The sequence below is a fragment of the Marinomonas sp. genome (assembly GCF_965225885.1).
In the GTDB taxonomy this organism is placed as follows: Bacteria; Pseudomonadota; Gammaproteobacteria; order Pseudomonadales; family Marinomonadaceae; genus Marinomonas.
Genome location: NZ_OZ245329.1, coordinates 4,317,833 through 4,375,503 on the forward strand (window position 1 = coordinate 4,317,833; position 57,671 = coordinate 4,375,503).

The following is a 57,671-nucleotide window of genomic DNA, read 5'->3' on the forward strand; positions in this document are numbered from 1 at the left end:
CTCGTTGGTAAACCTTGCCTTTAATAGACGCTAGATCATCTAAATTTTCTTGATCTACCCATCGTTCAAAAGAGACTTCATGAATTTTTTGGTCGTTAAATGCAGACTGTTGAGGAGTATGTTCAAAGCTCATTTTAGTTTTCTGATGACAAAGCTTGCACATATCAAAAATCGATTTACGAGACATGTAATTTCAGACCTCTAATGTCATTGTTATCTACAATTCACTTATGGGCACAAGGTCTAAAACTTCTGACAGTCTCCCTTCAACCCTAAATTTAAGCTGAAGGTCTTTGCCGCACTCGTCTAAGAAGTCAGTTACAGCATTTATAATATCTTTTGTAAAAGATTTCGTACCGATTATTACCAAATTAGGATCTTTTGACGGATTGTAAAAGTGCCTTCCGCCATCACAATAAACGAACTGCATTATATCGCTATCTTTTTCATGTAGTTCTGATTTAGAGCCATATGTATGTAGAAAAGTACATCTCGCTGCGTAAAAATCAATTCCACGATATTTATAAACTTGTTCAGGGTCACACTTAACATAGCTATCTACCCACTCAATAAAGTCTAACCGTGTAACCCGACTTTTATTTAGCGGACGTGAAAGACTTGCCATAGCATCTATACATATATAGCTCATTGCAATACTTGGCGTCACCAACCCAAGCTCGTCACATTTCTTAATTTGTGAGGCAAGACTTGCTATCGCCAGCCAATTTTTTTCTCTATCAGACAATTTCCAACCTCATATGATGCTTAATTAGCTAGCAGTTGTAATACTGTAAAAACACATATTGTCATATAAATAATTTATTGGTAGTAAAACGCTTTTTATAACACCAGTAAACACGCGCTCAACATCAAATTACGATAAACCAAGCGGCGTTTCGACGAGGTAGGCGGCAGTTTCGAGAAGAAACGCCGCTTGGTTTGAGTATCCTCCGAACCTGCTCTATCTGAAGTTGTTGGCCTAAAGGCCAACCTACAGAGTGGCGGATCACGCTTCGCTTATGCCGCCCTACGTGTTGTTTTAAATAAGTTTTCAGGCAATAAAAAAGCGAGCCGCGGCTCGCTTTTGTCAGTTCAAAATAAGAAATTAACTCAAGGCTCTGGAATGATGTTCCAAGTGATCGTCGATGAAGCTGGCAATGAAGAAGTAGCTGTGGTCGTAGCCCGGTTGACGGCGTAGCGTGATCGGATGTCCGGCTTTTTCACAGGCCGCTTCTAGGGCTTCTGGTTTGAGTTGTTCTACCAAGAAGTTGTCGGCTTCGCCTTGGTCGATAAACAAAGGTAAGCGTTCATTTGCTTTCTCTATCAGCAAAGTCGCATCCCATTCGTTCCAAGTGGCTTTATCGTCACCCAAGTATCCGGTGAAGGCTTTTTCGCCCCAAGGACAGTTGGTTGGATTAGCAATCGGAGCAAAAGCCGAGACGGATTGATACATACCTGGATTTTTCAGGGCGCAAATCAAGGCGCCGTGGCCCCCCATGGAATGACCAGAGATAGAGCGTTTTTCCGTGACGGGAAAGTTCGCCTCAATCAAGTGCGGCAACTCTTGAACCACGTAATCGTACATGTGGTACGTATTCGAATAAGGCTCAACCGTAGCGTTAACGTAGAACCCCGCAGCGGAGCCGAAGTCGTAGCTTTCGTGCTCGTTCGGGTAATCCGTGCCGCGTGGGCTGGTATCTGGGCAGACAATGGCTAAGCCTAACTCGGCCGCTTTACGAAATGCGCCCGCTTTTTGAGTAAAGTTTTCATCGTTACAGGTCAGACCTGATAGCCAATACAAGACTGGGACTTTTTGCGTTTCTGCTTGTGGTGGTAGATAAATAGCAAAGGTCATTTCGCTTTTCACTGACAAGCTTTCATGCTTATAACGCTTCAACCAACCGCCGAAGCTTTTGGTGCTGGATAACAATTCCATAGCTGTCTCCTTAGCTGTGTTAAAAAAGCCCGCTTAGCGGGCTTATCAAAACGGTGTCATTACGATCATTTATCGAAAGCTTACTTATCGAACAGAATGACGGTACGAATACTCTCGCCTTTGTGCATCAATTCAAACGCTTCGTTGATCTGCTCAAGTGGCATAGTATGCGTTACAAATGGGTCGATTTCGATCTTGCCGTTCATGTAATCTTCGACATAACCTGGCAATTGGCTGCGGCCTTTTACGCCACCAAAAGCTGAACCTTTCCAGACTCGACCAGTTACCAATTGGAATGGACGAGTGGAGATTTCTTGACCCGCACCCGCCACACCGATAACGATAGACTCACCCCAACCTTTGTGACAGCACTCAAGCGCTTGACGCATTACTTGAACGTTACCGATACATTCGAACGAGTAATCCACGCCACCGTCTGTAAGCTCAACAATCACTTGTTGAATTGGCGCATCGAATTTCTTCGGATTGATGCAATCGGTCGCGCCGAATTGTTTCGCCATTTCGAATTTAGATTCGTTGATGTCGATAGCGATAATGCGAGAAGCGCCTGCCATGCGAGCGCCTTGGATAACAGACAAGCCAATGCCGCCCAAACCAAACACAGCAACGGTTGCGCCTTCTTCAACTTTCGCCGTGTTTAGTACCGCGCCGATACCCGTGGTGATACCACAACCTAACAAGCAGACTTTTTCTAGCGGCGCATCAACATGGATTTTCGCCAAAGAAATTTCAGGAACCACGCTGTATTCAGAAAAAGTAGACGTGCCCATATAATGGAAGATTGGCTCGCCATTGATGCTGAAACGGCTGGTGCCATCTGGCATTAGGCCTTTACCTTGAGTTTCGCGAACCGCGCTACATAGGTTGGTTTTACCAGACTTACAGAATTTACACTCGCCACATTCTGCTGTGTATAGCGGAATAACGTGATCGCCGACTTTAAGCGACGTAACGCCTTCGCCTATGGCTTCAACAACACCCGCACCTTCGTGACCTAAGATCGCAGGGAACACACCTTCTGGATCTTCACCCGACAAGGTAAACGCATCCGTATGACAAACACCCGTTGCGACCATGCGAACCAGCACTTCGCCTTTTTGCGGATCTTGAACATCAACTTCTTCAATTTTAAGTGGTTGGCCTGGGCCCCAAGCTACAGCGGCTTTACATTTCATTATCTTCTCCAAAGTCTCGTGTTTTCAATTAACGTTTTAAACGGGATTGGTTTTTGAGATCAAAGCGAACACATTCGTTTTGACCCATTCAGTTCCCACAGTGTAGACGCTAAGAATTCCTACGATAATGCCTATTTTAGAAAATCATTATTGCTATACTGCAACAATAATATTTATATGACGCCATATTGTTATAATATAACAATATGGCACAGAACAATGAGCACAACAAAATGAGACCGAAACTATGAAAAACTGGGAAGCCATGGAAGCCTTTATCGAAGTCGTCAGACAAGGTAGCTTTTCAGCGGCAGCGATTAAACTTGGCGTATCGGCCTCTCACATCAGCCGCTTAATTACTCAATTAGAGGCAGAACTTGGAACGACACTACTATTTCGAACCACAAGACGCATTCGCCTAAGCGATGCAGGCGATTTGTACTATCAACATTGCCGTGGTTTACCGGAAGTATTGAGTAGCGCAGAGGAAATGATTTCCACACTTAACCAAGCACCGATTGGGTCGTTTAAAATGACCTGTGCAACCACCTTCGGCGAGCGCTACATTGCGCCCTTGATGAACGATTTTTTATTAAATCACCCAAAGATCGAACTGGATTTTCATCTCACCAATCGTTCGGTGGACTTAATTGAAGAAGGTTACGACCTTGCCATTCGCATGGGCGCCATGAAGGATTCCAGCCATTTGTCCCGACGTTTATGTGATCGGGTCGAATACCTTTGTGCATCACGAGAATATATTGATCAGCACGGCATGCCGCATACACTAGCGGAATTGAGCAAACACAGCTGCCTGATCGGTTCGAAAAATCATTGGTTATTCCAGCAAGATGGTCAACGCAAAGAAGTGAAAGTAAGCAGTCAATGGCGCAGTAACTCTGGCCCAGCTCTTTTAGATGCAGTTCGTAAAGGCTTAGGCATCGCGCAATTGCCTGATTATTATGTTTCCGACGATCTCGCCAGCGGCAAGCTGATCGCCTTGTTGACACAATATCAATACCCATACAGCGGCGTTTGGTTGGTTTATCCAAAAGTTCGCCAAACATCGCCGAAGCTACAAAGTATTTGTGATTACCTGATTCAGCGCTTTAAACAAGATCCACCATTTGCCAAATAAGCCACGTATGTTTAAATACACGCACCTCAAATATTTCAATACAAACATAACTCATCATTAAACGAAGCCCATGTTCTCACAAGAAGATCTCGTCCAAGTCGCTCGTCAAACCATGCCATTTGGTAAATACCAAGGCCGTGTTTTGATTGATCTGCCAGAAGCATATTTATTATGGTTTGCACATGAAGGCTGGCCGAATGGAAATCTGGGACAATGGTTACAATTGGCGCTGGAAATTAAAATTAATGGCTTGGAAAAACTGGTCGATCCATTGCGTAAACCGACCGAGAAAAAGCCAGACGAGCCGAAAGTCCGCATTCGCTTTGATGATTGACCTTTAGCCTAAACTCACTAAGATTTTTGGGGTGGTTGACGGCTATAAATCAATGTATTGCCGTCTTTGTTTCCGCTTCTCTTGAGAACGAATCCAGAACGCTCAGCCACTTTAATAGAAGCCATATTGTCCGCTTTGACTTCTGCTAGCAGTGGCTCATCAAAATAACGCACCAGTTTAGACAACATTTGATGAGCGAAGCCTTTTCCGCGCGCTTCTGGTGCAATCGTCCAAGATAATTCCCACGCGCCTTCTATTCTATCTGCTCGACAAGTGCCAATCGCGACACCATCTACTTCCGCTATCCATAAAAGTCTTTTTGACGGATTACTTAATGATGCATCAAGCCATGCGAGATGCGATTCGAAAATAACTTCATCACTATTATGAGACGCTTTGCGTGTCTCTGGGTCATTGCGCCACATAATTAGCGTTTCAGCGTCTTTCATTTCGGCAGGTCGTAAATTCACTCGATCTGTCATATCACACCTTATGTCTTTCCATAATCTAAAGCCTACTTTGAAAAACAGTATACACTTTTGTTTAACGACTAAAAGAAGCTAATTAAGGTACAAGATTTGCTTACTTTGGCGTGTTAAATTACCCATTATTTTTGCTCAGGAAAGAATACAAAATGGATATCAGAATCGACGATTTATCTGGCCCAGAAGTCAAACAAATACTCACTGAACACCTCGAAGACATGTTTGCTGCCTCACCACCAGAATGTGTTTTTGCATTAGATTTAGATGGCTTAAAAAAACCAAACATTACCTTCTGGACGGTTTGGGAAGATAGTCAATTACTCGGCTGTGGCGCGCTAAAAGTACTGGGCGACACCCATGGAGAAATTAAATCCATGCGCACCACCAGCGCAGCCCGCAACAAAGGCGTTGCTTCTACTCTACTTCACCATATTCTCGATACAGCCAAGCAAAAAGGACTCAATAAAATCAGCCTAGAAACCGGATTACAAGACTTCTTCGCGCCCGCCAGAAAGCTTTATGCCAAACATGAATTTACTGAATGCGGACCTTTCTCCGACTACAAGCTAGACCCTTACAGCGTATTTATGACCAGAAGCCTTTAACGGTGCCATTGTTCCATTACAGTCCGCTTCATTTATTTTGCCATCTGTACATTACGACTGCTCAATAACAGCGTTAGACTTTATGGATTAAAGATAAAAACTAAAGGACGCAGAATGAAAACGATCGGCATTATTGGCGGAATGAGCTGGGAATCTTCGGCCTTGTATTACAAAAGCATCAACGAGTTGACCAAACAAAAACTCGGTGGCCTGCATTCCGCTAAAATCATCTTATCCAGTGTCGATTTTGCTGAAATTGAGCGTTTACAACATCAAGGCGATTGGGAGCAATTAGGAGAAATTCTCGCGGCAGAAGCACAACGTTTAGAGCAAGCTCAGGCAGATTTTATTCTTATCGCAACCAACACCATGCACAAGGTGGCGGATGTTGTTCAAAGTGCAGTGAAAATTCCTTTACTGCACATTGCCGATGCCACCGCCAAAGAACTAGTTAAACAAAAGCATCAAAAAATTGGCTTTATCGGTACGCGCTATTCGATGGAAGAAGACTTTTATATTAAGCGATTAGAAGAGCAATATGGTTTAGAGGTAATCACGCCATCGAAGCAAGACAGGGACGAGATACATCGAATTATTTACGAGGAATTATGTCTCGGTAAAATTCTTCCTGAATCGAGACAAATTTATATCGACATCGTTAATCGACTTCAAGCAGCCGGAGCGAAAGCCGTCATCGAAGGCTGCACGGAAATCACCCTACTTCTCAAGCAAGAACACGTCACTGTACCTTTATTTGATACCACTTATATTCACGCTAAAGCCGCTGTTGATGAAGCGTTAAAGACTCTATTTTGAATAAAAAAAAGCCAGCGCGTACGCTGGCTCGTTTTCGTTATTTGGTAAGGGAACAACCAAATAACGAAACCTTATTTACCCTTTGCTAGATCCCGCCGTGGGTTAGCTTGGCAGGATCAAGTAAAGCGAGTAATTCTTCTCGGCTGAAATCAGTTTCTTCTTCAGCAACATCCACCACAGGACGACCTTCTTTGTAGGCTTTTTTCGCAATTTCTGCGGCTTTGCCATAACCAATAATCGGATTAAGTGCCGTCACCAAAATAGGATTACGATGCAATGCTTCATTCAATTTGTCTTCATTGACCGTTAGTGTGGCGATGGCGTTATCTGCCAAAAGTTGCCCACTGTTTGCCAATAGTTTGATGCTATTTAATAAGTTCTTAGCAATCATTGGTAACATGACATTCAATTCAAAATTACCCGACTGACCACCTATGGTAATCGCCGCGTCATTGCCTATCACCTGCGCCGCCACCATAGCCGTGGCTTCTGGAATCACGGGATTCACTTTGCCCGGCATAATAGACGATCCAGGCTGCAAGGCTTGTAGAGAAATCTCACCCAAACCAGCCAACGGGCCCGAATTCATCCAACGCAGGTCATTGGCAATTTTCATGTAAGTCACCGCAACCGCCTTTAACTGTCCAGATAAGGCGACAGCCGTATCTTGTGAGCCTATCAAAGCAAAAAAATTAGCGCCCTTACTGAAAGTGACATTGGTTAAATAAGACAACTCTTTGGCAAATAGTTCCGCAAATTCTGGATGAGCATTAATACCGGTTCCAACCGCCGTCCCGCCTTGGGCAAGCTGAGTAGTTTTGCTTTCAAGGTAGGTTAGATTATCAATGTTGTCTTGCAGTTGAGCGGCCCAAGCGTGAAAGGTTTGATCCAATCGAACTGGCATGGCGTCCATCAGATGCGTTCGACCTGTTTTGGTGTAGCCCGCAAGCGCAGTGCCTTTTTTAAGGATCGTGTCTTTTAGATGAACCAATGCTGGCAGAAGATGACCGGTTAATTCTAATGTGGCGCTGACATGGATAGCACTGGGAATAACGTCGTTGCTGCTTTGACCATAATTCACATGGTCATTGGGATTCAATGCTGAACCGTGATGTGCGCTCGCTAACGTCGCAACCACTTCATTGGCGTTCATGTTCGAGCTGGTGCCTGATCCGGTTTGGAAAACATCCACAGGGAAATGCTGCATCAAATCATCGGCATTTAACAGTTCATCACAAGCACTTTGAATCGCTTTAGACATTTCTGGTGTAATGCATTCTAAAGATTCATTAGCTCTAGCCGCAGCGGATTTGATTAAGATAAGAGAACGAATAAAAGCTTCTGGCAGTGGCTCATCGCTAATTGGAAAGTTATTAATAGCTCGTTGTGTTTGGGCGCCGTAGAGTGCTTTTTCTGGGACGTCTAATTCGCCCATGCTGTCTTTTTCAATACGCATTTTCATTGGTAAATGATGTCCTTATTGTTCGAAGGAAGAAATAAAGTAATGGCTCAAAATTCGTAAATTATGCTCCATCTTGAAATAGTTCTTGGCATCTTGATACGTGACAATTAAATGCTTTAGATGTGACAAGGGCAAATACACCTTGTCTAAACATGTCTGACGCCAATGAGGCGCAATACTGGTATCGCAAACCGTATCCAGCAAAACATTGAACACTCTTTGATGCAACAAAGTGGCATCGGTAATGTTTAATCGTTCAGCGTACTCTTCTGTAAGGTTCAAATAATGATAGAGCACATCTGGGGAATCTGCACACTGTCCGCCCTGAATGGTCTGCTCGAGTACTGAAAATGGCACTAAATAATGACTCATTGTTTCGCCCTCTGAAAATATTACAACACACAACATAAATGATAACTATTATCAATAATGTGCATGAAGGTGAGGCCTGTCAAGCAGTTGATAACGATTCTTATTAAATTTTACTATTCACCAAGATCTTTACTACGATTACTTGATTAAAATCAGTCGTTCTTTGATACCCTAAAAACAAGAACCCAAAAAAAACAAAAGCTCAGAAATACAAAAGCCCCTGCTATATCATCCATAACAGGGGCTTTGTAGAAAACAATACTTAAAGTGTTTGGCTCTTAGTGGTGATGACCACCCACACCGTGCGCATGACCATGAGCAATTTCATCGTTCGTTGCCTCACGAGAATCAACGATTTGAATGTTGAAAGTCAGATCTTTGCCAGACAATGGGTGATTCAAATCTACAGTAGCGTGCTTCAGGCCGACTTTAACAACCGTCACCTGACGCATACCTTTGTCGGTTTTCACCATGGCAACCATGCCTGCTTTCCAGCGTTTCGCGCCTTGTAAATGCTTCACTGGCACTTGTTGCTGACGATCTTCATGACGTTCGCCATAAGCATCAGCGCAAGCAACCGTTACTTCAAACTCTTCGCCAACTTCTTTTCCTTCCATTGCTTTTTCAAGCCCTGGAATAACATTGCCGTGGCCATGTAAATACGCCGCTGGATCTTTGCCCGCAGAAGTTTCGATCAACTCTTCGCCATGACGCAAAGTGTAGTGAAATTGAACGACTTGATTGTCTGCAATCGACATGCTGTTTCCTCATTAATAATTCAATAATTAAGCGCTAGCGCTTGTTATGTCTGGCTCTATTGTATTGGGGCATTATAGAAGTTGTATGAATACTTAACTAGCGAATTACGAACTCTAAGCTCTTTTCTTTTATCACAACATCTTTCAATCTGAATGCGCTCACCCCTTCAATGAAAGAATGGTTTAGCACATAGATTGGATGCTCATCTAAGTAAGAACGCAAAAGACTCTTAGCATTAAGTTCATGAGGCCAACGAGCAATCCTTGGCACCGATTCAATATAACTGCCTGACAGCTTAAGCTTTGATATTTCAGGATCAACAAGCAACACTTCATTTTCATAAAATCTTACCCCAGCTTTAAACGATATACTGACACCAATCTGCTCAATATTAGAGTACCTAGAGACTAGACGACCTTTAAGCTTAGCTAAAGCAAAACCACCCTTCCGATCTGATAACTCTATATTTAGACTATCAACGTATAAACCCACTGATGTATAAAGATTGCCAGTAATATGATTATGTGCAGGCTCTTTTAACGTTTCTACAAGGCTATCATTGATCTCTTTATCAGTGACGACATAATTATCACAGCCACTTACTATTAAGCAGGATACAAGCAAACCGACTGTTGATATAACTCTTAAAAATGACATAAATTCCCTTTTAATAATGAGCAAAAAAACCACTAACATTCAGTATCAAAAAATTGAATGCTACTTACTTATTTCCTAGATATGCATTACGTTTTTCATACCAAAATGTCATAAAATCTTCAGTGACTTTTTGCTCTATCTCCACGGCTTCTTCGGTTGGACAAAAGAGCGACACCGTAAAAACATTAAAACCTTCAGGTGTGGTGGTGATTCTAACTCTTGGCTCAGGGCCTGAAATCTTAATGTCTAAACGCTTTTCTATAAGGCTGTTATAACGAATAGCAACATCGTGAAAATGCTCGCTGTACTCACGAATTTTTTCTAAAATTTGCTCTTTTATCGTAAACAAATTCACATCATCAGTACTACGAGAGATAGAGAAAGTATGGGTCACATAGCGGCGCATGTAGTTCAGATTTTGAACCGTGTGCAGCAATAAGACACTATTGGGAACCACCGTCGTACGACCTGTATAGGTGTAACTGCCACCTTTCAGATCAACTTCAAATAGTGTCGTCGATAACCAATCACTATCGGTCACTTCGCCTTCATAATTGGCGATTCGAATCCAATCGCCAACCTGATATGGTCGCGTACTAGCACGATAAAATGCACCAACGATGCAAGCGATAAATTCCTTTGTTGCGATAACCAAGGCCACCATAAAAGCAGCGATTGAAATCGCGATATTTTGTAACTCAGATGACCAAATAAGCACTAAGCCAACTACTAAGAATAAATTAAATATGTTGTCTACTGCGTTGATTCTCTGACGTTTTTTATCATGCTCAATTTTTTGATTAATACGAATGACACGTTTTGTATAACGTCTAATAATATACGACAAAAAGATCCAAGTGATCGTTAGAACGATCTCAACGTGATCCATCAAAATGGAAAAGTCTAACTGGGAAAAATCAACAGGCATAAAAAGTGCTTCCTTTATCAAGACCGCCACTTTAACAATCATTGCCAGGATCAACAAATAAAAGCGCTAGACAAACGACGAAAAATAACTGTATATTTATACAGTATTTTTATTTCATGAGGTGGATTATGCCTGTAATTATCAAATATGTTGTAGAACGCGATGGAATCGAAAAAATGACGTTTACTTCTAAAACTGAAGCCGATGCATACGACAAACTATTAGACACCGCTGAGGCGTTGTACGAGATTTTAGATGAAAGCAAATTAGCAGGCGATCATTCTCAAAAAGAAGCACTGTCTATGTATTTGGCTGAAAACAAAGATTCTCTGTTAGATATTTTAGGCAACAAGAAGAAAAGTCCTCAAAAACCTAAAAAAGCGAATAAAGCATCCAGTGCACAGCTTGATCTAGCAGAAGCGGCACCTAAAAAAGCACTGGAAGACCTAGTGATAGAACCAGATGAAGATGTGATGTATGACGAAGATGAAAGCACCCTTGTATTTGATGACGAACTGACCGATTTTCGTGAAAGTGATGCCGCATAATGCGGCATCACTTGTTGCTGATATCTAGAATCCAATAAACCAAAATGCTATTCCCGCCATTTTGAAACGCGAATTGTTAGCAATAACGTCATGAAATTGTCATCTTAAAAAGGCAATCTCCTTTACTAAGAATATCACTGCATTTCTTAAGAATAGAAGCGCTTTAATAGCAATTAGTTAGGGAGTCGTTATGTCTGTAATTGAACAGAATAACAGCGATAGAAGTTTTAATATTTTCTTTGCTGCTATTTTCTTAGTGTCCATTGCCTATTTCATCTTTTGGGGATTGAATTACACCAATTCCAATCATGTCATTTTATTTATTCTTGCCACACTATTTGGTGTCTTCATGGCATTTAATATTGGTGGTAATGATGTTGCAAACTCATTCGGCACCAGCGTCGGCGCAGGCACATTAACAATCAAACAAGCCCTGTTAGTCGCAGCCATTTTTGAAGTAAGCGGCGCTGTCATTGCAGGTGGTGAAGTAACTAAAACAATTCGTAAAGGCATTGTTGATCTATCACAAATACAAGTCGATCCGATGCAATTTGTCTACATTATGATGTCGGCACTGCTTGCGGCAGCTATTTGGCTATTGATCGCTACGAAAAGGGGCTGGCCAGTATCAACAACGCATTCAATCATTGGCGGTATTGTTGGCAGCTCGATTACATTAGGATTTTTAATTGGTGGCGCAGAAACAGGCTTTGCTTTGGTTAAATGGGATCAAATCGGCACGATTGCGATTTCTTGGGTTTTGTCTCCAGTGCTTGGTGGAGTCGCGGCTTACCTTTTGTATTCACAAATCAAAAAATACATTCTTAATTTTAATGATCAAGCCTCTGAAGAGTTGGTAAAAATTAAAGAAGAGAAAAAAGCCTACAAAGCAGAACACAAAAAAGCCTTTGAGCGCATGGCGGAAATTCAACAAATTTCCTACACCACGCAAATGGCTCGTGATGCTCTCACTGTTAAGGAAGGCGATTTTGATAAAGATGAACTGGAGTCTGATTATTATAAAGAACTTCATGAAATTGAATCAAAACGTAATGAGCTAAATGCTACCAAAGCACTAGAAGTATATGTTCCGATCTTTGCAGCTCTTGGCGCAACGTTAATTTCGGCCATGTTGATTTTTAAAGGTTTGAAGCACATGAACCTAGGATTAACACAGCTGGATAATTATCTGATTATCGGCATGATCGGCGCCATTGTTTGGTTAATCATGGCTATCTTCACTAAAACGTTGAAAGGCAAATCATTAGACAAATCGACCTTTCTGCTTTTTAGTTGGATGCAGGTTTTTACTGCGGCAGGTTTTGCCTTTAGCCATGGCGCGAACGATATAGCCAATGCGATTGGCCCTTTCGCAGCTATCATGGACATTCTACGAACCGGTGAAATTGGCTCAAAAGCCGCGGTTCCAACCATTGCCATGCTAACCTTTGGTGTCGCACTTATCGTTGGTTTATGGTTCATCGGTAAAGAAGTCATCCAAACGGTAGGTCACAATCTTACTAAAATGCATCCGGCTTCTGGCTTTTCAGCGGAATTAGCTGCCGCTGCTGTCGTTATGATCGCTTCCATTCTAGGTTTACCGGTTTCCAGTACGCATATTTTAATCGGTGCCGTATTAGGTGTGGGCATGGTGAATGGTGCGGCAAACTGGCAACTAATGAAACCTATCGGCATGGCTTGGATCATTACCTTACCAGCTGCCGGTATTCTTTCTGCTGTTAGCTTCTTGATCCTCAATAGCTTGAGCTTGGCCTAACTCAATTCAGCCATAGAGAACAGAACACGCAAAAAAGACGACTCATCACTGGGTCGTCTTTTTTTATTCGATAAGGTAAAACCATTCAGCGTCCTTTATTTGCACGGATTTTATACTGCGTTTTACAGTAGCCTCGAGAAATATCAGGATTGCGTAGCGCCAGATGTTTACTCGCACGCCCAGACACTCTAGCCCGCCAATTTTTAAAGGTTTTAGCTTTAAGGTTGCTACGCATTAACAAAATAACATCAGGCTCTGAAAGCCCGTAAAGCGTTTGAATGGCTTCAAATGGCGTGCGGTCTTCCCAAGCCATTTCGATAATTCGTGACTTGTCTGGAGTCAAAATATAGTCTGGAGTCAAAATATGCCCTTAAGTAATAACCGTTATGTGAGTTATACGAAAGACTTCAATCAACAGATCACCTATTTTTTGGCGAGATGAGCCTGTCTTACCAGCCAATCAAAAAACACCATAGCAGCACCATGTAATTCAGCACCAGATCGTCGTACTAAATAAAATGATTCACTGGCTTCAATGCCTTGTCCAAACGGTGCGACTAGTTTGCCTTCATTTAACATGTCTTCCACCATAGAAGAACGCGCCAAGGCCACACCTTGCCCAAGCTCAGCCATGCGCAATGTCGACACAAGCGTATCGAATTGCATACCGACAGACGAATCGACGCTATCAACGCCCATGATGTTCAACCAATAACCCCACCCCTCTTCGTAGCCGATAACATGAAGAAGTGAATGATTCGCCAAATCCGCAGGCTCTAACAAAGGCGATCGTGCCATCAATTCAGGGGAACACACTGGCACCAAGGCGTCCCAAGTTAATCGTTGCGAGATCAATCCGGGCCACTCACCATGTCCCCAGCGAATTTCCATATCGTCTTCATCGTCTAATGCTTGCACCCAGATATTACTCACGTAACGAATATCATACTGGGGATAAGCCGCACTAAAATCAGCAAGTTTGGGCGCTAACCAGTGAGAAAAAAACGACAAACTGCCACACACTTTGATCGTTTGTTTATCGTGCTGGGTAAAGATCTCGTTCGTGCCAACGGTCAAACGAGAAATCGCATCTTTTACCACAGGAAAGTAAGAACGCCCTTCTTCCGTTAGACTCAAACCACGTGGCAAACGTTTGAATAACGACACACCCAAATGACTTTCTAACAAACGAATCTGCTGACTCACTGCCCCCTGGGTTAAGCACAACTCTTCAGCAGCATGAGTAAAATTAAGACATCGAGCCGACACTTCAAAGGTATGCAGCCAATTTAATGGAGGAAGGGATTTCTTATTCATGATGAATAGCCAAAAAAAGGAGAGAATCTTGACCAACAATTGTGGCCAAGATTTGTCATCAATACTAGAGGACTTGCCCAAGGAAACGTTGTAGACGCGGATTGTCAGAACTAAAAAAGCGCTCTGGGCTTTCTTCGAAGACTAACTCACCGTCTTCCATGAACACCACGCGATCAGCCACTTCGCGAGCAAAGCCCATCTCATGGGTCACCACGACCATGGTCATACCGTCACCGGCGAGGCTTTTCATAACGTCCAATACTTCCCCGACCATTTCTGGATCAAGCGCACTAGTAGGTTCATCAAACAGCATAATCTTAGGGTGCATGGCTAACGCTCTCGCGATTGCCACACGCTGCTGCTGACCACCAGACAAATGCGATGGATAGTTATTCATGCGATCCGCCAGACCCACTTTTTTCAGCAATTCACGGCCTTCTTGTTCCGCGACAGCACGAGGCTTTTTCTTCACCTTAATCGGAGATAAAGCCACGTTACCAAGCGCCGTTTTGTGTGGAAAAAGATTAAAGGACTGGAACACCATGCCCACTTCTTCGCGTACTTTATTGATGTTGGTTTTCCTATCGGTCAAACTCACTTCATCAATGTGAATCGTGCCATCAGAAATGGTCTCTAGCTGATTTAAGGTGCGTAAAAATGTCGACTTACCTGAGCCACTTGGCCCAATAATCACTACGACTTCACCACGATTAATATCGAGGGAAACATTTTTTAAAGCATGACAGCCATTCGGGTAAATCTTTTCGATATTGCGAGCTTGAATGATGCTCTTCTCGGTCATATTAGTCACTGGCAGATAACCTCTTTTCAAGACGCTGAATGGCCCAAGATAAAGCCCCAGTTAATATTAAATACATCAGCGCAACGGCGAACCAGACTTCAAATGGCGCGAAAGTAGAACTCACCACTTCGCGTCCAGCCTTGGTTAAATCTGTGATGGAGATAACCGACACCAAAGACGAGTCTTTAATCAAGTTAATAAACTGTCCGGCCATTGGCGGTAGAGTACGTTTAAACGCCTGCGGTAAAATCACATTAACCATGGCTTGAACATAATTCATGCCTAAGCTGCGTGCTGCTTCCATTTGACCTGGACTAATAGACTGAATACCAGAACGCACGATTTCTGCGATATAAGCGCCAGTAAACACAGACAAGGCCGCCACACCGGCAGTAAAACGATCCAAATCCAACACGGTACCAATAAAAAAGTAGAAGATAAAAATCTGTACTAATAATGGCGTGCCACGAATCAATTCAATGTAGGTAACGGACAAATAACGCAACGCAGGATTCGTCGATATACGAGCCAAACCAGCAAACAGCCCGATAACCACAGCAAAAACCAAGGACACCACAGACAACTGTAATGTCATCACCAGCCCCCACGTGAGCGGGCCAATATTCCAGTTTTCTACTTCGGCAAGTGGATCGCCCTCAAACACCAAATCGCCATTACTAACCAGTAAGTTATCAAACTTTTTGATCACTAACGGATCGTCACCGTAATCGGAACTAACAATCAACTTCCCCTTTTCAATCGTTGCAGAACCATCAAAAGGCGATCGAACCGTTGTCGCTTCGGTATTAATTATGTACTGCGGAATACGTTCCCAGCGCCAAGTGTAGTCAATATTTTTGCTGCCAGCATAAATGCCAAAGCCCAGTCCTATGATGATTAGAACAAAGACCGCTTTCCACAAAAGCAGATGAGATTGTTTTTCCATCGATGAGAAGCCCCGTCGTTTTTTTTAACTCACAGAAAATAAATCAAAGAAACAAAAAGTGGCGCTAAACTGCGCCACTTTTTATTGATATTAAGCTTACTGAACGTTACTTAACCAAGAATTACTAGCAAACCATTTTTGATAGATTTTATCGTAAGTACCATCACCTTTAATTTGCGCGAGGTAGTTGTTTAAGAAATTCATGAAATCTGGATCACCCTTACGAATTGCAAAACCTAGAGGCTCATAAGTGAAGGACTCGTCTAAATGCACAACCTTACCTTCACTTTGTGACGCGTAAATTGCGTTATATGGCAAGTCATAAACGAAAGCATCAGCATTACCATTTACCACTTCTAGCGCTGCTTCTGACTCTGTTTCAAACAGGTTCAACTTGGCTTTGCTCATGTATCTTTTTACAGCGTAATCAGATGTCGCACCCAATTTAGTCGCTACAGTGTATTTAGCATCGTTTAAATCACGATAATTTGTGACTTTACCTTTTAGCTCAGGGCTCAAAAGAATCGTTTGACCAACCACAATGTAGGGATCAGTAAAGTTCACTTTCAAGTTGCGCTCAGGCGTAATTGTCATGCCAGAAATAATGATATCGCACTTGTCAGTTAACAATGCAGGGATAATGCCATCCCATGCTGTGTTACGAATATCCAGTTTTACACCCATCGCCTTAGCCATGGTTTTCGCAATATCAACGTCAAAACCAACGATGTTGCCTTTTTTGTCGCGCATATCAAACGGCATATAACCCGCTTCTGCACAAACACGTAACTCTCCGCGGTTAAGCACTTGATTTAAAGTGGAATTTTCCCACAAATCATTATCTGAAGCTGATGCCAGTGTTGCGCTACATAGAGCCAATGCTGCTATAAATATTTTTTTCATTCTTATATGTCCCCAGTTTATGTAAAAAAACAAACCCTAATTTGTTTTAAATGCATGACCCTAACGCCATTTTCTAGCGGCGCATAATACAGGAGTTGACACTAACAGTCCCTATTGAAACATTAATGTATTCCATCGTTTTTTTCATTTTGCTCAAAGTTAAGCCAAGTCAGTTTCTGAGCGAGAAAGCGCCCTGACTCGTTCAAACGCCTGCTGTAAATCAGCGATTAAATCTTCAGTGTCTTCGATCCCCACAGATATCCGCACTAAACCTTCAGAAATGCCCAGCGCTAAACGCTCTTCTAAAGTATTTTCAACATGGCTTGTGGTTCTGGCTGGCCCGTAAATGGTTTCTACCGCGCCCAAGTTACCAGCACAATGAGCGTATTGTAATTGCGGCAATAAGATCTTCACTGTATCCATACCACCGATCAGTACAAAACTGACAATGGCGCCAAAGCCTTTCATTTGTTCACAAGCAATAGCATGATTCGGGTGACTTGGCAGACCTGGATAATTCACCGCTTCCACCAAGGGTTCAGTCAATAAATATTCCGCAATCGCCTGCGCGCTGTTTTGTTGCTGACGAATACGTAGAGCCAAGGTTTTCATGCCACGAATAATCAAATAGGCCGAAAAGGGATCCAACGACGCACCATTAATTTCTCGATAATGACGAACCTTTGCCATCAGTTCTTCGGTGCCACAAACCAAACCACCCATGGCATCGGCGTGACCGCTCAAAAACTTGGTCGCACTGTGCACAACAATGTCGACGCCCAGCTCCAAAGGACTTTGATTCAGTGGTGTCGCAAACGTGTTGTCGGCGATAACCAAGGCGCCAACTTTTTTAGCCGCTGCCACAAGACGTTTTACATCGACAATTTTCAACGTCGGGTTAGTCGGTGTTTCCAGATACAAAACATCACAGCCAATGGCGATTTCCGCTTCGATTTGCTCATGACTGTGCGTTTCGCAAAGCGTCACGCTCACGCCCATACGCGGTAAAAATTCTTCAAAGACTTTATTGGTACCGCCGTAACTGTCTTTCGTTGACACTACTCGGCAACCATTCGACAAAAAGGTATAAAGCACACTGCTGATCGCCGCCATGCCAGTGCTAAAAGCAACCGCCGACTCGGCATTTTCTAAACCACAAATCTTGGCTTCTAAAGTTCCTACGGTAGGATTACTCATGCGGCTATAAATAAAACCGGGGGCAGTACCCAAAGCAACGTCGTACCATTCATCAATATCTTGGTAGCCATAAGCAGCACTGGCGACAATAGGAGTTTGCGTCGCACGATAAGGGTGATCCACTTGCTCGCCGCTCCACACCGAACGCGTTCCACTTCCCGCTTGCTTAAGAGCCGACTTAGCCAATTTATTACTCATTACAGATTTCTCACAATTAATGGCCGAACAGCCAATACAAATTCAATTGGCTTTCACTATAGCCAAACCATGAAAACGCGAGAAATCATCTTATCAAGCACTAAGGGGCGGTTTTTTTAATGGATAAAAAACCAAGAAACAGCGGTATAAAACACTTTCACCCTTACTTAAAATTACATAAAATTACGCTGTTTTTACACAATCATAAGGGATAGGGAATTATATGAAATTTACTAAAATTGCATTGGCTGCATCATTGATAGCGGGCGCATCATTTGCGAATGCAGGTGACATCAAATATGGGCTGCAATTAGGATCTTCAAAAGGTGGGGACAACCTTGTAGCAGAAAATAATTCTGAAACTCTGGCCATTGGAGCTGGCGACGGCACTTTAATAGGATTATACCTTGCAGGCTCTTTAAATGATGATGGATTCGGATACAAAGTAGCAATAAATAATCTAGAAGACAGTCTAGACGGCTCACAAGGGAAAATTAAATTTTCTCGGCTTCCAATAGACCTACTCCTTTCCCAGAAAGTAGGCAAACTACTATTAAACGGCGGAATAACTTATCATATAAACACTAAATTTAAAATTACTGCCGATGATGGAGTTTTTTCAGTAGAGGCAAAAAACGCTCTTGGCATTGTTTTAGAAGCCAATTACCAAGTATACAGTAATGACTCCTTGGCCATGGACCTAGGCTTACGCTATACAAATATTGAATATGAATTCAAAAATGAAGATTCAACAAAGGCTGATGGCTCAAGTATTGCTTTTGTTGCTGGTCTAAGTTTCTAATCATACCCAGAGCTCTTGTTACAAGAGCTCTTCTCTGAATCTAAATCCTAGCTCTTTCTAAAACAACTCTCCCAACAAACTTATCTGACGTATACTTTATGTCATAGTTCCGCTCTCTCAATTTGTTCAGGATCGTTAATGAAACCCTCTGCTACGCCAAATAATACTGTCGATAAAAACATGCTTGGCGTGTTTCGTTATAGCCGCCGCGCCATAGATTTGGTGTGGAAAACCTCGCCTGCGTTAACCATTGGCTTAGCACTGGCAACACTGATTGCTGGTGTGCTGCCTGCGGCGATGGCGTATGTCGGACAATTAATCGTCGATGCGGTTGTTGCCGCCATGGAAAGCTATAAACAAGACCAAGTTTTGCACTATCAAACCGCACTCAACTATGTGGTATTAGAAGGAATCTTGGTGTTGGTGATTGCCGCCGCGCAACGCGCATTAAGCGCTCAGCAGGCCATTTTACAAGGTTTATTAGGTCAAAAAGTCAACTTGCTAATATTAGAAAAAGCCCAAAGCTTAACCCTCTCGCATTTCGAAGATTCTGAATTTTACGACAAGCTGGTTCGCGCTCGCCGCGAAGCATCTAGTCGTCCTCTTGCTCTAGTAAATAAAACCTTTGCCTTGCTGCAAAATGCCATCACGTTATCCAGCTTTGCGGTCTTGCTGTGGCACTTTTCTCCGTGGGCGTTGGCGTTGTTGATTTGTGGTGCTTTGCCTTCTTTTATCGCTGAAGCCAAGTTTTCTGGCGATGCTTTTTTAATGTTCCGTTGGCGCTCGCCAGAAGTCCGTCAGCAAAACTATCTAGAAACCTTATTGGCTCGGGAAGACAACATCAAAGAAGTTCGCTTGTACCAACTGGGCGATCGTTTTTTACAGCGCTACACCGAAATATTCATCAAGCTATTCAAAGAAAGCAAAAAACTGATCTTACGTCGCGAAAGCTGGGGCTTCGCCCTCGGCGTGATAAGTACCTTAGTGTTTTATGGTGCCTATGGTTGGATCGTCAGCGATACCATTATTGGTGCGATTACCTTGGGCCAAATGACCATGTATTTGCTGTTATTCAAGCAAGGTCAAAGCTCGGTTTCGGCCTCGCTGACAGCCATTAGTGGCATGTACGAAGACAATTTGTATTTATCCAACCTCTACGAGTATCTAGAACAAGAAACGCCGCTTTCAACATCCGGTTTGTTAATAGGACCAACTCCAAACGATGGCATTCGTTTTGAAAATGTCACCTTCCAATATCCGGGCAGCGAAAGGCCTGCTCTTGCCAACATCAACCTACACATTCGCCCCGGCCACAGCCTCGCGATTGTCGGTGAAAATGGCTCAGGCAAAACCACGCTAATCAAACTGTTAACTCGTCTATATAATCCAACTCGAGGGCGCATTTTGTTAGATGGTTTGGACTTGCTGGAATGGGAAGAAAGCGCCCTGCTAAAGCGTGTTGGCGTTATATTCCAAGACTTTGTGCGTTATCAATTTATTGTTGGCGAGAACATTGGCGCTGGCGACAACGACAGATTTAACGATCAAACCGGTTGGAAAAAAGCCGCCGAACTTGGCAAGGCCACCGACTTTATTACTGAACTTGAAAACGGCTATCAAACTCAGCTTGGTCGTTGGTTCCGAGGCGGACAAGAATTGTCTGGTGGGCAATGGCAAAAAATCGCCTTGGCGCGAGCTTTCATGCGCGAAGACGCCGATATTTTGGTATTAGATGAACCAACTGCGGCCATGGATGCTCAAGCTGAAGCCAATATTTTCCAGCATTTCCAAGAACACACCAAAGACAAAATGGCAATTCTGATTTCCCATCGATTTTCCACGGTGCGTCTCGCACACGAGATCATCGTCATGGAACATGGACAAATCAAAGAACGCGGCACCCACGATTCCCTTCTGGCTCAACAAGGCCAATACGCGCATTTGTTTACCTTGCAGGCGCAGGGTTATCGCTAGAAAGCTGATTAAAGCCAATTTATTGAGGCGCATTTTTTGTTATGCTCTGCACCATTAGATTCGCTCTTTGGCCAATTTCACCAGAATAATTGCACAGGAAAAACTGCTTTGAACCGACGTAATTTTATAAAATCCAGCCTATTTGTGGCCATGACAAGTACGCTACCTAGAGTCGTTCTTGCCGCTACACCGTCTGCGGGTTTCGACTATGAATTAATCGTCGAACCTGCTGATGTCAATATTGTGTCTGGTGGCAGTACGCCTGCACTTTGCTTTAATGGCGGTTACCCTGCACCAGTGATTCGTGCCAAACAACATCAGCCTGTGCGCATTCGAGTCATAAACAAGCTAAACGAGCCCACCACGATTCATTGGCACGGCATGAGAATCCCGATTGCCATGGACGGCGTGCCTTTTTTAAGCCAACCACCAATTATGCCCGGCGAAACTTTCGACTATGAGTTCACGCCACCCGATGCGGGTTCTTTTTGGTATCATCCCCACATGAACAGTGTCGAACAACTTGGCAAAGGCTTGGTTGGCGCATTAATTGTGGATGAAGCGGAAAAGCCAGACTTTGATGAAGATCTGGTGCTTTGTATGAAGAACTGGCACATCAAAGACGATGGCTCTTTTACCGCTTTGACGACACCACAAAATGCTTTTCGTATGGGCACACCCGGCCGCGTCATGACCATCAATGGTGAAATTCACCCAACCTATGAAGTTCCCGCTGGCGGAGCAATTCGAGTGCGTTTCTTGAACGTTGATAACACAGTGATGTACCAGATAAACTCAACCGATCCAGCCGCTAAGATTCTTGCTATTGATGGCAACCCAATTGCAGAACCCGTTGCGTTAACCAATCACATGGCCGCACCGGGAATGCGTCTTGACCTTGGTGTAATCGCCCCAAGCAAGGTAGGAGAAACCGTCACCTTTAAACATAAGAGCAAACCAATGGTGACCATCAAAACAGTGGCGAGTCAGCTTAAAGACCGCAGCTTACCTAAGCTGCCACTTAACCCAATTCCAGCACCAGATTTAGATAATGCAGAAACAATCAAGTTTGCTTTTGAATGGAACGCCAACATCACACCGATAGAGAAAAATGGCAAGGTGAGCTACAACTTCTGGACAATGAATCGCCGCTCCTGGGAAGGCATGTCGAAAGGCCACATTCCTGATCCTCTTGCCACATTAGAACGCGGTAAAACGTATATTTTCGAACTGTCGAATTTAACCCAGTACCACCATCCGATCCACATCCATGGTCATACCTTTACCGTGTTAAGTTCAAACAAGAAAGCCATTACACCATTCCATTCAGATACGGTTTTGCTTGGTCAGAATGAAACCGTGCTCGCTGCTCTAGTAGCCGATAATCCGGGCCGCTGGATGTACCACTGTCATATTATCGAACACCTAAAAACTGGCTTTATGAGTTTTGTTGAAGTGACGTAAAGCTTGAAAAAACCAAAACCACCAACAAAAAAACCAGATCACTTAAACAACAGTTGATCTGGTTTTTTTATTTATCAGAGTTTATGACTAAATAAAATCATCGCTACCAAAATCGTCCAAGCGCCCACGTCGTCAAAGCCTCCCTGATCAAAGCTGCTTTGGTCTGCACTTGATGAATAAACACCGCTATCAGCAAAACATAGACGATAGACGATAGACGATAGACGATAGACGATAGACGATAGACGATAGACGATAGACGATAGACGATAGACGATAGACGATTTTGAAGCTATCTAGAGAAAGACCAAGAATAAAACGGAAGATTTTTAGATAAATATAATTATGAAAAGAATGGTGGGTCGTACTGGATTCGAACCAGTGACCAATTGATTAAAAGTCAACTGCTCTACCAACTGAGCTAACGACCCGCTCATAATTTTTTAAACTTGAATAACTAATGGTCGGAGTAGAGAGATTCGAACTCCCGACATCCTGCTCCCAAAGCAGGCGCGCTACCAGACTGCGCTATACTCCGATGGCTCCTCGAACTGGACTCGAACCAGTGACCCAATGATTAACAGTCATTTGCTCTACCAACTGAGCTATCGAGGAATTAATCAGACTTGAATTCTATATAGGGATAGTTGGTGGGTCGTACTGGATTCGAACCAGTGACCAATTGATTAAAAGTCAACTGCTCTACCAACTGAGCTAACGACCCAACTATCAAGTAATGGGGTGGACGATGGGGCTTGAACCCACGACCGCCGGAATCACAATCCGGAGCTCTACCAACTGAGCTACGCCCACCATTACTAATGGTGATGATAAAATAAATGGTCGGAGTAGAGGGATTCGAACCCCCGACATCCTGCTCCCAAAGCAGGCGCGCTACCAGACTGCGCTATACTCCGAATGGCTCCTCGAACTGGACTCGAACCAGTGACCCAATGATTAACAGTCATTTGCTCTACCAACTGAGCTATCGAGGAACTAATATTTTATCTTGCTTACAACAACCATCTTCAGAAGATGGCGGAGGAGGAGAGATTCGAACTCTCGGTAGGCTATTAACCTACGCCAGTTTTCAAGACTGGTGCATTAAACCGCTCTGCCACCCCTCCGTTGCGAGCGAGGTGTATAATACTGATTTGAAATTTCAGTGCAACCTCTTTTTTAAAAAACTTTAACTTTTTTCACTCACATAGCCCTGATCAGGAGAAGAACGGATCCAAACATTGGAATACCAGTAATAATGCTTGCCTGAATTGTCTGGCATAGTGCAGTTAATACGGCCACGACCAACGCCGAATGGTTTCTCAGCAGTCGCCGTTACTTCTGTATCAGACACCCAATCTAGCTTAGCTTTACCTTGGCCTGCTACATAACAGGTTAAGTCTTTCAAACGATACTTGCCCTCTTTAAAGGTCAAGCTAATCGAAACAGGCTGATCTGTTGCATAATCCCCGCCTGTCTTCTCAGATAACAAAGGCATCGGCTTAGCATTTAGCTTCGTCTTTAACGTAGATAGCTTGGCATAAGCGCCTGAAGCGGGAAAACGTGGTAAGTTCTCGAAATCAGAATCGGCACTCACTACGCCCGATTGCTGGCCAAACGCCATAATACCTTGCTCTTTTATCATGGTTCGAATCTGAGCATTTGATTCGCCATAAGGATAGGCCAACATTTTTGGTGAATGTCCAAGGTTTTTCTCAAGCAGACTCTCAACCGTATTCACTTCATTTGTCATCCGGGACAGCCAAGCCTCATCAGATTCCCCTTTTTCTTTGCGCAACATATAAGGATGGCTAATGGTGTGATTGGCAAACACGCCACCAGACTGCTCCATTTCTTTCATCTGATCCCAGGTTAAGAAGCTGCGACTCTTACGCTCAACGGGTTCGGTATTAATAAACACTGTAAAAGGAAAGTTTCTTTCTTTAAGGATTGGAAAACCTGCTTGATAAATACTGCGGTAAGCATCATCAAACGAAATCGCCACCGCTTTTTCAGGCAATGGCTTATTGGCTTTTAAGTCATCCAATGCAGAACGTAGATCGACCACCTGAAAGCCTGCACTTTTTAAGTAATCCATTTGCTCGGTAAACTGTTCAGGAGTAACAGAAGTCGATTTAGGCGAACTAGCACTTACATGGTGATATTGCAGAACGGGTAAATAATCCTGAGCTTGAGCCGCCACACTGGCACTCAACGCTCCCAGCAAAATGCTGTAATGAACCTTTGACAACATGTCTTTTCCTCTATGCTAAATATTTGCCCACATTCTACGGACGAACACACAACATGACCAGCAGGTTCAAAAACCGAAACTGTTATGCCTATTTTATGTTGTCACTGCATCTACTCATATTGAAGCCACCCTCCTACACTCAAGAGACATAAAGGATTCATAACAAAAGGAATAAAAATCTCCACAAGAGGAAAAATCATGAGCAAATCCGTTTTTTACAAAAAATTGGACAATCAACTTCAAACACTTAAAGAAGAAGGTCTTTATAAAGTAGAGCGCCCGCTTATTACGCCACAAGACAGCCAAATCACCACCGCCGACAAAACACCTTTAATCAATCTTTGTGCGAATAACTACCTTGGGTTAGCAAACGATAGCCAAGTCACAAAAGCGGCTCATCAAGCGCTAGACGAATACGGCTACGGCATGGCTTCCGTACGTTTTATTTGCGGCACACAAAGCATTCATACTCAACTAGAACAAAGCCTAAGCGACTTCCTACAAATGGAAGACACCATTTTGTATTCTTCTTGTTTTGATGCAAATGGCGGCCTATTTGAAACATTATTAAGCGAAGAAGACGCGGTAATCAGTGATGCACTCAATCACGCCAGCATTATTGACGGCATTCGTTTATGCAAAGCAAAGCGCTATCGCTACGCCAATAACGACATGAGTGAACTGGAAGGTAAGCTGCAGCAAGCCGATATAGACGGCGCCAAAACCAAGTTGATTGTAACGGATGGTGTGTTTTCTATGGACGGTATCATTGCCGATCTAAAATCCATTTGTGATCTAGCCGATAAATACGACGCGTTAGTCATGGTTGATGATTCACATGCCGTTGGATTTCTCGGAGAAAATGGCCGCGGTAGCCATGAGTATTGCGATGTACTGGGTCGTATCGACATTATCACTGGTACATTGGGTAAAGCCCTTGGTGGCGCGTCTGGCGGCTACACCAGCGCCTCTAAAAGCATTGTCGATTGGTTACGCCAACGCTCTCGCCCTTATTTGTTTTCTAACTCACTAGCGCCTGTCATTACCGCCACCAGCTTACAAATTATCGAGTCTCTCAAACAAGGCGATTCTGCCCGTAAGCAATTAAAAGCAAACAGCCAATACTTTCGCACTCAAATGAGCGCGTTAGGCTTTAACCTCGTTCCTGGCGACCACCCAATCATTCCTGTTATTTTAGGTGATGCTAAACTCGCACAAGAGATGGCAAATGCGCTATATAAGGAAGGGATATTTGTGACAGGATTTGCTTATCCAGTCGTACCAATGGGCAAGGCCAGAATTCGTACACAGATGTCAGCGTCACTAACAACGGAACAACTTGATCGCGCCATAGACGCCTTTACCAAAGTAGGCCGCGAGATGGGCGTCATTGAAGGAAGGAAATAAATAATGAAAACGCTTGCGAAGCTTCACGCCGAAAAAGGCATTTGGATGACAGAGGTTCCACATCCAGAATGCGGACATAACGATGTCGTCATAAAAATAAGCAAAACTGCGATCTGCGGAACGGACATGCATATTTATCAATGGGACGATTGGGCACAAAACACCATTCCAGTACCAATGACTGTTGGTCATGAGTTTGTCGGTGTGATCACAGAAATCGGCCCAGAAGTCTCTGGCTTCAAGATTGGTGACCGCGTTTCTGGCGAAGGCCACATCACTTGTGGTCATTGCCGTAACTGTCGTGCGGGTCGTCGTCATCTCTGTCGAAAAACCCTCGGGGTCGGTGTAAATCGTAGCGGAGCATTTGCCGAATATTTAGTCATTCCTGCTAGCAACGCATTCAAAATCCCTGACAATATTAGCGATGATATGGCCGCGATATTTGATCCATTTGGTAACGCGACCCACACCGCTCTGTCATTCGATTTAATCGGCGAAGACGTTTTAATCACAGGTGCAGGCCCAATTGGCGCTATGGCTGCAGCCATTGCTAAGCACGTAGGCGCACGTAATGTGGTGATTACTGATGTGAATGACTTCCGCCTAGATCTAGCGAAGAAGATGGGTGCCACTCGCACCGTCAACGTTAGTCATGAGTCGTTAAAAGACGTCATGACAGAAATAGGCATGAATGAAGGATTCGACGTGGGTTTGGAAATGTCTGGCAATGACACGGCCTTCCGCTCCATGTTGGAATGCATGAACCACGGCGGAAAAATTGCCATGCTGGGCATTCCGAGCAAAGGCACACTCATCGATTGGAACCAAGTGATCTTTAAAGGCCTGGTCATCAAAGGCATTTATGGACGAGAAATGTACGAAACTTGGTACAAAATGGTCGCGATGTTGCAGTCTGGCTTAGACATTAGTCCGATCATTACCCATCGCTTTAACGTCGATGAATTTCAGCAAGGCTTTGACACCATGGGATCAGGTCAATCAGGAAAAGTTATTCTGGATTGGAATTAAATTCTCTTAGGTTATTGCGTCTAGAAGATGATCGCGTTAGCGTAATTCTTTTAGACGCAAACCGAGCAATCACATGTTAGAAATAGGCACTCAAACACATCCGCTTCCCCATCAAGATGCGCTCTACATTTTGCTATATCGAAACCAAGTATTAGTAGAGTCAGAAAATCAATTTCTTACGCCTTTTACACATTTCCAACCTAATTCAAAAATGAGTGCTGTCTATTGTGGCCAATGGCATGGCCAAGATATCTTCGTGTGTCGTTTTGAATCTATTCCCAAAGGCTTTACTGAAATTGGTCTAAGAGATCTGCTCTTCTTACAAGATCAACACAATTACATTTTATTAAGCCGTGCTCACCAATTATCTACATGGGATCGCGACCATCAATTTTGTGGCCGCTGTGGCACACCGATGAAAGAAAAACATGCAGCCGAGCACACAAAAATTTGCCCATCTTGTAACCTGCGCCATTATCCGAGAATTTCCCCTTGTGTGATTGTATCAATCCGCAAAGGCAATCAAATACTACTCGCTCGTGGTCCACAAGCGCCCAAAGGCAGATTTAGCAATATCGCTGGTTTTGTCGAAGCTGGCGAAACATTGGAGCAAGCCGTAGCAAGGGAAGTAAGGGAAGAAGTCGGCCTAGAAGTCACTAATATACGCTATGTCAGCAGCCAGCCTTGGTCTTTTCCACATCAATTAATGGCTGGATTCTTTGCAGACTACGCTGATGGTGAAATCACACCCGCACCCGGTGAAATAGAAGAAGCCCATTGGTATCAGATCGACGACTTACCAAATATTCCCAACAATGCGACGATCTCTGGGCAGCTCATCAATTCACACGTAGACCACATCAGAAATCACGCCTCTTAAGTTGTGATTGCAAATGCAAGTAAGTACAAACTTACTGGCATTTGCAATTTATTTGTCATATTCAAACGTTAGTGTAGATGCACAATTTTTCCCCACTTGGAGCAAAAACATGCGTTTACGTCTTCCGATTACGCTTCCTTTGTGCACCACGCTTGCTTTATTAAGCGGCTGTGCCACAAATAATTCTGACACTCAATCTGCAACCTCCTCTATTGAACTGAACTTCTTAGGCCGCTATGAATCTGGCGTTTTTGACGGCAGCGCTGCCGAGATTGTGGCGTATGATGCAAAAACTCATGAGACATTTGTGGTCAATGCAAACTCTGGCAAAGTTGATGTTCTTTCTATGAAGAACCCGACGTCGCCTAATAAAATCAAAACACTGGATGTCAGCAAAGACGTTGTAGACTTAATGGGAATAACCCTTGGCGCCGCAAACAGTGTCAGCGTTCATAACGGCATTATGGCGGTAGCCATTGAAGCCAAACCAAAACAGAACATGGGCTACATCGCTTTCTACAAAATTGATGGTCATGCCTTTATCACAGCAGTAAAAGTCGGAGCACTTCCTGATATGGTGACCTTTACCCACGATGGCAAGCAGGTTGTTGTAGCGAACGAAGGCGAGCCAAACGATGAATACACTATCGACCCAGAAGGCAGTGTCAGCATCATCGCTATCCCAAATGACATCACGAAATTAAGTCAAAAAGATGTCACTGAGGTGTCATTCCGTGACTTCAATAACGGCGGATCACGTGCTACTGAACGTCCAGCTGGATTGCGTATTTTTGGCCCTAATGCCAGCGTAGCTCAAGACCTAGAGCCAGAATACATCACAGTATCTAAAGACAACCATTACGCATTTGTATCGCTACAAGAAAATAACGGCATTGCCAAAATTGATCTTTCAAAGAAATCAGTCGATACCATCTGGGCTTTAGGCGTAAAAGATTACAACAAAACTGGTAATGAGCTTGATGTGAGTGACAAAGATAAAACCATTCAGCTGCAAAACTGGCCTGTTCTAGGCATGTACATGCCAGATACTATTGCTTCTTACATGATCTCAGGCAAAACCTATATCGTCACTGCTAACGAAGGCGACTCTAGAGATTACAAAGGCTTTAGCGAAGAATATCGAGTCAAAGACCTTGCTGAATTCAACAGCCGCCTTGCGCTAACTAGCCCGCTAAAGCACAGCATTGAAGGCAAGTTAGAAGACGATAAAAACCTAGGGCGCATGAAAATCACCAGCACATTAGGTGCCAAAGGCTGTGAACTTGTGAAAGGCGCACCAACCAACTGCACCTTTACTGAGTTGTATGGTTACGGCGCTCGTTCATTTTCTATCTGGAGCGGTGAAACTGGCGAGCAAGTGTTTGACAGCGGCAGCGATTTCGAGCGTATTACGGCAGATCGATTAGGCGAAAATGGCTTTAACGCGTCGAATGATTCAAATAAAATCGATGGTCGTAGCGATGACAAAGGCCCTGAGCCAGAAGCACTCACCCTAGGTCAAATTGATGGTCGCACTTATGCCTTCATTGGTTTAGAGCGTGTGGGCGGCATCATGGTTTACGACATCACCACGCCAGCAAAAAGCCAGTTTGTGCAATATTTAACAAGCCGAAACTTTGATGCAAAAGTAGATACTTCTGCTGCTGGTGATCTTGGTCCAGAAGGCATGAGCTTTGTATCAAAAGAAGACAGCCCAACGGGTCAAGCTCTATTAATTGTTGGCAATGAAGTTAGCGGAACCACCTCGGTTTACGGCATTTCACCACGTCAATAATTGTCCATAACAAATCACTTATAGCCCCCTCTTTTTGGGGGCTTTTTAATGCCTTTTTTCTAACAAAATTACACTGGGGTTTCCCTATCACTTTCTCTATACTAGCCGCCCCCTTTAATACTGTTTAATGAGAGCGATGTGGAAGATTTACTGCATTCAATAGAACAAAAAGTAAAACCATTAATCGGTTTAGGCAAAGTCGCAGACTACATTCCCGCATTGGCCAATGTCGATCCTAATCAGTTTGGTATTGCCATCTACAGCAACGACGGCGAGCTTTATCATGCCGGCCAAGCCTACACAGACTTCTCTATCCAGAGTATTTCTAAAGTCTTTAGCTTAACGCTTGCTATCAAACATTATGGCGAAGAAATGTGGAAACGTGTTGGGCGCGAACCGTCTGGCCATCCGTTTAATTCCTTAGTTCAGCTAGAATACGAAGCTGGTGTACCCCGCAACCCCTTTATCAATGCTGGCGCCTTGGTCATCAGCGACATGAATCAGTCACGTTTTGCCTCGCCCCATTACGCCATGCGAGAGTTTATTCGTCGCTTAGCCGATAATCCACTATTGAACTCAGACAAAATCGTTGCCAGCTCGGAATACGAGTTTAGAGCACGCAATGCATCCATGGCGTATTTGATGAAAGCCTTTGGCAACTTTGAAAACGATGTAGAAGACGTGTTGCATAGCTACTTTGATAACTGCGCCATGCGCATGAACTGTGTAGATTTAGCCAAAGCCTTTAGTTTCCTTGCCAACAAGGGCTACTCACAGCTTAGTGGTGAGCAAGTACTGAGCGCGCGAGAAACCACTCAGGTAAACGGCCTACTCGCCACCAGCGGCTTATACGACGAAGCGGGTAACTTTGCTTATCGTGTTGGACTACCGGGAAAAAGCGGTGTAGGCGGCGGTATTCTTGCCATCGTCCCTAATCGTTTTTCGGTGTGTGTTTGGTCACCCGAACTCAATAAGTCAGGCAACTCACTCGCTGGCATGGCAGCGCTTGAAGCGCTATCGGAAAGCATCGGCTGGTCAGTGTTTGGTTAGTTTTAAAAACCAGAACCAGAACCAGAACCAAAACACTAAAAGCTAGAAACAGAAAAGGGCTTCACAAGCAGCCCTTTTTTAGTATCACTGTTTTTAACAAAGTATTGGCAAGCGCAGTAGCCATCCAGTTAGTCTGTGATGACTTTGTAACACGGCACATACGCACTGCCCGGCAACTTCATACGTTGCTGACGAACGAACGCTTGTAACAAGGCATCCAGCTTCGCCAACAAAGCTTTATCACCATGGATCTCAAATGGCCCAAACTCTTTGATATAAGCCACACCTTGCGCTTTCACGTTGCCGGCAACGATTGACGAAAATGCCCGACGTAAATCTGCTGCAAGCAAGTGTGTTTCTTGATTAAAGTGCAGATTCAACTCACGCACTTTTTCATGTGTTGGTTCAAACGGATACTGAAACTCTTCTGGAATATGCAATTTCCAATTGTAGTAAAACGCATCTTGATGGGCTTTTCGGTATTGGCGAACTTCTTCCATACCTTGCTTCATGGCTCGCGCCACTTCCACTTCATCTTCAATAATAATGCGGTATTTATTCTGTGCTTGCGCCCCTAATACATCACCGATAAAGGCATGTATTTGCTCAAAATAATCCGCACTTTCTTTTGGCCCAGTAAACACCAAAGGAAACGGCACATCAGCATTTTTCGGGTGTAACAAAATGCCCAAAATATATAAGATTTCTTCTGCGGTTCCGGCACCACCTGGGAAGACAACAATGCCGTGACCAGCACGAACAAAGGCTTCAAGACGCTTCTCAATGTCTGGCATGATCACCAGCTGATTCACAATAGGATTCGGAGATTCAGCGGCAATAATGCCCGGCTCGGTTAAGCCTAAATAGATACCATTTTTGATACGTTGTTTAGCGTGAGCAATGGCGGCGCCTTTCATCGGCCCTTTCATTGCACCCGGTCCACAACCGGTACAAATATTTAGCTCACGCAAACCCAATTCATGGCCCACGCGTTTGGTGTAATCGTACTCGTGACGCGCAATAGAATGACCACCCCAACACACAATCATGTCTGGATTTTGAATACGGCGGAAAACATTCGCGTTACGTAATAATTCAAACACCACATTGGTTAATTTGTCTGAACTGGCGTTTTCTAAACCACGAGCAAGAATGTATTCGTGCTGAGTGAAAATAATGTCGCGCAATACGCTAAACAACATTTCGCGCACACTGCTAATCATCTTGCCATCAACAAAGGCGCTACCCGGTGCATTTTTCAATTGCAACTTAACGCCTCGTTCTTGTTGCACGATGTGGATTTCAAAATCTTTAAATTCTTCCATGGCTGCTTGCGGGTCATCAGAATCACTGCCGCAGTTCAAAATAGCCAAAGCACAACGATGAAATAATTCATGAAGTGGGCCGGATTCTTCTGACAGACGATAAATCTCATCTTGAGATAACATTTCTAACGAACCTTTCGGTGCGACTAACGCATCAACGCGATCTTCATACTGCATGATCGCCCTCCTTATTGTCATTTTATGAGTGTCTTTTAAATTTATTGCTTTTAGATTCATTGTCTCTAAATATAGTGGTCGTGCATTCTTGTTTTATCAAGCTTTTACGAAGAACTTAACAAAAATAGTCAGAATGAAATCAACCATTTAAGCCGTCCATTTGGTCAATAAAGCTTGCCCGCAATGCCTATTCGCAACGCTTGATAGTAATGGGATTTCATTTCAATTAAACGACTATGAGTACGGCGGAACTCAAACAACAATGAACCATTCAAATACAGGTTCTCTAATGGCACGTTGGCGTTTAGCAACAGCACCACCTGATGGTCATAACATTCATCCACCAAACTGATAAAACGGCGTACAGCATCGTCGTTCACACCTAGTGACACCGCACGCTCACCCGTTTGACCTGAGCCAATGGCACCGTCTTCTGTGCCGCGCGCCTTAATGTGTTCATAAGGTTCACTGCTTAGTTCTGGAATGCCTGTCAGCATTATCATCGGATACGTTTGCGCCAGCTCAATGTAATCCAGCGACGATCTAGGGCCATCACACAAGGCATAAAAGTCAAACCAAGCAATGTTATCCGCTGACTCAATCACCTTGATAGCACGACGGCAAACTTGCAGCGGCTGCTGATTGATTTCGCCCTTTGCCAACTGTTTAAACAAGATCGACATATCTTGCTCGTGTTTAACAAAATAAATCGGCGAAAAGCCCGTATGGCGTAATCGATGATCCTCTTCGCCACCAAGATGAATGCTCTTCAAATGCGCTTGTAACAAGGCAATAGCTGGCGCGAAGCGTTCTTTTTGCAACTGGTTTTGAAACAAGTTTTCCACCGCAATATTCGACGTTGCCACCAATACCACGCCCTCTTCAAATAGGGCTTCGACCAAACCACCCAGTAACATAGCATCGCCTATGTCAGAGACGAAAAACTCGTCAAAACACAGCACTCGGCATTCTGACGCCAAGCGTTTCGCAATGCCTTTTAAAGGATTTTTCTGGCCGAAGGCAAGATTCAACTCTCGGTGTAAACGCGCCATAAAATGATGAAAATGCAGCCTTAACGCCATTCCATCAGGCAAACAGCCGTAAAACAAATCCATCAAGAAGGTCTTGCCACGCCCCACATCACCCCAAAGATAAACGCCTTTAATTGGCTCTAACACGTCACTATTTGATAGGTTCGACAGTAACGATTGATAAACACGTTCTAACTCATTTAGCGCAGGCTGCTGGCGCTCATCAAACGTCACGTCATTCTGCTCTAGGCGAGATTGATAGACTTGCAAAGGAGTCATGTACTATTTCCTTTTTACTATTGCCTTCTTACTATTGCCTTTTTAAGTATGGGGTTTTCAGATTGCCCCTTCGGAACACTTAAAGTGAATGATCGACAGAATACTGATGAATCGCGATCTTGATCAAATCCAATACAGGCTGCGAAGTGAATTTTCGCGGCATAGTAATGGCATAGAAGTTTTCGAATGCTTGAGGAATGCTTTCATAATCCTGCAGCACTTTCGATTGAATCTCATCTTTTACCACCACAGGCGGCAAAACCGACAAATAACCACTGTCCCTTGCTAATAATCGCAACATCGCCATATCGTCCACTTCCGCTTTGATATCTGGCTGATATTGATGAGTAGCACAAAAAGATTCGAAGGATGAACGAATATCGGTATTGCGCCCCGGCACCACCCATTTTTTATCTTCATAGCCCTGTGGAAAAGGCGTCTCTGGCTTATCGCCATAAGGCCCAACAATCGCCACAGCTTGCCTTGCGACTAGCTGATTTCGCCATGTCGTGTCATGACTTTCGCTTAAAATGGCACGATTGGTCAAAGCCAAATCCAATTCATGATTGACGAGTCCATTGAGCAAATCCGTCATGCCTCTTGATGAAAGCGAAAAATCCACGTTCTCGCTTTTTAACAAAGGCGCAATAAAGCTCTCAATAAAATTCCTCGACAAATTACTCTGCACGCCGATGGTAATATGCTGAACCTGCGTGGCGCTGTCTTTCTGGATAAACTTTTCTAGCTCTTCGCCGGTATTAAAAATATCTTGCGCATAAGCCAACACACGACGACCAACATCGGTCAGCACCAACTTACGTCCTTGGCGAATAAACAACGCCACATCCAAGCTTTGCTCTAGCTGCTTTATCTGCGCTGACAACGCCGACTGAGAGATGTGTAAGGTTTCTGCCGCTTCCGTCAAACTCGGGCTCTTGGCCACCCGCCAAAAATAATACAGATGATGATAATTCAACCGACTCATTGCCTATCAGCCTTTAAATACATAATAAAAAGTGAACGTTACATAACAATATATGTATTTTTATTAACAAAATAAAGTCTTCATAATCGCCCCAACTTATTCAAACCAAAGAATGTAGGTGTGTATGTCCTTAGTCGTGTTAAGTTTCTTACCGATTTTCATTCCCTTTACGCTGTTTTTTGGCGGCTGCTATCTCGGCCGAGACAAAACCCAATGCGTGGCGCAAAAAGCCTCACGATTAAGCTTTGTCTTGCTGATTATCTTTCTCGCCACCTTTCCGGTCAGTTATTTTTTTACTGATGCTTGGCAATCTTCTACTTTGATTCGTCACACAGCACTCAATCAGATCATGCTTGGTTTGGTGACTATCATGGGTTGGGCGCTGATCAGCTTCTCGCGCAACTACATGGCGGGACAAGCCAATCTGAATCGTTATTATCGCTGGTTAATGTTTACCTTAGCGTCCGTAGCCATAACAGTGACCACCAACCATTTGGTGATTTTCTGGCTCGGTTGGTTAGGCATTAGTTTGTCACTGAACAATCTATTAACCTTCTATGCGGATCGTCCACGAGCCATTCTCGCCGCCCACAAGAAGTTCATGCTGGCACGCGTTGCCGAGCTGTCTTTGTTTGCCGCCTTCGCCTTGCTTTACCAGCAATACGACAGTCTATACATCAACACCATTATCGATACCGCTGTTGCCCAATCTAGCGCCGGCTTAGCATTACACTGGCAAGAGCAAGTGGCGGCCTGTTTGATCGCACTGGCAGCGTTAATCAAATGCGCTCAGCTTCCTTTCCATGGCTGGTTAATACAAGTGGTTGAGTCGCCAACACCAGTCAGCGCCTTGTTACATGCAGGTGTTATCAACTTAGGTGGTTATCTACTGCTTTTGTTCACACCTTTGGTTGCGCAAAGTTCCGTGGCAATCTGGTTATTATTAATTGTGGCTGGCTTATCGACCCTCGCCAGCGCCTTGATCATGACGACTCGAATCAGCGTCAAAGTTCGCCTTGCTTGGTCTACCTGTGCGCAAATGGGGCTGATGCTGTTGGAATTTGCCTTAGGTTTATACGAGTTAGTCTTGCTGCATTTACTCGCTCATTCTTTTTACAAAGCCTATTCTTTTCTCAACTCCGGCAACGCGGTGAATGACGCCATTAGATTACGTCTTTCCAGTGCCGCAAAAACCAATCCTCAGTTTTCACCGACGAACAAAGCCGTCGTGCCTAACGCGCAAACTTGGCTACTTGCCCTTGGTTTAAGCACAGCGATTGTGGTGATTGTGCGAACATTATTTGGCTTCGACAGCGCATTTAGTGCTTGGTGGTTATTCGCCCTCGCGCTCACTGTTCTTATCATGCAATGGCGCACCTGCGAGCACTCGCCTTCGGTTGTTTACACCTTCGCAATGGGCGTGTTTTTGTGTGTGATTTATGCCGCGTTAAAGTACACCATGCACTACGCATTACCAACCTATTCAACCCATACGGTTCAAGCTTTTTCCCTAGCCGATATCTGGGCCATGGTTTTATTTAGCCTGCTCTTCATCTTAAGTGCGCTGCTGCATTATCAAGTACGCTGGCGTGCAGTTCGTCGCTTATCTATTACCTTGTTTGCTGGGCTTTATCTGGATGAATGGCTCACACGCCTTGTGCTCAAGTTTTGGCCGGTCACCTTACCCGCCAGAACTAAAGAACAACATCACGCATTAAGCAAAAATAAACCGTCGCTAAAACCTTAGGAGAATCGCATGACCATCAAAACGCCGAACACATTAAACATGCAACAAAAAGACCTATTGCTCGATGCGACCCGCACCATCGCTCCTCATTGGCCGCTGGATAAATTGATCGCAGTAAACCCGCTGTGGTCATTGATAAACAAACCTTTTGATGAGATTTCAGATGAGCTATCGGCCTTGGCGGGCATCAAAACCTACTTGCCAATTTCTTCTTATCGCACTTGGTTTGAGGAAGGACGAATTTCACAAGATAGCCTTATCAGAGCAGCGAACCATTATGAGATCAACATAGCACCGCAAGCATTGCTTGAGTATTTATCTCAGTCGAATAACCTACCGAGGCCATGGTGCAACATTGCTGACCTTGCGGATCAACAAAGACCCGCCAATAAGATGTCGTGGCACGATGAAATCACCCATCAAGTGAGTCAGTTTTGCGCCGCCCATTACCAACAACAAAGCCCCACGTTAAGACAGCAAAACATCGACATCGAACTAGACCTTTACAGTCATTGGCTAAAAGTCACCAACGAAGACAAAGGCCTAAGCATTATCATGGGCGAATCCAAACTCACTGATTTTTTCCATGATTTACCCAGCGACAAAGACGCTTTGTTTGCTCTGGCTATCGAAGAATTGGCCTTGGATGATCAAGCTCTGCATTTCTATGCACAAGCATTATTGCTCGATATTAATGGTTGGAGCAGTTATCTGGCTTACTTGAACTGGTCCAAAGGCGATAACAACGAAAACCTAGCGCAAGAAAACCATGTGGCGTCTTTACTGGCCATCAAAATGGCATGGGAATTGGTTGTTTGGCGTTACCTAAAACACACATCGATAACATTACACGCCGCGATAGAAACAAAATGGTCAGCACAAAAAAACGCCATTCCAGCCCTGATTCAAGCCCATCACGATGCTCTTTTAGCATCCAAAGTCTGGGCCTTGGCGTTGGAATACAGCGAACAAAGCACCTTGCAGCAAACCCTTACGTCTGCTCAACCGTCCTCAGTCGAACCAACAAGACCTGAACTGCAAGCGATATTTTGTATCGATGTTCGCTCAGAAGTATTTAGACGTGCTCTGGAAAAACAATCCGACAAGATCCAAACACTTGGCTTTGCGGGCTTTTTTGGCTTACCTATCGAATACAAAGCGAAAGACAGCCATTATGCACGACCACAGCTTCCCGGCTTGTTACAAGCCTCCATCACAGTCACCGAATGCACGAGCAATAAAAATCATGTTCACCACCAGCAGAAAGAAGCCCGTTGGCAGCGTTGGGGACATGCGGCGCCAGCGTCCTTTTCCATGGTGGAATCCATGGGTTGGTGGTACGCCTTTAAAATGTTCAAGCAAACCCTGTTCTCCAAGCGGCAAGAACATCCAGCCAATCGCCTAGCGCCAAATACCGACTGGCAATTAACTCAGCACGGTGTCGCTTTAACCGATCATGATAAGGCAGATTTAGCGAAAGGCATCTTAGACACCATCAAGCTAACAACCTACGCTCCCATCATCATGTTAGTGGGCCATGGCAGTCATACCAGCAACAACCTTCATGCCGCAGGCTTAGAATGCGGTGCTTGTGGCGGACAAAGTGGTGAGGTCAACGTGAGAGTGTTGGCATCATTATTAAATGACAACAAGGTACGCGCCTTACTCAACGACATGGGCGTCAATATTCCTAGTGACACACAATTCGTCCCTGCGTTGCACAACACCACCACAGATCAACTCACCTGTTTTGATCAATTAAAGGGCTCGAAAGACGTCGACAACAAGATGGCCAACTGGTTTAAAGAAACTGGCTGGTTTAAAAAAACTCAGTATTTGGCACAACAAGAACGCGCAGCAAAATTAGACCCTTCGCTGCTGGAGGCCTCAGACAAACAGCGCTCAAAAGCCTTTACCAAGCGGGCAAACGACTGGTCACAAGTTAACCCAGAATGGGGACTCGCCAACAACCATTCCTTTATCATCGCACCGCGTCAGCTGACTCGGCATCTTGATCTACAAGGACGCAGCTTCCTGCACGATTATGATCAACACAATGACCCAGACTTCAGCATTCTAGAACGCATTCTTACCGCGCCTATGCTGGTGACTCACTGGATCAACATGCAATACAACTTATCGGTGACGGATAACTTCAAATTCGGCTGCGGTAATAAAGTGCTGCACAATGCCGTCGGCGGAAACATTGGCGTATTTGAAGGCAACGGCGGAGATTTGCGAATTGGGCTTTCCATGCAGTCTTTAAGCGATGGTCAGAAATGGATGCACACGCCGGTAAAACTTGCGGTTCACATCGCCGCTCCCAAAACCGCAATCGAAGAGATCGCAGCAAAGCACGACATTGTTAGACAACTGATCGATAACGGCTGGCTGTATTTGTTTCAATGGGAAGGTGACAAGATCCAACGCTTTTACCAGCAGCAATGGCAAGAACAAGGATAAGAGACCTCAAGCCACAGTGGCACGAAGGCGTGCCACTGGTCGCTCGTCGCTTAAAGTTTATAAGCAATGGTTCAAATAAGTTACTGCGCTAAAGGACGATAAAGCCCTGTCACTTTATTTTGAAACATAAGCATTTTGGCTAAAGCGGTGAATTTTTCTGTGGACAATCCCTCTGCCAATTTATCCATTTCATTTAAGTACCGCGCATCGCCATACAGTGTTTGACTTAGTTCAAGGCGATGTTCCAAGGTCGCATCAAAAGCGTTTGCCAAGCGGGCTTGCTCTGCCTCGGCAAAGTCTTTTTGCACACTGTTAACCCAATCTTGAGTCACTATATCTGGCAGTTGAGATAAAACTTCCTCGGTCATTTTTGCAAGGTCATCCAAGCGTTTAGGCGAACTTGAGTACTGAATTCTCAACTCGGCACGATTGCTTTCCTTATTTAGATCCAAACTCACTCTTACACTGTAAACTCCTTGAACGTCACTACGAAGGCGCTGTTTCAGACGTGCTTCTAAGTGTTCACCTAAAAAAGTCAGCTGAATCGCAGCAATAGGCGACCAAGGAAGAGATTGATAAGCATAAAGACGATATTCCGATTTTGGCTCTGTATTCAACGCCATATCAACCGTGGCATCGCCAGCCAGCTGTAAGACAGGCGAAGTATCATAAACGCTAGCAGGCTTTCGTGGAATATTGGCAAGATATAACGTCACTAATCGCATGACATCGGCTTCTGGCAGCCGTGAAGTAATAAAATACTGCACTGGCAAGGCAACTTGTTTCGCTCTAACTTGCTCTAATACTGGCAACGACAAAGGCGCTAAATCCTCGACTGTTGGCGTCATATTGACATGACCAAAGCGCTGATAAGCCAACTGTTTAGAAAATGCCTCTATCGGACGAACCACCGAAATTTTAGCACGTCGGTTCAACCCTGCCATTACTCGGTCGTAAACAGCCACATCAATTCTGGGCGTTATCTGATTAACACGATACACGCCCAACAATTCTCCCAACTCGTCATCGTCGATCACACCTCGATAAGCAAGACTCTGTGCTTTTTGCTTGGACGATAACAACACACTGTGCTTTTTTCGCCACTGTTGAAATTCGTCTTCACTCCAGCCGAAAACACCAGAGGCTTCCGACATTTGCACGGCAATTTGCTCTGCCCAACTAGAACCTTGCTTTACGCTATAACCTGCGTCAGAAACCGCGGTGAAGTAAGTTTTATTGTCTATTTCGGATTGATCAACTTGATAATGCTCAGCTAAAACACTCGGGTCTAGCACAGTCAACTGATCGCCGTTTGACAATGTCCAGTTTGAAATCCCCAGCTCTGTATTTCTTGCAACAAGCGAAGCACTTCCTGCCTCGCCATCTGGTACGGAAGGCAAAGTTTTCTTCTCCACCACGGCGTCTTTTTCCAATGGCGCTAAATCACGAGAAGACATCACCTCAAATATTGCTTCAATCGATTGCTCAGTGCCTAAATTAACGTCTTTTCCACCAACGGCTTGCGTATATAAAATACGATCCGGTGACGACAACCATTGGCGCAAACGCGTATTGATGTCATCTAAAGAGATGGTTTTCACCAATTGTAAAATACGATCATTGCTCTGATTCGGGTCGTGAAGTACTTTTTCAGAGGTTACCGCCTCGACCATTTTCACCGACCAAACGGTTCCACGCGACTTTGCTGCTTCTTTATTTCGCGTTGCAGTGTCAATGACTTTTTGATACACCTCATTGAAATCTTGCTGCATAAAACCATGCTGCTTAATGCGCTCTAACTCTTGTATTAACGCCTGTAAACCGAGTGCATGAAAACCATCATCTACATTTACCGAGAACCCCAAAATTGCGACATTAGGGGACACCGCGCCCTTGGTGCTGGATAACGTCCGGACGTGTTCAGGTAAAACATCTCTTTGACGACGGACCTGCTGACTCAACAAATTTCGTGTCATGTAATCGATCAAACCATCACGGCGATCTTCATCGGTATTCGCGCTTTCATTATTAAATCGGTACAAAAATGCCACACGATTCACTTTACTGCCAGGGTCGTTAAGTTGCCCTATTTTAAGGCCTGCGTCTAAAACAGGGTCTTTCGGATGTCGCTTGGGCAAGATTCGTCTTGGCTCTGCGCCAAAAGTACGCTTGATCTTGGCTTCTAACAGTGTCATATCCACAGGGGCAAAAATCACCAATGCCATGTTATTAGGCGCATACCAATCTTGATAAAAATCACGAAGCTTAGTTGCGGGGGTATTTTTTATGGTGTCTTGCGTACCAATAACAGGGCGCTCTGGATACAAAGAACCTACACGCAGGATGGCCTTCTTCTCGTCATTAACTCGGGAACGATGACTCAATTTACCACGCCATTCCTCTTGGATAATCAAACGTTCTTTGTCCAGTGATGACGCTTTAATCTCGGCATGAAATGCCATCTGTTGATAAATATCCAACACCTTGTTTAATCGATCAGGTGACGTGTTTTTCAAATTCACCATATAACGCGTATTTTCACTGTTGGTCATGGCGTTAAAATCGCGGCCTTGTTTAAAGCCCATCTCAGTAAAAGCATGGCGAACGCCATCGGGCAATCCAGTACTTTCATGAAACACCATGTGCTCGACCATATGAGCAACACCCAACTGGTTTTCTTTCTCGTCAATAGCGCCAGAAAGTACCAACAAGTTCGCTAAGGTTAAGTCTTTAGGTGCGTCTTTTTCTTGCCTTGAGTCGAACAGATAATAACGAAAGCCATTTTCTAATGTACCTTTTACAATACGTTTATCCCAAGGCAGTTCATCACTACCGGCATTCGCTGGCAGGGTAAAGGCAAGTAAAAAAAATAATCCTGCCACACAAAGCAGTTTTTTGAATAGAAGCATAAGCACGCTCACAAAGACGTTATTCAGATAAAACAATAAACAAATGCTCGCCGGAGCATTTGTTTATTGAAAAGAGAGGAAACAAGAAGGGCATCAGCTTAAAAACGCATGCCGACTTCCATCGAAACTTTTCGGCCAGAGGTGAAAGATTGAGCCGCAATCGATGACGTAGCGGTAGAAATTACATCATCAAACAAGTTAGTCACTTTTACTTCTATGTAACCTTCACTGCTAGCGAATAATGGAGGGTTGAAACGTACTTTGGTATCAAGCGTTACCAGTTCATCAAAGTCCAAGTCTTTGTAAATATCATATTCTTTCCCCTCTTCGCTGGTGTAATCGTCGCTGGATAACTTAGCAATAGTGCCGCCACTTTTTAGATTTACAAAGTTACTCCATTGAAGGTGCCAAGCTGGAATAATAGTGTTGGTACTGAATTTAACTGTAAACGGAATATTATAATCCCAAGAAGGAAGGTCATTATAAGCAATCACTTTTCCTTTGTAGTAAACCTCTTCATCTTCCTCTACCGTTTCATCATAGGCATCGTCACTCTGAGTATTGGATTTACTTTCCTTCCAACCTATCAAGAAACTTGCTTTGGTTTGCGTATTAAATAACTCAAACGGTGTACGCTGATGAAAAGCAAGTTCAATACTGTTATTAGAACTTTGCCCTTCGTTGGTGTAGTAATACAACTTATCCTCTTTGTTCTTAACTCGCTTAACGCCATCACGGCTTTCTCTATTAACCAAGGTCAAGGAGGAATCAACCGGTCCCATACGTTGGTCTATTCGAAACATGATTTCATCAGAGTAAGGTGTTTTTAAATCGTACTCAGAAAAATCAGCGTAAGCACTTGAGCTTGCTTTAGGATAACTTTTTTTAACATTGCCCTTTTTGTCATATTGAGTCGTTGTGTACCAAGACTTCATCTCGTTACTAAGAGCATATTTCAAAAAGCTACGGCCGTAATAACGACTAGCGCCAGTGGTTAATGTCGTGCTGCCATCACCAAAAACATTCCACTGAAGATTGGCTCGAGGAGCGATATTGGTGCGATCAAGCAAAGACTCATGGTCTGCACGTACACCTGCAGTCAATGTCCAGTCATTAATGTCTACTTTATCCTGAATATAAAACCCTTGGCTCTGATACTTTTTCGTTAACTTATTCGCCGTCAATTGGCCATAAGTTTTCAGATACTCATCTTGCGAATCGTGCACACCATCTTTATTTTTGTCACTACAACCTTTCCCCGTACTTCCTGATAAACAAGCGTATTGTGAGAACTCACTTCCACCCGCTTCATAAAAAGCATCTTTAAACGACAAATCAGCGCCAAGAGTAAAAGTATGTTTTGTTTGACCTACTGAAATTGCGTCATGAACCCATTTTGTATTAAGACTAATGGTGTCTTGTTGCTGCAAAATATCCCCAAAACCACCCGAGTAAGGAAGGCCATTGTAAAAGTTTGCCGAAGGATGGAATGAATAAATATTTGTCTGGGAATTAAGCTCATCAAAAGATCGATCAATAGCCATATCAATATTTAATACACTGTGTTCAAAGGAATACTCAAAATTAGTACCGACACCATAAGCCGTATGCGATTTTACAAAAGTATCGGAATAGTCTTTTGACGTTAAGCCATCGTGAGCGCGATCCGAATAACGAAAAGAAAAGCCCAAAGACGCCTTGTTGTTTATTCTTGCATCAATGCGCGCCATCAAATTATCGATGGTGTCATTGTAATAAATTGATTTGACCTCATCGGAGCGATTTTCATATTGCTGTCTAAACTCAGAGGTTTTACGAGAAACTGTTAAGGTAGATCCCACCTTATCGGACAAGCTTTTCAGAGCAGTTATAGAGTAATTTTGCTTCTTGTATTCTGGGGTATAGCTTCCGTCAATGCTGTCTGCACCATAGAAATCTTCCGCTTTTTTCTCGTCAAAGTGAAATTGCTCCCAAGCATCTTTTTGCAAACCATATTTGAGTGAAAGAGAATCTTCACCATCATAACGTTTAAGACGAGTATCGATGACACCGCCCATAAAACCACCGTATTCAACAGGAATGTTATTGCTGTATACCTTCACCTGCTCTAAAGCATCTACATCGATGTAATAGCTTTGTGGTGAGCTGCCAGACAAAGTACTTAGATTCGCAGGGATTATTGGATTTGTATAACTGTCTCCAGTACTACTAGAGCCAGGATCAAAATCATTTGACGTATCAATACCATCAATCATAAAAGCATTTTGATAATAATCTTGGCCGTAGATAGACACTTCATCAGGTCGCAAACTACCGCTGTTAGTAGAACTACTACTCGCACGACTAAAATCAACCGCGGTATTCGTTCGCAATAAATCAGTTAAATTGCCACCTTCCGTTGGCATGGCTTCAATATCGTCCGAACCAATCGTTTGCACACCAACTTCCATCTCATTCTGCCTGCCCTGAACCAATAAGGGCGACATGGTTATTCCGTCGCTGTTTTCAGAAATATAATTAGAATCGACTAAAACAATGCTTTTGCCTTCCCCTTTCTCGTAAGAAAGGCCAGTACCAACCAGCAATAAATCCAGCGCTTGCCCGGTTAGATATTCCCCTTCAACACCTAATGTACTTTTACCTTTTAAAAGCTCTCCATTGCCACCAATATACATGCCAGAAACAGCGGCAAATGCGTTCACTGCTTGTGATAACGGCCCAGCGGGGATCTTGTAATATTGCTTTTCTGCAGATGCCAATTCGGCATAAGCAGCAGGCGACATGGTCAACACAAAGCCACCAGCCAAAATCGTATTCATAAACAATAACGACGCCGTGGTTTGCTTTTTAAACTGGTGTAAAGATGAGCATGAAAGGAACATATAAACTCCGTAATAATAATACTTCTTATTACTATTACCGAACATAACTGAAAAAAGGGACATGAAAAAAATGTTTTTCGTAAAATGATTTTTAAAATTAGCTTAAACGAATGCTAAGCCGCAGAAATGCTCACCCACCACGGTAGCGAATGATTAACTCGAAGAGGAAAAGATTTTGCCAACATAGACAGCACAAGATCCATATCGTGATTAGGAAACGTTCCCACCACACGCAAATCGGCTACTCTAGGATCTAGGTTAATATGACCAGAGTAATAGCGCCCGATTTCTGCTACAAAATCCGCCAAAGACATATCATTCACAATTAACAAACCATTGCTCCAAGACTCATACAAAAGAGAAGCTGGCCGAATATCGCCAATGGTATCTACAGTAAATGTCACTTCTTGTCCGGCTTGAAGTTTCTTAGATAAACCAGCTCCCAAAGGCATAAGAGCGACGACACCATCATAAACCGCTAATAAAGATTGTTGATCCGATAACTGCCGTACACAAAAACGTGCCTCGCTCGTGCCGGAAGCAACCACACCATGAGAGCAAGACACTGAAAAAGCCCGCGAGTCCTCAGTGTCATAGTTTTGCACCAAGACCTCACCCGTTAGCAAAGACAAGCTGCGCTGGTGAATATTATAAGATTGATTCATCGCGCTATTGGTATTCAACCAAATCTGCGAGCCGTCCTCCAAATCATAAGCGGCGACTTGCCCAACGGGCGTATGAAAATCGGCCATCCACGACCTAGCCATTCTAGGCAATGCTGTTTCATTCCAACTGATCCAGCCTAATGCCGCAACGCCAGTCATTCCTAACACACCTTTCATCAGCTGACGGCGATTCATTGAATGGCTATTTTCTAAGACATAACCAGCAGATTGCTGCGTATTATTGTCTTGGAAACTAGCAAACATAGCGCCAACCGACTCAACCTGTTGCCAAGCTTTACGATGCGCTTCGTCTTCGTTTAACCACTGTTGCCAAGCTTGCTTATCGGCTTCTGATGCTTGATTATCCGCCAATACCGCAAACCATTCTGCTGCGGCTTCCAGTTGGGCATGATAAGAAGGTTTTGGATAAGTCATAAAGATTACAGAGACTGTTCAGATTTAAATAGAAGGCATTGCAGCATGGCCTGCGCCATGTAACGCTTCACCATGCGTTCTGAAACAGCCAAACGCTCAGCGATGTCTCGGTAAGTCAAACCATGGATTTGAGACAAAATAAGCGTATTTGCGACTTTCTTTGGCAGTTTGGCAATCATCACATCCAGCTCACAAAGCAGTTCAACCATAGACGCAGAATACTCTGCCGAGGGAACAAACTCTTCTTCACGATTAGCTAACGATTCTAACCAAGCCTGCTCTATCTGCTTACGGCGCCAATGATCAATATACAAACCTTTGGCAATAGTACTCAAAAAGGCACGAGCCTCGCCCATGTTAGATATGTGTTTAGGCTTTTTTAATAAACGCACAAAGGTGTCTTGCGCAATATCGGCTGCCAACTCATGACAACCAAGGCGGTTACGAATCCATCCTGTCAGCCATGAGTTATGCTCGACATAAAGCTCACCAACTTGCTGGGATGTTCGACAATCAGGATTCATTGATTCGCACGACCTCATCTAAATAAAATATTTAAGAAGCGGAAAAGTACAACAAATGAGAATGAATATCAATAAATGAAAGATATTTAAACTTCAAGCCAGAGACTATTCAGAGGGAAAATCTCGGGCTTGAAGTAAGACATGTGACAGAAATAGACTACAAGGTCGTAAACGCACCGCCTTTTGCTAACGCTTTTTGATAGGCTGGCAACGCTTCGACTTGTTTAATAAAACGCGCGATATTCGGAAACTCTGATAAATCCATGCGTGTGCTAGATGCTTGTAATGGGAAACTCATCTGAATATCCGCAGCACTTAAATCATCGCCAATGATCCAAGTATGCTCACCCAGAGTTTGCTCAATAAAAGCCAACTGCGGCTCAATACGCGGCATAATAAACTTCTCTTGAACTTTATTGCTCAAGGCTTTCGCAATTGGTTTCACGAAAAAAGGCATCGGACTTTGTGGGATTTTCATCATCACCAGCTTCATTACCAACAAAGGCATAAACGACCCTTCAGCAAAATGCAGCCAATAACGGTAATCCAACAACGCTTTGCCATCCGTTGGTCTCAAACGTTTTTCCGTATCATATTGATCCAACAAATATTCAATAATCGCCCCAGACTCCGCCACGGTTAAATCACCATCGGTAATCACCGGAGATTTACCCAGCGGATGCACTTTTTTCAAAGATTCAGGACCAGAAGCGGTTTCAGGATCACGCTTGTATTCCACAATCTCGTAATCAAGACCAAGCTCCTCCAACAACCATAAAATACGCTGTGAGCGAGAATTTTCTAAATGATGAACCGTAATCATATAATCTCCTTATTGTTTTATCGGGAATGTATGGCGCTAATTCTTACACTACAAACTATACGCAATGACACAGAAAAAAGATGACTACATTGCCAAAACAGACAAAATCGAATACCTACTCGTTCAAATAAAGCTCGGCCATACTATCCAATCGTTGTTTCACTGCTTTCCAATTCGGCATCACTTGCGTTAACAAGCGCCAAAACCGATCACTGTGGTTGTGTTCGGCAATATGACAAAGCTCGTGCAGAATCACGTAATCGATACAGTCTTTTGGCGCTTTGATAAGATGAGGATTAAGTAAAAGCGAGCCACGCGCCGAGCAACTTCCCCACTGTTTTTGCATCGGCAAGACACGGAAAAATGGCACGCCTTTGACCCATTGTGTTTCGGGTAATAACTGCATCAAACGCTCATGAAACACGCGCTCTGCGTTGGCTTGATACCAATGCGTCACCAATGCTTTCACACGGGACGTTTTGTGTTCATCAAACTGACTTAAGGTGACTAACAGCTTGCCTCGCGTCAGCTTGATTTTTGGCCCCGCTGCAAAGTCTTCCTCAACTTTTAAGACATAGCGTTTACCAAGATAAAACTGCATCTCGCCGCTGACATATTCTTTGGGCTGAACAAATTCTTGCTGACTGCGACACGCCATCAAGGCATCCCAAATCCATTTCGCGCGCTTAATCACCGCTTCATGAATCGCCTCGTTGCTGGCATCGTCCGGCGCGATAACTTGCACCTCGCCACTGGGAGAAACACGAATAGTAATTTTGCGTTTTTTAGACGTCGTACTTTCTATAGTGCTTTCTGTGGCACGTTTGCGAATCACGTCGTAAGCAATGGCTTGGTCGCCATAGACAAAGCTGTATTCTTCACTGTTGCGCTCACTTGAATGAATGGCTGTCATGCAAAAATACTCATAAGACGGCCAAAGCTACCGAGACGAATGCTGAAGTCGCGTACTTTGTAGGCGAGTGTTTTGCGTGACTGCGGTAATCAAGGCGTCGGCTTTTGCTAAATCAAACTTATTAAAAAGAATCGGTAACAAGCCAACACGAATTTGCTTATCAATCTCCTGCGGATTAATCGAATATTCGGCCACCGCTTTGCGCACCACTTGATCAATTTGTAGCGCAAACTCAATCCCTTCATCGTCGCTGATCGGTTTGCCCTCTTTGGACAAAATGTCCTTAGAAAGACCATTGCCAAGCTGCTGCAACATCAAACCATAATAAATTTGCACATTACCGCGCACAGAAGCATCTAACTGGCGAATTTTTTCCTGCGGAATCCCCGCCACCTTGCGTTCTTTTAGTTGTTCTTCTAAATCCGCAAACAACATGTATTGCTTAATCGGCGCATCGAACATGGCGCTGGCTTTTTCGATGGCCTCTTTTAACATCTTAGAGAAATATTCCTGCGCGTAAGGATCGTCCGCCAGCTCTTGTTCGATTTGTCGGGTCATGCGCCCAGTGATGGCGTCTTTTTTATTACGCGCCTCGGCGTCTGTCATCGGTACAGGTTGGCTATTACTGCCTAAATCCCCGACCCAATACGCGCCTTTTGATTCACGAATTTCCACCCCACCAATATGCTTATCCAACAAGGCACGAATGTCTTCTTCGTATTGATCGTAATCGATGGTTTCTTCTGCCGCTGCGCGTACTTTCTGACGTAAATCCGTCATGTTTTTCAGGGTTTGCTTATACAAGGCGCGTTTGTCGTCAAAGCGTTCATCGTCAAAATAACCTGCCGATTGCAGCGCCACCTTCATGCAACGAGCAAACGCCGACAAAGCCGCATAAAAATCGTCACGCTTTTTCAAGTTAACATCGGTTAGCTGCCCAGCAATATTTTCGATCTTCACCGCCAACGCCAGACCCAACGCAGTATGGTCACTCTTATTCTGAACCGAATCAAAAAACGACCACAAAGTAGCGTACAAACTCGGTAGTTTTTTGTATTCGGTTTCCATGGCGCTGTACAAGCCTTTGAGATCATCAATATCAAAGCCCGCTTGCGTGCGCTTAGCAAGATCCTGATACTTCTCAATCGTGGTGTCTAATTCTGTTAGCACACCGCGATAATCGATCAAATAGCCAAAATCTTTGTCTTTGTATAAGCGGTTTACCCGCGCAATTGCTTGAATCAAACTGTGTTGTTTCAACGGCTTATCAATGTACAACACGGTATTTTTCGGTTCATCAAAGCCCGTCAGCAGCTTATCTACCACAATCATGATGTCTGGGCCGTCGTCCTCAGAAAACGCTTTAATAATCTGCTTGGTGTAGGTTTTCTCGTCCTGATTAGCGACGTTATTTTTCCACCAATTTTGTACAATGTCCGTGCTTTCTTTATCGACTTCGGAATGGCCTTCTCGCGTGTCAGGTGCCGACATAGCCACCACAGAAGTTACTTTGCCAATCTCATCCAACAAGACTTTATAGCGAATCGCCGACGCTTTGGAATCGCACGCCAGTTGGCCTTTTAGACCACGATGTTTGAAGTTTTGAAAATGGTCCGAAATATCATGAGCGATCAATTCTAAGCGACCGTGGGTTTGATAAATCTGCCCTTGCTGAGCGAACTTACGTTTTAAATCCGAGCGCTGTTTATCGGTGAGCTTATCGGTAATGCGATCAAACCAAGCGTCGATGGCTTTATCATTTGGGCTGAGTTCTGCTTTGCGCTCTTCGTACAGTAGCGGCGTCACGGTTTTGTCTTCCACCGCCTGTTGCATGGTGTAGGAATGAATGATCTTGCCGAACTTATTTTCAGTTTTATCGTCTTGCAATAACGGCGTGCCGGTAAAAGCCACAAACGCCGCTTTGGGCAAGGTTTGGCGCATGCGAATATTGTTTTCGCCATTCTGGCTGCGGTGTCCTTCGTCCACCAGCACAATAATATCGGCACTGTCGTTAAAGCATTCTGGCAACGCCACTGCCGTGCCAAATTTATTAATAATCGAGAAAATAATCCGCTCGTTGCCTCTGCCAATTTGCTGCGCAAGACGAGCGCCATTGGTCGCCATCGCCTTGGACTGATCTTTAGCCGACAAAGCCCCGCCTGACATAAAGGTTTGCGATAACTGATTTTCCAAATCCACTCGGTCAGTCACCACAATCACCCGACACTTCGCCAGCTCAGGCAACCAGATCAACGCCTTAGAAAGAAATACCATGGTGAAGGATTTGCCCGATCCTGTGGTATGCCAGATCACACCGCCGTTACGTGCGCCATCATCAAAAGTGGTGATACGTTCAACCAAAGCTTTGATGCCAAACACTTGCTGATAACGCGCCACAATGCGCCCGTTCTTTTTGTCGAACAAGCTAAACAAACGCGTCATTTCCAGCAATCTGTCATGGCGCAACAAAGACACCAACAGACGATCCTGATCCGTCACCAATAAATCGCCACCAGCGATCAAAGCAAGATAAGTTTCCCGCGTTTTGCTCGGTCGATGATCGAACAAGGCATCTAACTTGGCTGGCGAAAGCGGCGTGTTCTTCAGACGAGAAAACGTCACTTCGGTGATCTCTTCTTCTTTCCATTTCGCCCAGAATTTGTCTTTCGTGCCACAGGTGCCATACAAACCGTCATCGCCATTAATCGCTAATAACAACTGGCTGTAGGCAAACAAATGCGGAATTTGATCTTGCGCTTGGTTACGAATGCTTTGTGAAACGCCTTCCATTACCGAGGATTTTCCCGCCTTACCTTTTTTGCTAGAAGCTGGACGTTTCGCCTCGATCACTACCCAAGGCAGACCATTCACAAAACACACAATATCGGGAATACACTTGCCCGTGCCGTGAGTGTTTTCCACTGTCAGCTCTTCGGTAAAATGGTATTCGTTGTTGGTAGGCGTTTGCCAATCGATTATTTGAATGGTCGGGCTGTGCTTTTTGCCGTCGATAAACTCCGTCACCGTGATGCCATAGGTTAACGCATCGTAGAGTTTTTCATTGGCGGCGTTTAAGCCTTCATTCATGGCAGGATTGCCAAGCTGATGAACTATCTTATCAATCGATTCCTCTGACAAGGCTCTCAGCTTGCCCAAATAGGAAAAACGCTGCTTGGCTAACACAGCACGCAGCACCTGCGGCAAAATCACCACAGACGATTTCTCCCGCTGCGCCAAACAAGCACGAGGCGAAACAAACTCGTAGCCCAAATTACTTAACAGCGTCAGCGCGGGGATCTTCGAGCTGTGTTCTTCATTGAAGTTAGCCAATGGTGCGTTCATCTAGGCGCCTTGTATCAAAGATTTAATCGCAGAAGGAAAAGACGCAATCTGCCCTGCTTCGTATTCTGTGGTTTCTAGCTCAATCACAGCAGCCATAGCTTCAGCGCTGTCTAAACTGTCAAGAACATTCACCACTTCTTCTATACGCTGTCGACGCTGGTTTTTAAGATAAGGATGGTTTAGATTCAGTAGTTCAATCGTATACTTTGCTTTCTCTTCCTCTGCGTCATCCAGATGTGGCGATGGAACAATTTCACCGCTTGCTTCTAGAAACGCAAAGAAACGCTCACAATCTGGGTCAGTAGGAGAAATGAACTTTTCCTCATTATAGAAATTCTCTTTTGCGTGCCCACCAAAATACGCCCTGTGACTATCGTCATCTTCGATAGTCCGGCCTATAAACCGATCTTGTGCAAATAAAGGTTCATCTCGAACATCTAAGATACTAAGCAAAAGATTGGTATAATCAAATGTCTCTTGCGGATAAATACTTTTCGGTCTTATATGCTCTATATGACATCCATTACTTAGTGCATCTAAATTCGCAGCAGACTTAAAATGCTCTAAGTTAAACTCAGTATATCCACACAAGCCTTGTTGCTCGATTTTAAGTTTATTTCTCACGGTAGATTTTTTGCTATTAAAGGACTGCCAACGCTGCTTAGCTTCTTCGGCTGTTTGTGGTCTACCAACTCTCGTGTTTTGCCTATCTAATACATTACTGCCTAACTCCGTTTTAGCAATCACTCTCATTGTGCCAGCAATCCCTTACGTCGAATTTTACGATCTGCTTTTTGTAACTCATGATGATCTGGACCAAGTGTTTCCTCTAGCTTTGCTCGTAAGGCTTTGCCTTCGCTAGATTCATGTTGCCCTAAATCAATCATGTCTAAATAGTGTTCAATATCCACCACCTGTTCGATACGAGGTTTAGGATTAACATGCATCACTTCCGTTAAAATATCATTACTGGCTTCGCCATAAGTTTCACCAAAGATAGGCTGAACGGCGCCTGTTTTGTTCATTGCTATAATGGACTCTTTCTTAACCGTTGAGAGCACTTGAGGGCTGTGGGTCGTGACAATAAATTGTATATTCGGAAAGGCTTCTTCTAAATTTTGCAGCGCTAATTGCTGCCATTCAGGGTGCAAATGCATATCTATTTCATCGATTAACACAGTGCCAAATGTCCCAGTTACTGCGTTGCCCTCTAAATGTGGATTCAAACGCACACAGCGATAGGCAATATCCGCCACCAAGCCAACCATATTCCGTACACCATCACTTAACAAAGAAATAGGCATATCGCCCTGCTTAGGATGTGTGGCAATAATTTGCTTTGAACTTGCCCCATAACGTACATTTTTCCAACCAGAAGGTGCAAGCACGGTATTAATCGCATTACCAATAGCACTCAATAAGCGCCCTCGAGCCGTTTTCCCCTTGCTAAGCGCTTCTTCAAGACCTGATTGCTCAAGTATCTCCATACGACGTTCGTAATCAGCAATGCTTTCATTTCGAAGCCAACGAGCAAATGCGTTATAGCTGGACTCTGGGTCCATGCAATCGCGGTAACCTTCTAAACGGCTTGCCTTGCTGAGCGATTCTTCTTTCATAGAGGAAAGTGATTTCTGCTTCCAAAGACGTCCCGTTCCATAGTAAGCCAAAATAGGTAAGGTGATAGCCTCGCCATTTTGCACCGCTTTTTCTAAGCGCTTAGCAGAATTTTTTAGAGGAGCCACCTGAGTAGTGCGACTTTTTTCGGAATTAAGGCTGCGAGTCCAAGAGAGAGGAAAGTCCGGAATAGACGATGCTTCGTAAGCCTCACAAGTCACAGTAACAGGAAACTGGTATTCCATTTGAATCGTTTCCCCATGCGCTGATTGAGTAACAGCAAGGTGAATCTCATCTTTATGAACACCACGATCCACGCCTGTTCCAAAGGCACTAAGATATTGTCCATAAGCCACAGAAATCGCATCTAACACAGAGGTTTTACCAAAGCCGTTTTGCCCGACAATCACGTTCAGACCTTCATTAAAATGACATTCAAACGAGGTAAAACCACGAAAGTTCGAAAGCGTTAGCGTCTTTAATTTCATTATCCTTCCTCCGCAAAGAGCGGCTTTTATGTCACTCATTATAGAGTGTCGTTCTTTAGGCAGTCTTTCAGGCTAAGTCGCTAACGTTCTAAAGCACTAAAAGTTTGCTATATAGCGAACAATACAACGTCAACACGAAAAGTTTACTATATAGCAAACAAAACAAGAACTTTAGCGCTTCTTCTGATACGCAGAGAAGTCGATGACATTGTCCTTATGTTTAACCGCTTTTTGCTTAACGTCTTTTTTCTGATTTCGTTCGCCTTCCCCCAGATGAGCCACACCATCCGGTAAAGATTTGAGCAATTCGGCGAGTGCTGCGTCGGCTGCGTTGTTATCCGCGTCATCTTCTAACAGGTTATCTAGTGAGAAGATTTGAAAATAGTTTTTCGCTTCCAATAAATTCGGTGTAATGATTTTTTCTGGATCACGGGAATACGCGTTGAGCCATTGCAGTAAAAAGGCCTGAACGGGATAAAAGTAATCTTTTTGGCCTTTCACTTTACGGGGTATTTCACCCGTAAACAGGTTGAAGTCGAGTAAGTCTTCTTCCTCTTCGAGCATGAAGTCTTCGTAACAATGACGCTGAAGATGCCAAGACACATCGTTGATATGCGCTTGCGCGCTGCGGTCGTTGCGTTGATAAAATACCGAGTTGTTACCTAATGCATGGCAGGCTTCTAACGATTCGGCGACTTCTTTTACATCCATATTATGCGGTGCCGTGACGCCCATAATATTCAGATACAAATGCCCTTCAAAATCGTTTAAAAAGCTGCTTACGTCACCTTTTTTCGGTGCCAACATGGTCATGCAATAACGTGTGTTGTAGTCCATCACTAGCAAGTATTTTTGCCGTTTCACCGAGACGCAATGCACCAACCAATGCCAATCCGTATCGTACGCGTCGGTTAGCCCTAAACGGTTAGGAAACACCACGCCGTCTTTTGCCTGCTCGATGGCTTCGGTAATGGTTTTGTGTGGCGGCGTTTCCACACAGGTGCGTTTTTCGCCTTTCACCCTGGTGGTGAACAATTCCACCACGGCTTTGGTACAGTTAAACACCCACATATTTGTCCTCCGAAGATAATATTAATGAGACGTTTCGGCTTCCAACACAACACGACGTTTGCCGGTGAGCAACTGCTGCATCAAGGCTTTTTTCTCTTGCTGCAAATGCGCCAGTTTGGATTGTAAAGCGTCGATTTCTTGATCGGCTGCCGTGAGAACCGCCGCGATTTTTTGTTGTTCTTTGAAAGAAGGAACTTTTAAACGAATGTTATCAAAATCTTTTTTAGATAATTCTAAAAATGTAGATCCACTAGCTTTTGAAATAAGCTGATGCCTTTCATGGGCCAACAAATAATATAAAAACTCTACATCTGTACTCTTATTGGGTACGAGATTTTTAAACCCCTGATTAGTACACATTTCCGTTTTAGTTATGGCAAGTGTTCCAATCGTTGCACGTGTACAAACCAGCAAACTCCCTTTTGGAACAAGTTTCGCTGAACAACTTAACAAACCAGATTTAGAAATTTTTCTAATGCTGCTACAGATATAATGAGATTTTAATTTCGTAATATCTGTTGGAGTTACCCAAAACACATCACCGTCCCAATAGTCTGAATTAGTTGTACTTGGCGTCCCACCAGACACAACCTCACCAAGCTGTTTCAGCTTCACCTCTTCCCACTTTTCACTAAACCCAGCAAAGCGTTTTTTGCCTGTGAGTAGTTGCTGCATTAAGGCTTTTTTCTGCTGCTGACTGGCGGCGATGAGTTTCTCCGTGGTGACAATCGACTTATCCCACGTTGAAAGAATTTCAGCGATCTTGCGTTGTTCTGGGAGTGGTGGAAGTAATAAAGGTATAGCTCGAATTGTAGATAAATTTAAACCAGCTTTCGCCCCAGAATCATTTAAGCGGTTGATTTTATGATTCATTTCTTTTGAAGATAAAAGATAGGCAACGAATTTAGAATCTGTAAACTTACCCTTCAAACGAACTAAAGCTGTGTGTTGATTTATAAAAGCTTCGCCTAAGTTATCTGGCACCCAGCCAATTTTACCTAACTCAGCTGTAATAGAGATCAGAATATCACCAGAATTGAGACTGTAACTAATTTTGTGTAACTACCTATCACAACATATTCTATAGAGAATTAAGGATAGGTAGATGCAAATGAACCAAAAAGAACTGGAAGCCTTCGCAAAAGAAGCCGCCAAAGGCATTAAAACGCCTGAGGATCTTAACGAATTTAGCCAAATGCTGAAGAAGATTACCGTTGAGGCGACCTTGAATGCAGAGATGGATGAGCATCTGGGTTACGAGAGACATCAAAAATCCTCGTCAACCAACAGTCGTAATGGTAAGAACAGTAAGCGTATTAAGACGGAAGATGGTGAGTTTGAACTGGATACGCCTCGTGACCGCGAAGGTTCTTTTGAACCAAAGCTGGTCAAAAAGCACCAATCCCGCTTTACTTCCATGGACGATAAAATCCTATGGCTCTACGCGCAAGGTATGAGCACCCGAGACATCGTCAATGCCTTCGATGAATGGTACGGTGCTGAGATATCTCCGACACTGGTATCACGTGTTACCAACGCGGTGATCGAGCAAGTAACTGAATGGCAAGCACGCCCCTTGGATGCCATCTATCCCATTGTGTATCTTGATTGTATTGTGTTGAAAATCCGCCAAGATAAGCGTGTTATCAATAAATCGATTTTCTTGGCACTCGGTATCAACACCGACGGTCATAAAGAACTCATGGGCATGTGGATTGCTGAGAACGAAGGGGCTAAGTTCTGGCTAAACGTCCTCACTGAGCTTCAGCAGCGTGGTGTAGAAGATATTCTCATCGCTTGTGTTGATGGTCTAAAAGGCTTCCCAGAAGCCATCAATGCCGTTTTCCCACAAACCAGCATTCAACTGTGTATCGTGCATATGGTACGCAACTCATTGAAGTATGTATCATGGAAAGACTACAAAGCGGTGACGGCGGACTTAAAGCAAGTTTACCGCTCTGCAACGGAAGAAGAAGCCTTGTTGGAGTTAGATCGTTTCGCAGGCGTCTGGGACGATCAATACCCGCAAATCACCAAATCGTGGCGCAATCACTGGCATAATCTTAATACACTGTTTAGTTACCCTGACGATATCCGCAAAGCGATCTACACAACGAACGCTATTGAATCACTGAACAGTGTCATCCGTAGAGCCATTAAAAAACGTAAAGTCTTCCCAAGCGACGATTCTGCGAGGAAAATGGTTTATCTTGCCATTAGAGAGGCCAGTAAAAAATGGACAATGCCCATTCAAAACTGGCGCCAAGCGATGAGTCGATTTATTATTGAGTTCGAGGAGCGACTCGAAAAGCACCTTAACTAAATGGTAGTTACACAGAATCTGTTACAGGGTCCCAGAATTTAACGAAGTTCTTTGACCATCGGATGAATCACTTTTCACATCTACATATTTCAAGTCATCAAGCTTCAAATATATTCCATCACGAGGTAAGTTCGTCATTCGAATAAACTTACTACCCACATCAGAATAATATTGAGCCCAATCACGAGAACCACTGGTAATCGTTTCAGTTATTTTACCTAAAGCATAACGTTCCCAGCCCTTAGGAATCATCATTTCACTCCTCCGGCATCCGCCGCTCTTGCGCATCCCTGCGCTCGCGGCACTTGGGCATCCTGCCCATCGTAACCCAACTCCTCTAAGAATCCGGCCATTTGCGCTTCTAGGTCGCTCAGTTCGGTTTGCAGCGCGAGTCGTTCTTGGCGCACGACCATCAGGTCGATTTCGTCTTCTTCCACAAAAGTGTCTACATAACGCGGGATGTTGAGGTTGTAGTCGTTCTCGGCGATCTCACCTAAGGTCGCAAGGTAGGAATATTTGTCGGTGGTTTCTCTGTCTTTATAGACTTGGACGATTTTCTGGATATTCTCGTCAGTGAGAAAGTTTTGGTTTTTACCTTGTTTGAATTCTCGGGAACCATCGATAAACAGCACTTTATCGTCGGT

50 protein-coding genes and 8 tRNA genes (2 of these 58 running past the window's edge) are annotated in these 57,671 nt (G+C 44.0%); 17 read left to right on the forward strand and 41 right to left on the reverse strand.

The window, feature by feature from the left end; all coding sequences use genetic code 11:
• From ACO05V_RS20635 to ACO05V_RS20650, 4 genes are all read right to left on the reverse strand, one after another.
• On the reverse strand, positions 1 to 187 hold the start of the coding sequence (locus ACO05V_RS20635; RefSeq protein ID WP_421856026.1) for a hypothetical protein. Its footprint begins 572 nt before the window's first position; 187 of the gene's 759 nt are visible here — the first part of the coding sequence; its start codon is at positions 185 to 187; its stop codon lies beyond the left edge, outside the window.
• A 30-nt stretch (positions 188 to 217) separates the two neighbouring features.
• Entirely contained in the window at positions 218 to 745 is a 528-nt protein-coding gene (locus ACO05V_RS20640) for a hypothetical protein (RefSeq protein WP_421856028.1), read from the reverse strand.
• 360 nt (positions 746 to 1,105) lie between these two features.
• Entirely contained in the window at positions 1,106 to 1,936 is an 831-nt protein-coding gene (gene fghA, locus ACO05V_RS20645) for an S-formylglutathione hydrolase (protein WP_421856030.1), read from the reverse strand.
• 80 nt (positions 1,937 to 2,016) lie between these two features.
• Positions 2,017 to 3,132 (reverse strand): S-(hydroxymethyl)glutathione dehydrogenase/class III alcohol dehydrogenase, encoded by a 1,116-nt coding sequence (locus tag ACO05V_RS20650; protein ID WP_421856032.1) that lies wholly within the window; start codon positions 3,130 to 3,132, stop codon positions 2,017 to 2,019.
• A 247-nt stretch (positions 3,133 to 3,379) separates the two neighbouring features.
• Between ACO05V_RS20650 and ACO05V_RS20655 the strand changes: the two genes are divergently transcribed.
• The gene (locus tag ACO05V_RS20655; RefSeq protein ID WP_421856034.1) at positions 3,380 to 4,270 is read left to right on the forward strand and encodes a LysR family transcriptional regulator; all 891 of its coding nucleotides are present in this window, start codon (positions 3,380 to 3,382) and stop codon (positions 4,268 to 4,270) included.
• A 70-nt stretch (positions 4,271 to 4,340) separates the two neighbouring features.
• Complete coding sequence (locus ACO05V_RS20660; RefSeq protein WP_100188303.1) at positions 4,341 to 4,604, forward strand: DUF3820 family protein; 264 nt, start codon at positions 4,341 to 4,343, stop codon at positions 4,602 to 4,604.
• A 17-nt stretch (positions 4,605 to 4,621) separates the two neighbouring features.
• Here the strand turns inward: ACO05V_RS20660 and ACO05V_RS20665 are convergent, their stop codons facing one another.
• Positions 4,622 to 5,086 (reverse strand): GNAT family N-acetyltransferase, encoded by a 465-nt coding sequence (locus tag ACO05V_RS20665; protein ID WP_421856037.1) that lies wholly within the window; start codon positions 5,084 to 5,086, stop codon positions 4,622 to 4,624.
• 152 nt (positions 5,087 to 5,238) lie between these two features.
• Between ACO05V_RS20665 and ACO05V_RS20670 the strand changes: the two genes are divergently transcribed.
• Both ACO05V_RS20670 and ACO05V_RS20675 read left to right on the forward strand, forming a co-directional pair.
• The gene (locus ACO05V_RS20670) at positions 5,239 to 5,694 is read left to right on the forward strand and encodes a GNAT family N-acetyltransferase (RefSeq protein ID WP_421856039.1); all 456 of its coding nucleotides are present in this window, start codon (positions 5,239 to 5,241) and stop codon (positions 5,692 to 5,694) included.
• Positions 5,695 to 5,808: 114 nt separating this feature from the next.
• Positions 5,809 to 6,510: an aspartate/glutamate racemase family protein gene (locus ACO05V_RS20675; protein ID WP_421856041.1), complete on the forward strand. Its 702-nt coding sequence runs from the start codon at positions 5,809 to 5,811 to the stop codon at positions 6,508 to 6,510.
• Between the two features lie 85 nt (positions 6,511 to 6,595).
• On the opposite strand, the gene ACO05V_RS20680 is transcribed toward ACO05V_RS20675, so the two are convergent.
• The 5 genes from ACO05V_RS20680 to ACO05V_RS20700 all read right to left on the reverse strand — a co-directional run bounded on the left by ACO05V_RS20680 (position 6,596) and on the right by ACO05V_RS20700 (position 10,688).
• Positions 6,596 to 7,972, reverse strand: coding sequence for a class II fumarate hydratase (locus ACO05V_RS20680; RefSeq protein WP_421856043.1), 1,377 nt, complete (start codon positions 7,970 to 7,972; stop codon positions 6,596 to 6,598).
• A gap of 15 nt (positions 7,973 to 7,987) precedes the next feature.
• Positions 7,988 to 8,344 carry a hypothetical protein gene (locus tag ACO05V_RS20685; RefSeq protein ID WP_421856045.1) on the reverse strand — a complete coding sequence of 119 codons (357 nt, stop codon included), beginning with the start codon at positions 8,342 to 8,344 and terminating at the stop codon, positions 7,988 to 7,990.
• Positions 8,345 to 8,622: 278 nt separating this feature from the next.
• Positions 8,623 to 9,102 carry an FKBP-type peptidyl-prolyl cis-trans isomerase gene (locus ACO05V_RS20690; protein ID WP_421856047.1) on the reverse strand — a complete coding sequence of 160 codons (480 nt, stop codon included), beginning with the start codon at positions 9,100 to 9,102 and terminating at the stop codon, positions 8,623 to 8,625.
• Positions 9,103 to 9,199: 97 nt separating this feature from the next.
• Positions 9,200 to 9,760: a hypothetical protein gene (locus ACO05V_RS20695; RefSeq protein WP_421856049.1), complete on the reverse strand. Its 561-nt coding sequence runs from the start codon at positions 9,758 to 9,760 to the stop codon at positions 9,200 to 9,202.
• A gap of 64 nt (positions 9,761 to 9,824) precedes the next feature.
• Positions 9,825 to 10,688 carry a mechanosensitive ion channel family protein gene (locus tag ACO05V_RS20700; RefSeq protein WP_421856051.1) on the reverse strand — a complete coding sequence of 288 codons (864 nt, stop codon included), beginning with the start codon at positions 10,686 to 10,688 and terminating at the stop codon, positions 9,825 to 9,827.
• 128 nt (positions 10,689 to 10,816) lie between these two features.
• On the opposite strand from ACO05V_RS20700, the gene ACO05V_RS20705 reads away from it, so the two are divergent.
• Entirely contained in the window at positions 10,817 to 11,236 is a 420-nt protein-coding gene (locus tag ACO05V_RS20705; RefSeq protein ID WP_421856053.1) for a YebG family protein, read from the forward strand.
• A gap of 190 nt (positions 11,237 to 11,426) precedes the next feature.
• Entirely contained in the window at positions 11,427 to 13,013 is a 1,587-nt protein-coding gene (locus tag ACO05V_RS20710) for an inorganic phosphate transporter (protein WP_421856055.1), read from the forward strand.
• 85 nt (positions 13,014 to 13,098) lie between these two features.
• Here ACO05V_RS20710 and ACO05V_RS20715 read toward each other — a convergent pair whose 3' ends face one another.
• The 6 genes from ACO05V_RS20715 to ACO05V_RS20740 form a co-directional block, all read right to left on the reverse strand.
• Positions 13,099 to 13,374 carry a TIGR03643 family protein gene (locus ACO05V_RS20715; protein WP_421856057.1) on the reverse strand — a complete coding sequence of 92 codons (276 nt, stop codon included), beginning with the start codon at positions 13,372 to 13,374 and terminating at the stop codon, positions 13,099 to 13,101.
• 62 nt (positions 13,375 to 13,436) lie between these two features.
• Positions 13,437 to 14,330, reverse strand: coding sequence for a LysR substrate-binding domain-containing protein (locus ACO05V_RS20720; RefSeq protein ID WP_421856059.1), 894 nt, complete (start codon positions 14,328 to 14,330; stop codon positions 13,437 to 13,439).
• A 64-nt stretch (positions 14,331 to 14,394) separates the two neighbouring features.
• On the reverse strand, positions 14,395 to 15,132 hold the full coding sequence (locus ACO05V_RS20725; protein WP_421857045.1) for an amino acid ABC transporter ATP-binding protein: 738 nt from the start codon (positions 15,130 to 15,132) through the stop codon (positions 14,395 to 14,397).
• A 1-nt stretch (position 15,133) separates the two neighbouring features.
• Positions 15,134 to 16,078: an amino acid ABC transporter permease gene (locus ACO05V_RS20730; RefSeq protein WP_421856061.1), complete on the reverse strand. Its 945-nt coding sequence runs from the start codon at positions 16,076 to 16,078 to the stop codon at positions 15,134 to 15,136.
• Between the two features lie 96 nt (positions 16,079 to 16,174).
• Positions 16,175 to 16,981 (reverse strand): transporter substrate-binding domain-containing protein, encoded by an 807-nt coding sequence (locus tag ACO05V_RS20735; protein WP_421856065.1) that lies wholly within the window; start codon positions 16,979 to 16,981, stop codon positions 16,175 to 16,177.
• Between the two features lie 159 nt (positions 16,982 to 17,140).
• Complete coding sequence (locus ACO05V_RS20740) at positions 17,141 to 18,376, reverse strand: cystathionine gamma-synthase family protein (RefSeq protein ID WP_421856068.1); 1,236 nt, start codon at positions 18,374 to 18,376, stop codon at positions 17,141 to 17,143.
• 223 nt (positions 18,377 to 18,599) lie between these two features.
• Here ACO05V_RS20740 and ACO05V_RS20745 point away from each other — a divergent pair, with 223 nt between their 5' ends.
• From ACO05V_RS20745 to ACO05V_RS20755, 3 genes are all read left to right on the forward strand, one after another.
• Positions 18,600 to 19,178 (forward strand): hypothetical protein, encoded by a 579-nt coding sequence (locus ACO05V_RS20745; RefSeq protein WP_421856071.1) that lies wholly within the window; start codon positions 18,600 to 18,602, stop codon positions 19,176 to 19,178.
• A gap of 138 nt (positions 19,179 to 19,316) precedes the next feature.
• Positions 19,317 to 21,152: an ABC transporter ATP-binding protein gene (locus tag ACO05V_RS20750; RefSeq protein WP_421856074.1), complete on the forward strand. Its 1,836-nt coding sequence runs from the start codon at positions 19,317 to 19,319 to the stop codon at positions 21,150 to 21,152.
• Positions 21,153 to 21,260: 108 nt separating this feature from the next.
• Positions 21,261 to 22,616 (forward strand): multicopper oxidase family protein, encoded by a 1,356-nt coding sequence (locus ACO05V_RS20755; RefSeq protein WP_421856077.1) that lies wholly within the window; start codon positions 21,261 to 21,263, stop codon positions 22,614 to 22,616.
• Positions 22,617 to 22,971: 355 nt separating this feature from the next.
• Here ACO05V_RS20755 and ACO05V_RS20760 read toward each other — a convergent pair.
• From ACO05V_RS20760 to ACO05V_RS20800, 9 genes are all read right to left on the reverse strand, one after another.
• A tRNA-Lys gene (locus ACO05V_RS20760) sits at positions 22,972 to 23,047 on the reverse strand.
• A 30-nt stretch (positions 23,048 to 23,077) separates the two neighbouring features.
• Positions 23,078 to 23,154, reverse strand: a tRNA-Pro gene (locus ACO05V_RS20765).
• A 1-nt stretch (position 23,155) separates the two neighbouring features.
• Positions 23,156 to 23,231: transfer RNA gene (locus tag ACO05V_RS20770), tRNA-Asn, on the reverse strand.
• 33 nt (positions 23,232 to 23,264) lie between these two features.
• Positions 23,265 to 23,340 (reverse strand) — tRNA-Lys (locus ACO05V_RS20775).
• Between the two features lie 13 nt (positions 23,341 to 23,353).
• Positions 23,354 to 23,429 (reverse strand) — tRNA-His (locus ACO05V_RS20780).
• 27 nt (positions 23,430 to 23,456) lie between these two features.
• Positions 23,457 to 23,533 (reverse strand) — tRNA-Pro (locus ACO05V_RS20785).
• 2 nt (positions 23,534 to 23,535) lie between these two features.
• A tRNA-Asn gene (locus tag ACO05V_RS20790) sits at positions 23,536 to 23,611 on the reverse strand.
• A gap of 41 nt (positions 23,612 to 23,652) precedes the next feature.
• Positions 23,653 to 23,743 (reverse strand) — tRNA-Ser (locus tag ACO05V_RS20795).
• Positions 23,744 to 23,805: 62 nt separating this feature from the next.
• Positions 23,806 to 24,870 carry a polysaccharide deacetylase family protein gene (locus tag ACO05V_RS20800; RefSeq protein ID WP_421856080.1) on the reverse strand — a complete coding sequence of 355 codons (1,065 nt, stop codon included), beginning with the start codon at positions 24,868 to 24,870 and terminating at the stop codon, positions 23,806 to 23,808.
• 198 nt (positions 24,871 to 25,068) lie between these two features.
• Here ACO05V_RS20800 and ACO05V_RS20805 point away from each other — a divergent pair, with 198 nt between their 5' ends.
• The 5 genes from ACO05V_RS20805 (at position 25,069) to glsB (ending at position 31,031) form a co-directional block, all read left to right on the forward strand.
• Positions 25,069 to 26,277 (forward strand): glycine C-acetyltransferase, encoded by a 1,209-nt coding sequence (locus tag ACO05V_RS20805; protein WP_421856083.1) that lies wholly within the window; start codon positions 25,069 to 25,071, stop codon positions 26,275 to 26,277.
• A 3-nt stretch (positions 26,278 to 26,280) separates the two neighbouring features.
• Complete coding sequence (gene tdh / locus ACO05V_RS20810; protein WP_421856086.1) at positions 26,281 to 27,306, forward strand: L-threonine 3-dehydrogenase; 1,026 nt, start codon at positions 26,281 to 26,283, stop codon at positions 27,304 to 27,306.
• 73 nt (positions 27,307 to 27,379) lie between these two features.
• Positions 27,380 to 28,186 (forward strand): NAD(+) diphosphatase, encoded by an 807-nt coding sequence (nudC, locus tag ACO05V_RS20815; protein ID WP_421856089.1) that lies wholly within the window; start codon positions 27,380 to 27,382, stop codon positions 28,184 to 28,186.
• A gap of 109 nt (positions 28,187 to 28,295) precedes the next feature.
• Positions 28,296 to 29,981 carry a choice-of-anchor I family protein gene (locus ACO05V_RS20820; protein ID WP_421856092.1) on the forward strand — a complete coding sequence of 562 codons (1,686 nt, stop codon included), beginning with the start codon at positions 28,296 to 28,298 and terminating at the stop codon, positions 29,979 to 29,981.
• Positions 29,982 to 30,119: 138 nt separating this feature from the next.
• Positions 30,120 to 31,031: a glutaminase B gene (glsB, locus tag ACO05V_RS20825; protein WP_421856095.1), complete on the forward strand. Its 912-nt coding sequence runs from the start codon at positions 30,120 to 30,122 to the stop codon at positions 31,029 to 31,031.
• Between the two features lie 128 nt (positions 31,032 to 31,159).
• Here glsB and ppnN read toward each other — a convergent pair whose 3' ends face one another.
• The 3 genes from ppnN to ACO05V_RS20840 form a co-directional block, all read right to left on the reverse strand.
• A complete protein-coding gene (gene ppnN / locus ACO05V_RS20830) occupies positions 31,160 to 32,533 on the reverse strand; it encodes a nucleotide 5'-monophosphate nucleosidase PpnN (RefSeq protein WP_421856098.1) in 1,374 nt (457 codons plus the stop codon).
• Positions 32,534 to 32,697: 164 nt separating this feature from the next.
• Positions 32,698 to 33,843, reverse strand: a complete 1,146-nt coding sequence (gene zapE, locus ACO05V_RS20835) for a cell division protein ZapE (protein WP_421856101.1) — start codon at positions 33,841 to 33,843, stop codon at positions 32,698 to 32,700.
• A 79-nt stretch (positions 33,844 to 33,922) separates the two neighbouring features.
• Positions 33,923 to 34,828, reverse strand: a complete 906-nt coding sequence (locus ACO05V_RS20840; RefSeq protein ID WP_421856104.1) for a LysR family transcriptional regulator — start codon at positions 34,826 to 34,828, stop codon at positions 33,923 to 33,925.
• A gap of 124 nt (positions 34,829 to 34,952) precedes the next feature.
• Here ACO05V_RS20840 and ACO05V_RS20845 point away from each other — a divergent pair, with 124 nt between their 5' ends.
• A complete protein-coding gene (locus tag ACO05V_RS20845) occupies positions 34,953 to 36,575 on the forward strand; it encodes an NADH-quinone oxidoreductase subunit L (RefSeq protein ID WP_421856107.1) in 1,623 nt (540 codons plus the stop codon).
• Between the two features lie 9 nt (positions 36,576 to 36,584).
• A complete protein-coding gene (locus ACO05V_RS20850) occupies positions 36,585 to 39,038 on the forward strand; it encodes a YbcC family protein (RefSeq protein ID WP_421856109.1) in 2,454 nt (817 codons plus the stop codon).
• Positions 39,039 to 39,118: 80 nt separating this feature from the next.
• Here the strand turns inward: ACO05V_RS20850 and ACO05V_RS20855 are convergent, their stop codons facing one another.
• From ACO05V_RS20855 to ACO05V_RS20905, 11 genes are all read right to left on the reverse strand, one after another.
• On the reverse strand, positions 39,119 to 41,947 hold the full coding sequence (locus ACO05V_RS20855) for an insulinase family protein (protein ID WP_421856112.1): 2,829 nt from the start codon (positions 41,945 to 41,947) through the stop codon (positions 39,119 to 39,121).
• 98 nt (positions 41,948 to 42,045) lie between these two features.
• Positions 42,046 to 44,829, reverse strand: coding sequence for a TonB-dependent receptor plug domain-containing protein (locus tag ACO05V_RS20860; RefSeq protein WP_421856115.1), 2,784 nt, complete (start codon positions 44,827 to 44,829; stop codon positions 42,046 to 42,048).
• A gap of 113 nt (positions 44,830 to 44,942) precedes the next feature.
• Positions 44,943 to 45,929, reverse strand: coding sequence for a DUF4880 domain-containing protein (locus tag ACO05V_RS20865; protein WP_421856118.1), 987 nt, complete (start codon positions 45,927 to 45,929; stop codon positions 44,943 to 44,945).
• 5 nt (positions 45,930 to 45,934) lie between these two features.
• Entirely contained in the window at positions 45,935 to 46,453 is a 519-nt protein-coding gene (locus tag ACO05V_RS20870) for a sigma-70 family RNA polymerase sigma factor (protein WP_421856121.1), read from the reverse strand.
• 157 nt (positions 46,454 to 46,610) lie between these two features.
• A complete protein-coding gene (locus ACO05V_RS20875) occupies positions 46,611 to 47,276 on the reverse strand; it encodes a glutathione S-transferase family protein (protein WP_421856124.1) in 666 nt (221 codons plus the stop codon).
• A gap of 115 nt (positions 47,277 to 47,391) precedes the next feature.
• Entirely contained in the window at positions 47,392 to 48,189 is a 798-nt protein-coding gene (locus ACO05V_RS20880) for a M48 family metallopeptidase (RefSeq protein ID WP_421856127.1), read from the reverse strand.
• Between the two features lie 27 nt (positions 48,190 to 48,216).
• Positions 48,217 to 51,531, reverse strand: a complete 3,315-nt coding sequence (locus ACO05V_RS20885; RefSeq protein ID WP_421856130.1) for a type I restriction endonuclease subunit R — start codon at positions 51,529 to 51,531, stop codon at positions 48,217 to 48,219.
• A complete protein-coding gene (locus ACO05V_RS20890; RefSeq protein ID WP_421856133.1) occupies positions 51,532 to 52,284 on the reverse strand; it encodes a retron system putative HNH endonuclease in 753 nt (250 codons plus the stop codon).
• Positions 52,281 to 53,633: an AAA family ATPase gene (locus ACO05V_RS20895; RefSeq protein WP_421856136.1), complete on the reverse strand. Its 1,353-nt coding sequence runs from the start codon at positions 53,631 to 53,633 to the stop codon at positions 52,281 to 52,283. The genes ACO05V_RS20890 and ACO05V_RS20895 overlap by 4 nt, the downstream gene beginning before the upstream one ends.
• A 171-nt stretch (positions 53,634 to 53,804) precedes the next feature.
• On the reverse strand, positions 53,805 to 54,704 hold the full coding sequence (locus ACO05V_RS20900; RefSeq protein ID WP_421856139.1) for a DUF6933 domain-containing protein: 900 nt from the start codon (positions 54,702 to 54,704) through the stop codon (positions 53,805 to 53,807).
• A gap of 21 nt (positions 54,705 to 54,725) precedes the next feature.
• On the reverse strand, positions 54,726 to 55,757 hold the full coding sequence (locus ACO05V_RS20905; RefSeq protein ID WP_421857048.1) for a restriction endonuclease subunit S: 1,032 nt from the start codon (positions 55,755 to 55,757) through the stop codon (positions 54,726 to 54,728).
• A 58-nt stretch (positions 55,758 to 55,815) separates the two neighbouring features.
• Between ACO05V_RS20905 and ACO05V_RS20910 the strand changes: the two genes are divergently transcribed.
• Positions 55,816 to 57,027 (forward strand): IS256 family transposase, encoded by a 1,212-nt coding sequence (locus ACO05V_RS20910; RefSeq protein WP_421856882.1) that lies wholly within the window; start codon positions 55,816 to 55,818, stop codon positions 57,025 to 57,027.
• A gap of 21 nt (positions 57,028 to 57,048) precedes the next feature.
• On the opposite strand, the gene ACO05V_RS20915 is transcribed toward ACO05V_RS20910, so the two are convergent.
• Both ACO05V_RS20915 and ACO05V_RS20920 read right to left on the reverse strand, forming a co-directional pair.
• Positions 57,049 to 57,282 (reverse strand): hypothetical protein, encoded by a 234-nt coding sequence (locus tag ACO05V_RS20915; protein ID WP_421856141.1) that lies wholly within the window; start codon positions 57,280 to 57,282, stop codon positions 57,049 to 57,051.
• On the reverse strand, positions 57,279 to 57,671 hold the 3' end of the coding sequence (locus tag ACO05V_RS20920) for a type I restriction-modification system subunit M (RefSeq protein ID WP_421856144.1). The gene runs 1,194 nt beyond the window's last position; 393 of the gene's 1,587 nt are visible here — the last part of the coding sequence; its start codon lies beyond the right edge, outside the window — the gene reads right to left on this strand; it ends in the stop codon at positions 57,279 to 57,281. Before ACO05V_RS20920 ends, ACO05V_RS20915 begins: the two co-directional genes overlap by 4 nt.

What these genes read in the sequence shown, in the direction of transcription:
- ACO05V_RS20800 (WP_421856080.1), bottom strand. Translation starts at nt 24,870, where the DNA reads ATGTTGTCAAAGGTTCATTACAGCATTTTGCTGGGAGCGTTGAGTGCC.
- ACO05V_RS20710 (WP_421856055.1), top strand. Translation starts at nt 11,427, where the DNA reads ATGTCTGTAATTGAACAGAATAACAGCGATAGAAGTTTTAATATTTTC.
- ACO05V_RS20725 (WP_421857045.1), bottom strand. Translation starts at nt 15,132, where the DNA reads ATGACCGAGAAGAGCATCATTCAAGCTCGCAATATCGAAAAGATTTAC.
- tdh (WP_421856086.1), top strand. Translation starts at nt 26,281, where the DNA reads ATGAAAACGCTTGCGAAGCTTCACGCCGAAAAAGGCATTTGGATGACA.
- ACO05V_RS20650 (WP_421856032.1), bottom strand. Translation starts at nt 3,132, where the DNA reads ATGAAATGTAAAGCCGCTGTAGCTTGGGGCCCAGGCCAACCACTTAAA.
- ACO05V_RS20855 (WP_421856112.1), bottom strand. Translation starts at nt 41,947, where the DNA reads ATGCTTCTATTCAAAAAACTGCTTTGTGTGGCAGGATTATTTTTTTTA.
- ppnN (WP_421856098.1), bottom strand. Translation starts at nt 32,533, where the DNA reads ATGCAGTATGAAGATCGCGTTGATGCGTTAGTCGCACCGAAAGGTTCG.
- ACO05V_RS20865 (WP_421856118.1), bottom strand. Translation starts at nt 45,929, where the DNA reads ATGACTTATCCAAAACCTTCTTATCATGCCCAACTGGAAGCCGCAGCA.
- ACO05V_RS20660 (WP_100188303.1), top strand. Translation starts at nt 4,341, where the DNA reads ATGTTCTCACAAGAAGATCTCGTCCAAGTCGCTCGTCAAACCATGCCA.
- ACO05V_RS20885 (WP_421856130.1), bottom strand. Translation starts at nt 51,531, where the DNA reads ATGAACGCACCATTGGCTAACTTCAATGAAGAACACAGCTCGAAGATC.
- fghA (WP_421856030.1), bottom strand. Translation starts at nt 1,936, where the DNA reads ATGGAATTGTTATCCAGCACCAAAAGCTTCGGCGGTTGGTTGAAGCGT.
- zapE (WP_421856101.1), bottom strand. Translation starts at nt 33,843, where the DNA reads ATGACTCCTTTGCAAGTCTATCAATCTCGCCTAGAGCAGAATGACGTG.
- ACO05V_RS20900 (WP_421856139.1), bottom strand. Translation starts at nt 54,704, where the DNA reads ATGTGGGTGTTTAACTGTACCAAAGCCGTGGTGGAATTGTTCACCACC.
- ACO05V_RS20860 (WP_421856115.1), bottom strand. Translation starts at nt 44,829, where the DNA reads ATGTTCCTTTCATGCTCATCTTTACACCAGTTTAAAAAGCAAACCACG.
- ACO05V_RS20665 (WP_421856037.1), bottom strand. Translation starts at nt 5,086, where the DNA reads ATGACAGATCGAGTGAATTTACGACCTGCCGAAATGAAAGACGCTGAA.
- ACO05V_RS20870 (WP_421856121.1), bottom strand. Translation starts at nt 46,453, where the DNA reads ATGAATCCTGATTGTCGAACATCCCAGCAAGTTGGTGAGCTTTATGTC.
- ACO05V_RS20745 (WP_421856071.1), top strand. Translation starts at nt 18,600, where the DNA reads ATGAAATTTACTAAAATTGCATTGGCTGCATCATTGATAGCGGGCGCA.
- ACO05V_RS20735 (WP_421856065.1), bottom strand. Translation starts at nt 16,981, where the DNA reads ATGAAAAAAATATTTATAGCAGCATTGGCTCTATGTAGCGCAACACTG.
- ACO05V_RS20910 (WP_421856882.1), top strand. Translation starts at nt 55,816, where the DNA reads ATGAACCAAAAAGAACTGGAAGCCTTCGCAAAAGAAGCCGCCAAAGGC.
- ACO05V_RS20750 (WP_421856074.1), top strand. Translation starts at nt 19,317, where the DNA reads ATGAAACCCTCTGCTACGCCAAATAATACTGTCGATAAAAACATGCTT.
- ACO05V_RS20720 (WP_421856059.1), bottom strand. Translation starts at nt 14,330, where the DNA reads ATGAATAAGAAATCCCTTCCTCCATTAAATTGGCTGCATACCTTTGAA.
- ACO05V_RS20895 (WP_421856136.1), bottom strand. Translation starts at nt 53,633, where the DNA reads ATGAAATTAAAGACGCTAACGCTTTCGAACTTTCGTGGTTTTACCTCG.
- ACO05V_RS20840 (WP_421856104.1), bottom strand. Translation starts at nt 34,828, where the DNA reads ATGAGTCGGTTGAATTATCATCATCTGTATTATTTTTGGCGGGTGGCC.
- ACO05V_RS20685 (WP_421856045.1), bottom strand. Translation starts at nt 8,344, where the DNA reads ATGAGTCATTATTTAGTGCCATTTTCAGTACTCGAGCAGACCATTCAG.
- ACO05V_RS20690 (WP_421856047.1), bottom strand. Translation starts at nt 9,102, where the DNA reads ATGTCGATTGCAGACAATCAAGTCGTTCAATTTCACTACACTTTGCGT.
- ACO05V_RS20705 (WP_421856053.1), top strand. Translation starts at nt 10,817, where the DNA reads ATGCCTGTAATTATCAAATATGTTGTAGAACGCGATGGAATCGAAAAA.
- ACO05V_RS20675 (WP_421856041.1), top strand. Translation starts at nt 5,809, where the DNA reads ATGAAAACGATCGGCATTATTGGCGGAATGAGCTGGGAATCTTCGGCC.
- ACO05V_RS20820 (WP_421856092.1), top strand. Translation starts at nt 28,296, where the DNA reads ATGCGTTTACGTCTTCCGATTACGCTTCCTTTGTGCACCACGCTTGCT.
- ACO05V_RS20740 (WP_421856068.1), bottom strand. Translation starts at nt 18,376, where the DNA reads ATGAGTAATAAATTGGCTAAGTCGGCTCTTAAGCAAGCGGGAAGTGGA.
- ACO05V_RS20805 (WP_421856083.1), top strand. Translation starts at nt 25,069, where the DNA reads ATGAGCAAATCCGTTTTTTACAAAAAATTGGACAATCAACTTCAAACA.
- ACO05V_RS20655 (WP_421856034.1), top strand. Translation starts at nt 3,380, where the DNA reads ATGAAAAACTGGGAAGCCATGGAAGCCTTTATCGAAGTCGTCAGACAA.
- ACO05V_RS20845 (WP_421856107.1), top strand. Translation starts at nt 34,953, where the DNA reads ATGTCCTTAGTCGTGTTAAGTTTCTTACCGATTTTCATTCCCTTTACG.
- ACO05V_RS20890 (WP_421856133.1), bottom strand. Translation starts at nt 52,284, where the DNA reads ATGAGAGTGATTGCTAAAACGGAGTTAGGCAGTAATGTATTAGATAGG.
- ACO05V_RS20880 (WP_421856127.1), bottom strand. Translation starts at nt 48,189, where the DNA reads ATGACAGCCATTCATTCAAGTGAGCGCAACAGTGAAGAATACAGCTTT.
- ACO05V_RS20700 (WP_421856051.1), bottom strand. Translation starts at nt 10,688, where the DNA reads ATGCCTGTTGATTTTTCCCAGTTAGACTTTTCCATTTTGATGGATCAC.
- ACO05V_RS20695 (WP_421856049.1), bottom strand. Translation starts at nt 9,760, where the DNA reads ATGTCATTTTTAAGAGTTATATCAACAGTCGGTTTGCTTGTATCCTGC.
- ACO05V_RS20875 (WP_421856124.1), bottom strand. Translation starts at nt 47,276, where the DNA reads ATGATTACGGTTCATCATTTAGAAAATTCTCGCTCACAGCGTATTTTA.
- ACO05V_RS20915 (WP_421856141.1), bottom strand. Translation starts at nt 57,282, where the DNA reads ATGATGATTCCTAAGGGCTGGGAACGTTATGCTTTAGGTAAAATAACT.
- ACO05V_RS20730 (WP_421856061.1), bottom strand. Translation starts at nt 16,078, where the DNA reads ATGGAAAAACAATCTCATCTGCTTTTGTGGAAAGCGGTCTTTGTTCTA.
- ACO05V_RS20680 (WP_421856043.1), bottom strand. Translation starts at nt 7,972, where the DNA reads ATGAAAATGCGTATTGAAAAAGACAGCATGGGCGAATTAGACGTCCCA.
- nudC (WP_421856089.1), top strand. Translation starts at nt 27,380, where the DNA reads ATGTTAGAAATAGGCACTCAAACACATCCGCTTCCCCATCAAGATGCG.
- ACO05V_RS20670 (WP_421856039.1), top strand. Translation starts at nt 5,239, where the DNA reads ATGGATATCAGAATCGACGATTTATCTGGCCCAGAAGTCAAACAAATA.
- ACO05V_RS20850 (WP_421856109.1), top strand. Translation starts at nt 36,585, where the DNA reads ATGACCATCAAAACGCCGAACACATTAAACATGCAACAAAAAGACCTA.